Source organism: Bacillus sp. LJBV19, from assembly GCF_017797845.1.
Lineage (GTDB): Bacteria > Bacillota > Bacilli > Bacillales > Bacillaceae > Bacillus > Bacillus velezensis.
Genome location: NZ_CP072563.1, coordinates 1,811,080 through 1,868,008, shown reverse-complemented (window position 1 = coordinate 1,868,008; position 56,929 = coordinate 1,811,080). Strand labels below are relative to the sequence as shown.

Here is a 56,929-nt window from a genome sequence, read left to right as displayed (position 1 = left end):
CTCTCCTACGGCAATACTGTCATGCGTGAATACATAAGTGACGGGAAGACCCATCAATGACGCCAGACGAATGGCAGGTCTTAAATAATCAGAGAACACAAAGAATGTGCCGCCGAATACGCGGAGGCCGCCGTGAAGCGCCATTCCGTTTAATGCAGCGCCCATCGCAAATTCACGGACACCGAACCAGAAGTTTTTCCCGGCGTAGTCTTTGGCCGTGAAGTCTCCTCCATTTTTGATTGTCGTTTTATTTGAACCCGCAAGGTCAGCAGATCCCCCGACAAAGAAAGGAATTTTCTTGGCGATCCCGTTCAGCACCTCACCTGAAGATGCGCGGGAAGCAAGGCTGCTGCCTTTTTCATAAACGGGAACTTCCTGATCCCAGTCTTTAGGAAGCTCGCCTTTCATGCCGAGTGACAGCTGTTCAGCAAGCTCAGGATATTTTTCTTTATAAGCCGCGAACAGTTCATTCCATTCCTGTTCTTTTTTCGAGCCGGCTTCTTTTACAGCTTGATTGAAATGCCCGTATACTTCTTCCGGAACATAAAAATCTTCTTCAAACGTCCAAGCATACGCTTCTTTTGTCAGCTTGCTCTCTTCTTGTCCTAACGGAGCGCCGTGAACGCCGGATGTGCCCGCGCGGTTTGGAGAACCGAAACCGATCGTGGTTTTCACTTCAATCAAAGTCGGTTTTTTATCATTCTGGCGCGCTTTTTCAATTGCAGCCGTCAATTCAGCGATGTTGTTTCCGTCCTCAACATAAAGAACTTCCCAGTTCATTGCTTCAAAACGCTGCTTTACATTTTCAGAGAAAGAACGGTCTAAATCGCCGTCTAAGGAAATGTCATTAGAATCGTATAATACGATCAGGCGGCCTAATTCAAGATGGCCTGCAAGAGAAGCTGCTTCGGAAGAAATGCCTTCCATTAAATCGCCGTCTCCGCAAATACTGTATGTATAATGATCAACTACGTTGAATGAATCACGGTTATATGTCTCAGCCAGATGGCGTTCTGCAATTGCCATTCCCACTGCCATTGCAATACCCTGTCCAAGCGGCCCGGTCGTAGCGTCTACTCCGGCTGTGTGCCCGAACTCCGGATGTCCCGGTGTTTTGCTTCCCCATTGACGGAACTGTTTCAAGTCTTCAATGCTGAGGTCATATCCGCTTAAATGCAGCATGCTGTATAAAAGCATTGAACCGTGGCCTGCTGATAAAACAAAGCGGTCGCGGTTAAACCAGCCCGGATTCTGCGGATTTACATTCATAAATTTCGTCCACAATGTATATGCCATCGGAGCGGCTCCCATCGGCATGCCCGGATGTCCGGAATTCGCTTTTTCAATTGCGTCTATAGATAGTGTACGAATGGTGGCAACTGATTTCTTTTCAATTGTATCCATTATAATCCCCTTCCTTATTGTTGTACCTTTTCATCATAAAGCGATGCTGACTTTTTCTCAACTCTTTCAGCTTAAATTTGAGATAAACTTGTTGAAAATTGTCGTAAAGCACATCCTGATATTAGTATATACGAAAAAAGAATACGTATTGCCGTATTCTTTCTGTTTAATGAAGATTATTTTTCTGTTGTTCTCTTTTTAATTTTTCAGGGGTGACATCGTTGCCTTCCGGATCAATCACTTTTACGCTCTTTAACGTATTTTTCATTGAGGAGCGGAATCCTTTCAAATATTCCTGGCGAAGCTTTTGCTGTTCAGCTTTTTCCTCATCCGTTATTGTGTTTGATTTAGCTTTTTGAGCCAATTCGTTAATTCTTGCGATTTTTTCTTTAGAAATCATAATAAGCTCCTTTGGTGCGTGTTGATTATATACTACTAAAACGCAGTCTTTTTTACAACTGATGCGCGTCAGCTGCCTTCTGTGTCTGCGGTATATTCCTGAAACCGCCGGTGAACCGTGGCTTTGGACACATCATAGCCGAATCCCCTTAAGGTCGCTGCGATTTCTGCAAAGGTAAGCTTGTTGGCTCTCAGCCTGATAATTTCCGAAACCGGAACCTCTTTTTTTTCTTTTCCGCTGTTTTCATGTCTGTTTTTCAGATTCCGTTCAGGTTTGTAGCCGTTTTTCACGGCTCTTTTCATTCCCCGCCGGATTTTCATATTGTGAATTTTCCTTTGATATTCCTCAACAATACTGACGATTTCAAGTACCATCGTATCAGCTTCGGAAAGCTCCAGTTCACCTTTATGAGCCGTCGTATATATCTTTACGTTCTCCCTGTAAATGCAATGCAAAAGCGCTATCTTGGCGTTTCCTCTTCCCAATCTCGTTTCGTCCTGCACCAATATCGCGTCAATATGTGATTTTTTAATTTCATCAAGCATTTCAAATACTCCGTCGCGGTCCATTTCGTAACCGCTGGCTTTCTCAGAAATGACTTTCACGACTTCCATGCCGTTTGCAGCAGCGATCTCACTGAGCTCCTCTTCCTGTCTTTTTAATGACGTTTGCTGCTGTTCTTTGTTTGTGCTTACGCGGGCATAAATGAGCGCCTTCATTTCTCTCTTTCCTCTCTAATTGACAATGGCCAGCTGATATACGGCCGGATGCTTCTTCTTAACCGGAAGAATAAGTTCGTCTCCGGGCTTTATATCAGCAGTTTGGAGATGATTATTCTCCGTCACCCACTCAATGAAATCTTCTTTATTAATGTGTTTCTTTTCTGCTACATGATCCGCAAGTGACCAGAGTGTATCGCCGTCCTGAACCTTTATTTTAACATATTGGCTGAGGGACTGATCATTTCCCGCACATGAGACAAGTAAAATAGCGGCACTTAAAATCGCAGTAAACAGTCCGACAAATATGATAGATTCTTTCGCCATGTAAACAACCTCCAATAAGAATGTTTGTTCGCTTTTTATACCTTTCAGTATATACGAACAAACGTTTCTGTCAATCGTTTTTTTCGAACCTATGTTTGTACTGTCAGGAAAATCATGCTATAATCTACTTAAAATCGACGTTTTGAGGTGCGAAATATGACGAAGCTATCAAAAAGGCAGCTTGATATCCTGCGTTTTATTAAAGAAGAGGTAAAAACGAAAGGATATCCGCCTTCTGTAAGAGAGATAGGAGAAGCAGTAGGACTGGCTTCCAGTTCAACCGTGCACGGCCATTTGGCGCGGCTGGAGACAAAAGGCCTGATCAGACGGGACCCTACTAAACCGAGAGCGATTGAGGTATTGGATGAAGAAGAAGTCCAAATTCCGAAAAGCCAGGTCGTAAACGTTCCGGTCATCGGGAAAGTGACGGCGGGTATTCCGATTACGGCTGTTGAAAATATCGACGAGTATTTTCCGCTTCCCGACCGGATGGTTCCTCCCGGCGAACATGTCTTTATGTTAGAAATCATGGGAGAAAGTATGATTGACGCCGGCATTTTTGACAAAGATTACGTCATCGTCAAACAGCAGAACACGGCCAATAACGGAGAAATCGTCGTAGCTATGACCGAAGATGATGAAGCGACGGTCAAGCGCTTCTATAAAGAAGACAATTATGTGCGGCTGCAGCCGGAAAATCCGACGATGGAGCCGATTATCCTGCAAAACGTAAGCATTTTGGGGAAAGTTATCGGCGTATTCAGAGCCGTACATTAATTCTATTAAACTTCATTTATCGTAAAAAACCCCTTACAGAGGGGTTTTTTTGCATAAAAAAAAGCAGATTCGCCCTGGCTTAAGAAACGAATCTGCTAAGGAGGAAAAACTTACATTCTTATTATCCGACATCACACTTTTGAAGTCAACTAATAATGTTTCCCTTAAGAAACTTTTCATCCATTTTTCAACTTTGTATATTTGTGCGTGATGAATTTGCTTTTGTTTATCTTTTCTTTGGGCGGGTGCATCAAAATTTATATATGAATATTTAGTACATAGTACAATAAGTTATATTTAAATATAAAAAAACCCGCTGCCTTTAGCGAGTATCTATTTTCAATCAAAATGATAATATTCTACACCGTATAACCCTTTAATATAGACGGGGCCACAGACGTTTGAAGAACTTTCAACCAGAATCCTGTATTTGTGATACGGATCAATTGATTTTTTATCCTGGGCACTGAGGTTTAACCAGCTGCCGCTGTAGTTTTTAGAACTTAATGTATAAAAATTTCCGTTCAGCGCCATCCGCTGGAGTTTCATGCTTAAACCGCACGAAGAGTTGTTCATTATGGTGAACTTATATCCTAAAAAGTAATCGTCGGCAGCTACAGCCCCAGGATTTTCAATATGAAACTCTTTTGCATTTCCCTCCAAAGTGAAGCTTGTTTTTGATCCGAATTCAGTGGTAGCCGCTTTAGCTGAGTGTATTCCGCTAAAACATAATAAAAAAACAGCAATACAAATCCAGTATTTTTTCATTTGCATCCCCCTTTTTACATATTTTAACTTGTGAATCCTGTGATGTCTATTCACATTTTATTAAAACGTATACTTTATAACCACTATATACCAGTTTAAAAATTTGCGGATTGCTTACAATGAAGACTAAACGAAATAACGAAGGTGGTTCAAATGAAACACGTAATTGCTTTCGCTTCTAAAACGGCGCTCACACTTGCTTTACTGTACATTGTTCTGGATCTTATGTACCAAGTAACCTTTTTAAACGTTCTGTTTATTACAGTGATCTTAAGTTTAATCACTTATTTTGCGGGTGATTGCATGATTCTGCCGAGAACAAGCAATTTCACAGCCGTTGCAGCTGATTTCGGAATTTCATTCATTGTATTATGGATATTCCTTATGAACATTGGCGGATTTAATGTCTCGCCTGCCGCGGCATCGGTTATCTCTGCACTTTGCATTTCTGTTTTCGAGGCATTTTTTCACCGGTATTTGCAGCAATATGTACTTCCCGAAGATTATCAGGACACAACAGAGACGGATAGCACGCTATGGAGCTATCAAACCGAGGCGTCTGAAGAATTAGTGCCGGAAAAAGACCCTCAGGAAAAAACATAAAAAGGAGGCAATCGCCTCCTTCTCTTTTTATTTCTGCTTCTGATCGTCCAGCGGCAGCTGCAGCAGTGAGTCTGTGCCTGTCGCTTTCGGCGTTTTTCCGTCCCATTTTTCAATCCATTTATATTTGATCATTTCATCGGACATTGATTTCTTTATGATTTCGTTATAATCAGCGATCCCTTCCGCTTCAATTTTTTTCTTTTTCGCTTCGGCTTCGGCTATTTTAATTTCAGTTTGTGTCCGTTCAAGTTCCTGTGAAGATTTCACCCTTGCATCGATGGCTTCCTGTGTGGCTTTATCCGGCTTCGGTACGCCAAGCGTCAGATCATCAATTAAAAATCCAAGACTCTTCATATCATCAGCAAATCTCTTTTGAACATCGGCAGCGGCTTCTGCAGATTTTTGCCCGTATGTGTCAATAACCGAGTATTTGCTGATTGATTTTCGCGCCGCATCCCACAGCCTTGTTTTTAAATATGTATTTTCAATCGTTTCAACGTTTACCGCGCCGAATTTGTTAAACAGATCGACTACTTTATCAGGCTGCACGACATAGTTGTAAGCGATATCCATTTCTATATTTTTACCGTCTGAGGTTGCCACTTTTATATTTTCATTATTCACTGTCTGCATACGCACCGGATATTCCGTTACTTTATTAAATAAACCGACTAAGTGCCAGCCTTGGTCCAATGTGTCGGATTTTACCCCGCCATTCGGTGAGTATACAACCCCGACATAACCGTTCGGTATTTTTTCAATGAATAGTGACGCTGTAACGCCCGCAATTAAAAGGGCAGCACCTATAATCACACCGCCGAGAATTTTTTTTGTGTTTCCGCGCTTATTTTCGCTCATGCTGATCTTCTTCCTCCCATGACTTTTTGAATTTTTTGGCTCTGCTTCCCACTTGTTTAAAGATTGGACTAAGCATCAGCCATAAACCGAATCCGATGATGACAAGAAGAATGATAGACCCGATCATCACTTTCATTTGCCCACCTCTTTTCTTTCATCCTGTCAATTATGTATACGATCTTAAGAACTTAAAGTTTCATAAATTTCAAAAGAAAAAGCCCCGCCGACAAAATAGGCGTGCTTATTCATAATTGTCACTGATAAAATCAGAAATCGTTTTTGTGAATTGATAAAAGGTCCCGTTTTGTGTGGATGCTCTGCTTTTCAGCGTAAAAGTGTCAAATAGTGATTTTCTGAAGCCGGTGCTCATTTCGATTTGAATACTCAATCCGGATGAAGATTGATTGGCAAGGTTGTTCGGACTGACGCCTGCATATTTATCATTTATGCCAAGAAGAACGGCAGGATACCCGTGCCGTTTCAGCACATCGGTCAAAAGTTCGGCCCGTTCTCTGTCTGTACCGCCGATTTTTATCTTTTTATCATCACTGCCGTAACCGTGCAATGAAATGACATTAGAGTGCTCTTTCACCATTTGCACGGCCTTAGGTTCATCGAAATGCGAACTTGTCAAATGCAGAGCCGCATTACCGGCTGATTTTAACCCTTCAAATAAATATAAACTCCGGTTTTCGGCAATTTCTCTGGCTAACTCACTGGTCCCCGGCTCTATGCCTCCGCCGTGTATAGCTAATATGAGGACAGAAGGGTTATGCTCTCGCGTTGAAATGGAAAAATCGGAAGGATTTTCATTCAACTTTAATTCCTCGAAACTGCCGTAAATATCTGAAGCGGCATTAGCTCGAAAGAACGGCAGGAGCAAAAACGGTAAAATCAAAACTAAAATTCCTTTTTTGGTTATTGATGGCATTTGTATGTTTATGTTACAATACAAATGCTTCAGCCTTTGAAGCGAACGGCAGAACAGGGTGACTTTGGACGGTTTCTTCTGCTCTGCCTCTTTGCCAGCTGCTTTATGGTCTACTCTTCTAACCCTTTTTGCCATAACATCATCCTTTCTTTTGTTTACACTTTTGTCACAATATTATATACGTTGGACAAAACCTCCGTTCATCTTGAAGAATAAAAACATCAAAACAACTTCTATCCTTTAACCTAAAAAAGTCTTTCTGTTCAAAGAGACGGAAGGCTTAAATATTTGCTCTTGGCATAGACGGTTACGGAGCGGCCGCTTATTTCGAAGTCAAATTCGAACGTGACGTATGATTTCCCAATTCAAGAATCCCCGAAACAAATTGAATGTAACTGCTGTTTCCATAAAAAAAGACTGCTGTTAAGCAGTCTTTTTTCGTTTTATTTCGTGCCTGTTGATCCCAGTCCGCCGCGGTCATTGTTCCCGAGCTTGTCTACTTCGATCAGCTCCACTTCAGGCATTTTCTTCATGATTCTGAATTGGCAGATCCGCTCCCCCTTGGAAATGTCGGTATCCCGAAGCGCGAATGCAGGAAAAAACCAGAAGTCATTGTCGCCTTTATATGATTCATCAATGACTCCCATTGAATTTGTCTGAATGATACCGAAATGCTTATATGTACTTGAACGCGGAACGACATGGGCCTCATATCCTTCCGGCAGTTCCATCGCAACTCCAAGCGGGATAAGTTTGAATTCACCTTTTTTGATTGTTATATCTTCAGCTGCCCGCAGATCAATCCAATCGCCCTGTTCAATTTTACTGATTCTCGTTTGCGTATCATCTGAATATTTAATTTTGATTTGTAAAGTCATGTTCGCTGCTCCTTTTGCTTCCCTATTTCAGTCGTATTAATGACCAATCCGTGCCCCATTATACCATTTAACTGATAAGAATGTTGATTTTGGTGTATATGCAGCCGAAGAGGAGGCACGGCGAAGTCAATGAGAATAAACCTAAAATGAGGGCCCTTCCTATCAGTTTTTTCCTCCATTTTCACATGACAGCTTCACTTACAACAATGCAAAGCTTTATATCCGTTCTTTCAACAGAGCTTTTTTTAAATTTCACCTTGGTTTCAAAAGGAATTTCGTTCTGAATAAAGAATTTGAAGAATAAGCGCTTTAAGGGTGCGCGACTCTTTTCTGTCCCCTGCCTCAGGCGCTTATATCAAAAGAAAGAGGTGTCTTTAGAATGGTTCAATTTAAAAACTTTCCTGATCCGTCTTTAAACGCCCCATTGCAGTCTGGCCCTGCACAGCCCTCTGAATTGGAGCATCTCAAAGCAAGGATGCAGAATTTTATTAAGCATTCCGCAACGGATGATAATCTTGAGATCGCAGATGCCCGGGTGACGGCGGAAGGAATGGTCACCTCACTTTTAAAAGAACGGCTTGATACAGAATACGAAATGCTTAAGAATAAAATCACCCGGGAAGTGAATGTGGAGGACTACGGAGCGGTCCCTGACGGCCGAGACAATACGGAAGCCTTTCGGAGAGCGATCGGGAACGGCCGGGTCAAAGTAAATGTTCCCGCAGGAGAATTTTTGGTTCAAGGGATAAAACTCCCCTCATGGACTACCATTTCCGGTGAGGGACAAGGGATTACCGTGCTTAAGCTTCATGAGGACACTCCCGCATACGAATGGGTCATTACTAACGATGATTACGATAATGGAAACCGTAATATTTTTGTCCAGAACATGACTTTAGACTGGAATCCTGATCGTCAATACGGAGTCAGGAACCCCGGAGGACAGTTTTCCAGCTGTTTAACGTTTGCTAATGTGCAATACGGCTGGATTAAGAATGTTGAAACGGTTAACGCGGGTCTCCATGGTATTGATATTACATCTCCGACTTACGATCATTTGCCTGAAACAGAATGGACTAAAGACGGCTGCCGATATATATGGATTGATAACTGTGTGGCATACGGCGCCGGAGACGACGGCATTACCACCCATTACAGCGAGTATATTTTCATTTCCAACTGCCATTCCGGAAACCCCCGCGGCACAGAGCATGCTGAGGGCAGCGCAAACTCGAACGGCATTGAAATTGACGACGGCTCTAAACATGTATGGCTTTTAAATAACTATACGAGCGGAAATATCCGCGGGATTGAGGTAAAGGCGCACAGCCTGTGGCCGGCTTCTCAAAATGTTCATATTATCGGTCATGTTTCGTATCGTGATGTACGTTCATTTGATATTCGTCATATCGGCCATCATCAGGCCTCAGACCCCGAAAGCACGACGGCTTATGATGTTACTTTAACCGATTGCACCGCGATTGAACCGGTATTCAATGCTCTCTATGACGGTGTGACCCCGAGGGCGCTGGTCATCTCTGCCTATAAAAACGTTAATGTAAACGGATTCACAGCTATTGGTGATCCCTCATACGACTATGGCGGGAATCCAGTCGTGGCTCTTCAATACCGCAGTCAAAATATTACGATTAACGGCATTAAAATACGCGGCTTTACACAAGCCGGTGTTGACATCAATATATCCGGCGGATCAAATAAAACCGATTATGTTAAAATTTCAAATTTTGATATATACAAGTCTTCTCCTAAAGGCATCTCAATCGGCGGAGGCCAATATAACGTAAATATTATGAACGGTACGATGATCGGAGACGGCGGTTCCGTCGGAATTACGTCCCCTAACAGTCAGGCCGTCATTCTCGGGGTGCAAGCGGAAGGTTACAGCGCGGCCGCATCTATAAAAGGACAGACTTATGAGCAGATCCCCGTCAATTTAAAGGGAGGCGCACAGCTCGCGACCAGCTCCGGTTTTGCATTCAACCCGACAAGCGCCGTTATTGCGGGAACAGGCGATATTACGGCCAGAGGTGACAGAAATGCGATCATCAGCTCTTCCGGAGGTTCAAGTTCTGAAGGTTCAAGGGCATTTATCGCCGCTTCAAACAATGTCCATATTACGGGCAGCAAAGTCTCCAGAACGATTCTGTCATCAGAAAGCATTACACTGGAAGAACCATACACGGTTGCCGGAGGGCATCAGTCCATCAAATGGAAACTGGATTCAGCGGGCGGCCACGGTACGTTCGCCGGAGCTGTCACCTCTTCCCTGTCAGGGTACGGAGAATATTTTGAAAGTGTAACCGGCCAGACAATTCCCGCCGGGACGATCGTCACAGTGAAAGGCGAAAAAATTGAATCGGCTCACGTCGGAGATTACATGCTCGGCGTCATTTCAGAAACAGCCGCTTTTATCTCAGGAGCCGCAAGCTTCGGATGGCAAAGCCGCTTTTTGACAAACGAGTTCGGCGGTTTCATATACGAAAATGTGACTGACGAAGAAACAGGAGAAACGGTACGCGTGCCGAAACAAAACCCAGACTGCAGTCCGGCTCTTGAAGCTGACTATGAAGCACGCGCGGCCAGAGACGAATGGCACATTGTCGGACTCAACGGCCGGCATTACGTACGGGTCGACGGTACGGTCAGCCCGGGAGATTATATCACGGCTCATAACGGAATCGGGACTAAAGCCGCGGAAGGCTGGAAGGTATTGAAACTGACAGCCTTATACAGTTCTGAAAAAGGGTACGGCATTGCAATTGCGGTTATCAAATAGGGTCTCAATATCAGGATCATCTCCTCTCTTTTCTATCGGGCGGGTATGATCCTGTTTTTTTATACCGAATGAGATGCCTCTTTTTCAGCATACCGTTTCATTTGTCCAAGCCATCCATGCTTTCTGTCATAGAATACTACCGTCAGATGAAAAAAGGAGGAATATGAGTATGGATATGGGTATGGATATGGACATGAACGGACATTATGATCACCACCCAAAGCAGCCTAAACAAAAAAAGAAGAAACAAGATAAAAAGCATCTTGATTATGATTACATCGTTGTTTATAAAAGAAAATGCAAAAAATGCTGCTAACTTGACATATCAACACTTTTTACACCCGGTAAACTCCGGGTGTTTTTCTTATTATGGCGTTTCTCCGGGCTATTTTCACCCAAAATCCGGTCATCCTGTCACAATACATAAAAAGACTCTATTATTTTCTTCCCTTTTCGCCTAATTAAAAGTATTTCATTTACAGAAAACAACACAAATAGAATGACATGACTTTTGAGAAAATCTACTCTTTGCTTGGTCAATTTTTCTGCGATACCATGAATTTGCAACAATTTTAAAAAATTTCCTCAGGAGGTCATAGCCATGAAAATCGCCAGAACGGTAGTCGGATCATGCTTAGCTTTATCTCTAACAATTCCTTTCACAGCCAGTGCCTCAGCAGCCAGTCAGTCTGAACACGCAAACGCGCCTCACGTTTCACCAGTTGCAAATCCGTTAGAAAGTAAATTATCCCAGACAGCAGACCAAAACGTAAAAGCAGCAGGTGTTGATGCCGGGCTGAACGTAAACGTAGATGTTCTCGGAATCTCAGATCGCATTGCTGAAGCAGTTAAGTCAGATCAAAACCGAACCGGCTGGGTAAAAAATGTCATGGAAACAACATTTTACGCATCAGGACAGAAGTACAACGTCATGGTGTTCAATTTAAATCAAGAATATGAAGACCGCTTTAACGGCGTTCAGTTTTACGGATCAGCCGTTTATGACGGCATTACTTACGGAATCTGGGTCTTCGAAGACGGGTCCTTCGATAACAAAGGGGACGGGGGCTGGATCAATTGGGCATTCAGAGGGTGGTTCGATCGTGATAATCAGCATATTGAATTCCACAGACCTTAATACGGAGAAAACTTGCGGCAGCGCCCGCAAGTTTTTATTTTGATAACGGGATACTGCACATTTTTCACCGTTATAACGACTATACTTGAAGTGCGGGCTCCGATCGCAGCCCCGTAAAGTCTTTCAAAGTGAGGGTATGCCATGTCAAAGTCTTTAAAAATAATGTTGTGGAGCATATTGGTGTTCATCATCTTGTTAGTGATTATCGGAATCGTTTCTTACAATCAAACACCGTCTGCAGAAAGCGCAGCGGAAAGAATGCTTTACAGCGTCTAATCAATGTTAAGCCTTCATCGGCTTTTTTTATTTACCGCAGAACACTTGAAGCTCTTCTATTTAGATCGTTAACGTTCCCATTCGGAATGGAGTATACGCGTGTATCATCAGGCAATCCGTTTTGATACATGGTTCCGATTATGCCCTTCGCATCTTTTTTCTCGATTCCTCATCACATTCCCTTTTTTCATGCTACTGCTCTTGAAACCAACCAAAAGGTTCCAATCCTAATATCTTGTTACTTTTCATTTTTTTAAAAACAAGCCACCTGCGCATCCTCTTCGCAACTTCTCAATGTATGAGCCTACCCGTTTCTATTACAGGAAGCAGCACGATGCCTCCTTTTACTCATTTTAACGGATGGTCATGTAAAGGAAATATAGACTAAAAAACCTTTTTTCAAAAAGTAAACTAGCATCCCTATCAAACTTTTCATTTCGGCATAATATGTATTAATCCTCTTTAGGAGGTGAGATTATATGGGATTCTCAGGTGGTTATGGTAGCTCCTTTGCGTTAATCGTGGTGCTATTCATTTTATTAATCATCGTTGGGGCTTCTTTCCTCGGCGGTTATTAAGAATCCTCTTACCTCCGCATCCATGTCAGCAGCACCTCCATGATCGTACGGCGCCATAAATGAAATGTTTATGGCGCTCTGCTGTTTTCCCCTTTTCATTCACACATAAAAACTAAAAAGATCGGCCGATGTATCAACATGCAGCCGATCAGTAATTCATAGATTATTGTGTAAGGTTTACATCGATGACGTTATAGAAGGCATTGGAAGTATCCGCAACGTCCCATACCCCTAAAATGACATGATACCCGCTTCGATCAGTCGGCACAAAAATCTTATGAGTCAGATTCGTATCTGCCTTGGAACCGTCGTGGTTTACCGTTCCGATTAATTCGAATTCATCTCTTGACAAAGGTTTATTCGGATTCCAGTTTTTCTTGGTGATATAATAGTGCCACTTTGATGTCGCATGAGGAGCCGTGTAGTACCAAGTAAAGGTGTTAAAACCGCCGCGGATGTTTTGTTTTACCCAATAATCTGCAGTCTGCTTGTCTAAACCGAAGTCAATTTGTCCTGATCCCCCATTTGCAGACGCAATTCTTCCATCCGGCGGACCTGCAGCCGGAAATCCTTTCGGCCCTTCTACAGACTGAGGATTATCAATGACGGAGCCATATTTCTGCGCAGCGGCCGTCCAGCCCAATGTTTGTTTCTCTAATGCCCCCATGTACGCTCTGCTGACGGGCTCTTTTATATACCCGTGCGCAGATGCATCACTTGAATAGAAAGCGCCTCCAATACCAAGAGTAACAGTTAAAACTGCAGCTTTGACTAAACCCTTCATTACTGCATCATCCTCCCTCTTTTGTTAATAAAAACCTTTCGGTATATACACTTCACGATGGAGGATGAAATGACCTTCCTTTTCTTGATAGGAAAAAGCAATGAGGTTCGCGCTTTTCCCTTTGTTTTTTATAATCATGAAGAAAAAGCCGGGCCGATTCTGTTGTCGAATCCGCGATTGACCGGCCCGCCCCTTTTGCTCAGAACTTCATTCGCTGGATTTGCCGGTTTCTTTTCGGATAACCGGTGCTACTTCCGCTGCTAATCGTTCGATGTTTTCCGCGGCTTTTTTAAACGGCATACCTCCTATATCGATTTGCGCGAGAAATCGCTGATGTCCGAATAACTCGTATTGATGCATGATTTTTTCAATGATCTGCTGTGAGCTTCCCACAAATAAAGCTGTTTCTTTTCCGGACGCCCGTTCAAAATCTTCCTTCGTTAAAGGCTCATCGATCCCGTGATATGAATGAACATGAGACCAGTAATTTGAATGATACGGGTAAAATTCTTGTATTGCCTGTTCATTCGTTTTTGAAATGAACATATGTCCGGTTACGGCAACCTTCACATTTTCCGGAGGATGACCGGCTTTAGAAGCCGCTTCCCGGTATTTGTCAACAAGCGGCTTAGATGACACCGGATCACCGCTCAGTACAGCTAATGCCAAACCCGCACCTGCACGCCCGGCCCGTTCTGCGCTTTCCGGAGTCCCCGAAACACCTAACCATAGCGGAATGCTTCCGCGAAAAGGCCGAGGAGAAATTTCTGCCTCGCGCAGCGGCGGCCGGTAACGTCCTTTCCAGGTAACCGATTCTTCCCCGGAATTTAATTTTAAAAAAAGGTCAATGTGTTCTTCAAACAGTTCTTTATAATGGCCTACGTCATAACCGAAAAGAGGAAACGAGTCTAAAAATGCGCCCCGTCCCGCAATGATTTCCGCCCGGCCGTCTGAAATCAGATCAAGCGTTGCAAAATCCTCAAATAAACGGACGGGATCTGCGGTGGATAATACAGTCGTGGCACTGGTCAGCTTAATATTTTCAGTGATCTGTGAAATCGCTGATAAGATGGCCGGCGGCGAAGATACCGCATAATCAAGACGATGATGCTCGCCTACACCGAATACATCAAGCCCTGCGTCGTCAGCCAATTTCGCCAGCTTCATCAATTCATCTATCCGCTGCTTTGCGCTGACTGTTTTCCCTGTCAGAGGATCGGGATATAATTCTGCAAATGAATAAATTCCAATTTCCATACAATCACGGTGTTCAGCCCTCACATTTCTCTCCTCCTGCACTGTGTAAAATAGCTTTTATGTTATTCTATTCAGCCGTTTTACAAATAGGAATTCGTTCAAAATAAATACAGTAGCTTAACATGCAGAAGGTCGGTATGAGAGGAAAAAAAGTTTCTGGCGCCCTTCAATTCTGCCCATTACACTCATGCAGCCCGACTAAGCAAGAACAAAGCCGGCACAAGCGGATTCGAATTCATGTGTTCATTTTCAGTCCAATTCAATCAAAATCGTGATATTGATCATAAAGCTTTCGTATTCTTCCGGCATCAAGAGCAATGACTTCACACCCTCTGTCATCATACAGAAAGAAAATAATATCTTTTGTCATATTCACAAAGAAAACATCAGGATACCCAACGGAACAGCCCCCGAACCTTGGCTTCAGCGGAAAATCTTCGTGGACGGCTGCCTTAAGTAATTGGGGGATACGCAGATCTTTCCGTTTACATAATAAAGAAAACTGCTGCATTTCATATTCTTCTTCGACCGGGCATTGACAGGTCTTCACTTGAATCCGATATAAATCATCCTTACACTTCAGAAACGGCTGATAAACCTTTAATTTTCTCGCGTAATTACCTTGAGTTTTGTGCTTATACACGTTTGCAACAAGAAACAAGTCATCGCTATGTTCAAACAGCTCATTGAAAAGTGCGGCGGTTTGATGATGAACAAGCTGAAAATACTCAAGATTCAAAGCACCGCTTTCATTAAATTGATACATATTGCCGCCGAGAGAAAAATGAATTCCCACATCCCATTGATGATAAATGCCGGGCACTAATTTTAAAGTCGGAAACCTTTCCTTCAGATAATCATTTATTTTCATACAAACATCTCACTTTCCGTTTCCCGCTCAAGAAGCAGAAGAAGCCGAAAACATTCCGCTTATTTCTTTTTCACCCTTGTAATATTATTCCGATTGGAATACAATGAAATGGAACACTGTGAACCCCATTGATCAGGGTGGATGCTGGTCACATTCATCCTGATCCTTTCTTTTACACAAGATAGCCCCAACTTTGAACCCCTCCGTTTCCAACCTTATTCATTGATGTTACATATATTTCAATGGTATTATTTTCTTACACATAAGCATCAAGAGGTGTCCGCTTTGAACAACATCAGAAGATTAAGAGAATATTTCCGGTCTCACCGTAAAATAAGTCTGGCTGCAGACTTGCTTACGGCTGTATTGCTTATCTCATTATCCATTCTTTTTAACGGACGCCGGCAGGGAGCTGTTAATGGTTTCTTTATGTATGTCTTAGTAAGTAATTTTATCGGCTCCAATGCCTCTTTTATCGACTTCAGCAAATCGAGGAAAAACAGACAAAAATAAAGGCTCCGCGTCAAAAAGAGGGTTATACCGCCCTCTTTTTATTCTTTCAGTCATACCAATGCGTTCTTTTCAGGTTGAATTTTTCTGAATAGGACTCATGATCGGTTTTCCATACTGCTTCAACAGTGATTTCATGACCGATCACTTCATTTTCCGGCATATATTCAAACGTCTGAATATGGTCTTCTCCCGTTCCGCCGCCTTCTAATTTCTCTCCGGTGTATTCTGAAAGATGATAGTCTTTATCTTCACCATATTTCCGGCCGTCAACAAATAATGTTAATCTCTTAATCACCGTGTTCTTTTCATTCACTTTATTACCTCTGTAATACAAATTCAAGAAATAGTTAGGGCCGATAGAGGTCTTGCCTGATTTTTCGATTGACGCTTCCCACGTCTTGCTTTGGCTATAGCCGATATATTTAACTTTTTCTCCTGAAATTAAAGAAAACAGTGCACATCCGGCTGCTATTATGAGAACAGTGATAATAACCAGCAATGTTTTAATGACTTTACGTTTTTTCATGACATCCCGCCTTTATCATTTAGAACGTATGAATATTAAAATTGTTACATTTAATTTGAAAGAATAATAAAAAGGGATTCTAATCCCAGGAATAAAAAAATACTAATAAAATCATATTCCCCTTAGCTTCACATCCCAGATTGCCATGCAATAATGATAAAAGTCGTCCAAAAAGTTGTGACTAAAATAAGCATAACGGTTACAATCATTAAAATGAGACAACTTATTGTTAGAATTGAATCTTTGTTTTTGTTAAGAATCAGAGTAACCACTGATCCTGCAGCAAATAGATACGACAAAACCGCACCGACCCAATACCACAACATAGAGTCATTGCTCCAGTAAGCCATTGACTGCATATAAATACTGAATATAAATCCTGACAATGCTAATAGAAACGAAACTAAATTTGATTTCAAGTTAGAGTTCCTTTCTTCATAAGTTTTATTTTTAGGAACGGTCATACATCTGATAACACCTTTTATGCGATATGCTTCGCCGCTTTGTCTGCATATTTTAATTCCTATTTCGTTTTTAAATATGTTTACTAAAGCAGAAATCATATAAAGTACACCTGAAACGCCGATTTAAAATTAAATAGATGTTTTATAAGCGTTAATTGCTTGATTTCTCAAAAGCATATTATCTTTCGTAACCATTCCAAGATTGTATGCTTGTTTGATGATATCCAGCACTTGATTATCGGTTTCAGTTACAGCTCGTCCACCAGTTATTCTGGATTTCCAGTAATCAAACTGGTGATTTCATTCTGAACTGCTTTTAAGGTTTTGATTATCAACCACTTTTCCATTCTCGAGCGCATCTTTCAATTCATCAAAACGAATTGAACATTGCTGATTCGAATGACTTCCTGCACCTTCTGTCGCTAAACTGCAAAACGCTAAAAATTTCGGATCTTTCGTGATATTATTCATCCTCTCTCTAATTTTACAACGTTCCTATAAATGATTTTCATTTTTTCCAAGCCCTTCAACTTGAATCTCATTTGAAGGAAGTTCGTTCATTGGAATTTCAATGTATTTGTCCCATCCTATCACTACCCTGTTTTGCCCAAGTATAACATCATATTTGTATATGTTTGCTTCACCTTTGTATAACAAATTCCTTCCGCCTTTGGCTTTAATGACGGTTGAATTTGAGCCCATAAAGGGGCCTTTAAGATGTAACGGAAGAATCTGAAGACTGAAGCTTCAGCAGCTTCTGTATCAAAGTGACAGCTAGTGCAAGTATTACACACCTAAGCACTTTTCAATTCTGTAACTACCTGGTATTATTTCTCACGTTATTTATCGGTAATTCTATTGATAAATTCAACTCAAATACAAAAAGAACCTGTCTCTAACAAGGTTCTTTTCGTTTTGGTAACTGTATATTGTTTTTAACGACATATAAATGGAACTAGTGTATAATGTTTTCTGAATATTAGGCGTTTACGCTCAAGGGAGTCTTGCTCATCCCCTATGGAAAGGGGGTGATGCTTATGTCAACATTTCAGGCATTAATGTGAATGCTTGATTCGGGTCGATTATAATCGCCCTGTTGACGTATATAAATAAAAAATAGACCTCCCTTGAGCCTGGAAACTTAAAGGGTTGGGCAACTTTTTGTACAGAACCGGGGTGCTGCCAACACCCTGGTCTTTTTATTATGCATTTCTTATTAAAGAAATACACTGTACCATGGAACCATTGAAATGATTTGCAATACTTTTGTTTATTGGATATCACCGTTATTTTATTTAGAGCCGAGAAGAAGCTTTAATGTATCAATGTGCTTCAACACTTTCCAAATACTTTTCATGTTGTCTTTCTAAAACATTAATATCCTTTTTAATGATCTCAACTTTATATTCTTCTTTAACTTCCTCAGATAAGTTATCGTTTAAATAGCGCCGTAATTCTTCTTCACTTTTTGTTTTATCCATACCAATTGATATGACTGGGTCTGTTTCTCCAATCCCAAAGCTAAATAAGCCAAATTCATCCCATGCGCTTTCTAATACTTCCTCAGTGGATTTTTGATGTTTAAAAGGATGTGTAACTGCGCCATACATGAACACAGAAAAACAAACAATGATCAAGACCCCAATTAATTTCTTTTTCATTGTCTCCTCCTTTCATTTCAAGAATACCACAAAATACAATACATGGAAAAAACAATTCCTCAACCAACAGTATCCTATTTCATTACGGGTTGGTTTTGAGAGAATAAATGCTAATCCGCATCTTAAATAACGATCCAATTAGATTAGTTTAAGTTACCGTCTATCACCGTTTGAGAAACTAACCTCCCACACATTCACCATAATTCTCAGGAATTTTATTATAATACTTTTAGGAGTTTTACATATTCACCATATTCATCTTCACCAAGAAATAATACGGTTGTAAAGCCCTTCTTTTCATATAGATGTCTTGCGTTTAAGTTATCTGTATCTACACCAAGTGTTATTTCCTCAAATCCAAGTTGTTTAGCATAATCAATCAAATAATCAACAATAATACCGCCTATCCCGCAATTTCGATATCCTTCTTTAACAATCATACGAGATAGATAAATGCGTTTATCCGGAATGGTATAATCTGGGTCATTGTTTTGAAAAACTAACGATCCTTCTCCTATAAACTCGTCATTCACTGAGTAAATAAAAGTAATTCTGTTTCCGCTTACTAATTCGTCATAAAACACCTTAGCCATTTTCTTTTTCTTTTCCATGTCCCAAATATTATTACACTTATGGTATTCTTCGGGTTTTAATTTCTTTATTTGGTACGAATCCATAACCTCTCTCCCTTTTTATAATTAGTTTCTATCGAAAATAAAAAAGCTCTTTTTCTGAGAGCTTAACTTTGCAATACTTTTCCTAAAAATAAAAGCTAATTGTCCTTACCAAAGAGCAATTTTCCAAAATCATTGTCTAAAATCTCAATTTCCACATCACTCCTATGTTCATTAGTTTCAATTGGTTCATCTACTAAACTTAGAATAAACTCTTCAAAAGAGTTGGCAATAAGGAAAAAGTCTTTATCGGGGTGACTTAATTCATGATCCCAAAACAATATCTTTTCATTATCGATATCCATGCATATTTCATTCCCACCTGCCGAGCTTGCGATAGGAATAATATTTCTAGGAAAGCGATCAGAATATGTATCGATTGCTTTCTGAAGACTGCTATGATCGTTCGCTAAACCATAAAAACCCTCTAACAATTGTGTATCATCTCCCTTACCCATCCAAGGATCTTTCTCTATAGGTTTGTAGCAAACGTCATACTCAATCTCATCTGTTGTTTTTTTACTTTCTAAATAACAGCCTCCATATCCCTTCAAAAAATCCTTATAGTCGGAAGGCAATTGATTACCTAAATTTCTTTCAATTTCTTTGAGCTGCTCGTTTGTATTAATGCTAGGATCTGTGCCAGCATTAATCGTAAACTCTTTCAACTTTTGTTTGATCTTAGTGAAGCTCATTTTAATACTCCTTCATATGCTATGGAAAAACAGATATAGACCTTCTTTTTAGTTTTAATCGTCCCAGTCCTCATCATCGATCCAGTCGTCTTTCGATTCTTCAAGCTCTTCTATTAAAAACTCTTGGAATGTCCTAGCAACTTGTTTACCATATCCCTCTTGGTTATCCCAAAGAATGACTGGGCATTCTCCATCTATCATCTTGTTAGTGTCAAGACAATAAGAAAATTCATCTACATATTCGATCACTACAAGACCATCGGAAAGGTTATAATATTTTTTATATTCATTGGTCTGCTCGACAACTTCAGCGCCGTGAGAGTCATATCCGAGAATCATTGTTCCGTATGCTCCCCCTGAACCATACTCAGTTAAAAACCATTTATAGCTGTCTGGAAGAGTTACATTGAGATCCTCTTCTATTTCTCTAATCTGATCTTCAGTGACTCCCCCCGTGAGAATTGAATTTTCTTTATTTTCATCAAAGAAAGTTTTTATTTTCGAATAATCCATTAAACTTTCACCTCTTATTCTTGATTCTCAAATTGCTGAGCTCTCCATCTCCAATACCTTCTTCTGAAACTTTTATATTGTTTATCAAGCACAGGAGCATTTCTAAAACTCTGTCCATTCCCTTTTAATCCATGCAAAACATCACTGTACTTATTATGCCAGCTTTCAGGTATCTCCAGCATAGTACCAGGCTCTTCTTGAATTAAGTGATGTAAATTTATTTGCGTGCCATCTTTAGCAAAAGGAGCATTACCATTTTTCATCAGTTGAAGATTCGTAAAGCCTTTACGATTTTTTTGATTAAGGTCAATATCTTTCATTGTGTATACTCTACGGTTTACATCTCTAGGCTCTCCTTTAACTTTTACCTTGCCGTCTATTTCATAGGCCTCATACTTCTCTTTATTTAACCAAGGGACATTTACTTTCTGACCAGTAAATGGCTTTCTGCTTTCATCCAATTTCTTCGCATTGGACAAAAGTCCATTTTTAAGGTTTTGGCTGTTAACCACATTGTATGGTACGTTATCAGCCAGAGCAAGATCATACTTAGAGTTATAAGGAAGCAAATCTGAAATCTTAATGTCCTTAATTTTCTGACCTGCCTGTCCTGCCTTGTTTATGACCTTCCCCGCCGCATCAGCTTTGTTAACGGCTCCTGCGCCTTTTGTTCCGACGACAGCCACAGCCACTGAACCGACCGCATATGTCACCCATCTTGATCTGGAATACGCATCTCCATTTACCATATCCTTTTGATATGATTCCTCAATAGCTGTTGAAATGGAATTATACGTGTTAATCGGATGAGCAACTGCCCCTATGATACCTTCAACAACTTCATCAGGCTTGCTGATCAGCTGCCATAAACCTGTTACCGTGTCTTTCCCGACATCATAAAGGCCGACACCGGCTCCTTTTAATATATCCCAAGTTACTTCTCCAGCTTCTTCCAGCTGTTTTGCTTGTTCAAGCTGAATGACATATTGCTGTTGGGAAGGTTCAAGGTTCTCGTACCCGATCTTCTTCGCAATCTCTAAGTATTCATCCGGATCAGTCACACCGTCAGCAAGCTTTTTCTTGAGACCCTTGATTTCCCGCTCTTTCGCCTCTTCCTTCTTAATTGTCAAATAAGCATCCGAATGTCTTGCAATCTCGCCTTTTTTCTTATGTATGTCACTTTCTCTGTACGCCTTAGCGTTGTAGTGAAGTGGTGTTGCATTTTTCCCCTTACCCGTGGCATTTTGGAGCTGCTGAAAGTCAGCCTGAATGAAATGCTCATTCGCTTTGGTTTCTGTGTAATCTTTCGTTAGATCGTGATCAAGCTTTCCGAGTTTATGTATAGCCTCATCCCGTTTTTTGTCTGCTGAATCCAGCTTTTGATCGACATCCTCTGTAGAGAAAACATCAAGATGAATGATATCGCTGATTTCATTTATGATGTCCTTGAGTTCATTGCGCTGCTCCTGCATGATGGCTTTTGACTTATTCTTCGCATGAATCAACTCATGTTCTAAAAATGACTCTTCCACAAACGAATCGGCTAATCCGGCATCAGCTACTTTTCCTGAAATACTGTTAAGAAAAGCAATCTTCATATCGATCAGATCAAGCCAGCTGTCTGTGACACCAGCGTGATCTTGGAAGAATGCTTTGATGTTATCAGCACCTTTACCTGAAAACTCACTGTCGTCTAAGTCAGCCATTCCCTGAAACGCTTTTCTGAGATTGATAAATTGTTCTCTAATCTGATCGTATTGTTTTGCCCGCTTTTCCGCTGCTGAAATGAACGAGGATGCTTCAAATACTTTCATTTACGTCTCCTTTCTGCTTCTTTCTGTCTAAATTTTACCATAGGATATAATGCCTGAAGAACTTCTTTTTTGTTGCGTTGAACTTTCTCCGTTCATAAAAATAACCATCAAACTGATGTTTTCTCCCGCAAGTCAAATCGCGGAAAATGCATCGGCTGATGGTTATAAAGAGTATGGATCCCAGTCTTAAATGCAGGGAAGTGAGATAACGAGTACACCTAGATGCCTTCATATGTGACAACCCAATATTATTTATGCCATAAACAGCTAACAGCGCAGTAAAGGTCATTACAGCATTCATTTCCCTCGAAGTTATTCTTAAGATAGTTTAAATTAAGCTATTGAGTATTTTTTCAAACTTATTCACGCTCATCATCTCATGAGTGAGAAATATCCCATTATAAAACACGCTGAAAGTCGTCCAAACTGCCGGGGATTTTTGCGCCATATCTTTTGACGTTATTCGCCGGGCCTGAAAATGTAGTCCTTTCTTTTCAGTCAGTTCCTTTACATCCTTTAACAATCCGACTGCAAATGGGCATTGAGCTGTATAAAATATTGTGATTCCCTCATCATTAACGGAATTACTTTTCACCTGTTTTATAAATACAGAAGGATGTGCATGTTTATTCCACGTCAGTGACATCAACTGAAAATAGGGTTCTGCTTCATCTTGCACAGCAAATCCCATATGTTCAAAGAAATGCTTATCACTTAAATAAGGGAGTTTTTTCTTCCCCACTATATGAACTATCCCATCCATACCGCGGGATTTTGCATCTGACACACATTTTTCTAACAAGTGTTTGGCATGTCCGTTATTCTTATATTCACCTGAGACCCACAGGCAATTAATAAACATAAAATTAGGTGCGCTTACCGGAATCCACGCTTCTTCTGCAGGTAAATATTCAATAAAAACTTTTGCCCGTTCGTTTAGGCGATAGAACACCAAGCCATCAATCATTCGATCTTTGAGCCAGCTCTTCTTTTCATTTACCGCATCCTCATATTGTTTCGTACCTAATGCACAGCAAATATGATTGTCATCAATATTGTCCCTAGTCAACTCAATGTATTCCATTTTTCCTCACCCGCTTTCTGGGTTCATCACATGAATTTCAATTTGAACAATGCAGACTGGGCATGGCGCTAGTCGGTCTTTTTTAGAACATCAGCTTTACTTCTGGGGAGTATTGTAATTTCTCAGAAATATAGAGTCCCAGAACCAATATATGAACGCAGCAACAATGCTCATTATGTAATAAATGAAAGTGCTGAAAACTGAGAAATCAATTGGCGGATTATCTATGTACCAGAACAAGAACACAGCTAAAAAAGCGACTGCTGTATAAATGAAAAGATGAACCACACTAAACTTTTTAGGCTTCTTTCTTAGCCATAGTTGCACAGGAACAGCAAACAAAAAGTAAGTAATAAATGCATAAAAAGCAATGATAACCACAGTAACCAATGCAAATGGCACAAAACCCGAGTATACAAACATATATAGTCCGAAGATCAAACCATACGACAAACTTGAAAAAGCCAATGTGTAGGTATAGCTTTGACTTTTGCTCCAAGACGCTGCTTCCATATAGTTCACCTGCTTTTTATAAAAATAAAGTATCCATTTTTTCCTATTGTTTAAAATCAGTATATATCCATCACTTTAAAAGATCTATGTTTTTTGGCAGATCATCAATTCACTATCTTAATATCCAGAAATTTTATTGCCATTAAAAAAGGTCAAGGAAATACCTTGACTGTGTATCGCTCACCAATCTGCATCCGGCTCATCGTGTTCGAATCCTTAAAAGCCTTTAATCCACACATCTCCGCAGCCGGCTCCTTTTGTGATCAATAAGTAATGATTTCTGTTTGCATCACCATTCACCTTATCAGCCGCGCTCAAGTTCAAATGATTACCCGTGAAATTCTTTTCACTAAGGGTAAAATCATCTCCTGCCAGTGTAATTCTCTGCAGTTTAAGCTCAAATATCGGCAGAAAGATTATGACCATAAATTCAAAGCAAGAAACGACAGCCCCCATGCAGATAGACCAAACATTACAAAGAACCTAAGCAAAGCTTCGAATTTTGTAAGTCTTCGCTCCCTTTTCGTTTTACCTAATTTCCAATAAACGGCGTAGCAGGAAAACACCAAAATGAGTTGTCCAAGTCGCGACACAGATTCTAAGAATTCTATACCATTCATTGATTTTCACCTCGTTTATTTAAACAGAGAGTCTTTCTTACAGCGTTTATCCAAAGCACTGTTTTCTTTGGTTATAAAAACTGCTTGAGGAATTGTTTGTAAAATGGTTTGCCTGCCGCTTGATAAAAACGGCCCATCCTTACTCCCCCATGTATCAATCAATATGATTTTTATTATCTCAGATGGAAAGACCATTTCCAACAGTTATGTAAAAATAAGTAACTGTAATATACTAATGTATAAGAAAAGTTGTCTTATCCGGCAGAACCATGAGTGCTGCATTTCTCCATTAAAGCGTTAAAGGTGAATTATAAAAGAGCCGCTTTTAAGCTCATTCACGAAGCTTTATCATTTTATTTTTATGCCTGTCAGTCCTATTGGGATAAATTTGCGGGAAGATCAGTTTTAAACCGCTGCCCTGCTCACCTTCAACCCTTCTTGCAGCTTCCCCACAAATAAATATCCAGATGAACAGCTTTCACCTCTTCCCTTTGTGAATCCCTGAGTGAAATCTGACTCTTCCCAAAACTTATCTGGCCTTGCATCGTGGAGCGCCAATTCTCATGCATGAATTTAATTAATCCAGGATATTCGTATTTTGCTTTTCGTTAGCTGAATAACGTTTATAAGAAGCGGGAAATTCTTGATTTACGCGCTGCACTTCCAATGTAAATTCACGTTCCTCTTCTGTCACTCGTCTGAGTCTGTCAGCTTTTTTTGTGTATCTATGTCGGCACCTGGAGGAACGAACCGATTCGGTGCAATTCGTACACCATTTGTGATAACAGCATTATTTTAGGGTATCTTTGAACCGGATTAAATGATGTAACAGGGTTAGGGCTGATAAAGGGCAAAAACTTAGTGAGCCGGTGATTGTCAAATTTATCTTCCGTCAGCTTTTTATCGCTCAAAAAAAGGCCTCCTTTGAAAACGTATCTATTCATGTATATATGTAAATTCTGTGCATTTGGAGATGACAAATCATCCATAGAATCCTCCCTGCATAGCTCCCTCAATTTTTGTAGAGACACTTGTCCGCAAAAAATGTAAGGGTTTTCAAAAGAAGAGCAGTGTGCTAAATTGTAAGATAAGTAAAAATTTTCTGCGAATATTTGAAAGGGGTGTATGATTTGAAAGCAGTAGTAGCAACAAAAGACAAAAGTATAGCGATCGTACAAAAAGAATTACGTCCTTTGCGACATGGTGAAGCCAAAGTTAAGATGGAATACTGCGGTGTATGTCATACTGACTTGCATGTTAAAAATGCTGATTTCGGGGATGTTACTGGCGTCACTTTAGGTCATGAGGGAATAGGCATTGTAACTGAGATCGGTGAAGGTGTAACAAGTCTGAAAAAGGGCGACCGCGTCTCTATTGCCTGGATGTTTGAAAGCTGCGGCTGCTGTGAATATTGCCTAACTGGCCGTGAAACCTTGTGCCGGGATGTAAAAAATGCCGGCTATACAGTTGACGGCGCAATGGCTGAAGAAGCAATCGTAGCGGTTGATTATGCAATAAAGGTGCCGGAAAATTTAGATCCTGCAGCAGCAAGCAGCATTACTTGTGCAGGTGTAACAACTTATAAAGCGGTTAAAGTCAGTGAAATTAAACCAGGTCAATGGATCGGTGTATTTGGAGTCGGCGGTTTAGGCAACTTGGCTGTTCAATATGCAAAAAACGTCTTTAACGCTAAAGTGATTGCTTTCGACATTAGCGATGAAAAATTGAATTTTGCTAAGAGCTTAGGCGCTGATGCGGTTGTAAACAGTTTAAACGAAGACCCCGTCGCTAAAGCAAAAGAAGTGACTAACGATTTAGGGCTTGATGCTGTGGTCATCACGGCTGTCTCTAAAACCCCTTTCAATCAAGCGATTGATGTTGTAAAAGCAGGAGCCCGTGTAGTCGCTGTCGGTTTACCGGTGGACAAAATGGATTTAGATATTCCCCGTCTCGTGTTAGATGGAATTCAGGTTGTAGGTTCATTAGTAGGTACCAGAGAAGACCTGAAGGAAGCTTTTCAATTTGCTGCAGACGGTAAAGTTGTACCTAAAGTGACAAAGCGCCCGATTGAAGATGTGAATGATATTTTTGAAGAAATGGAGCAAGGTAAAGTGACCGGCCGCATGGTTATCGATTTTACTTCCTAATCTTAAGGCTGCCGGGAATGATACGGCAGCCTTTGATCTCGATTCTTGCTCAGCGCCCCACCCAGACTGAATGAGACTTTGTCATTTAGTTCAGAAAAGAAATTTTACAGACCATTCGGCGGTTATTCATTTTGCAAGTATTCCCTGAACTAATCCTGATACCAATATAATACAAGGTCATTCATTGCCGAAGCGTAGCCCTGCTGTCTTAACATAGTTGTTATGCTGCCCCGATGATAAGTTCCGTGATTGGCAACATGGAATAAAATTTCTGAGTAAGCAGTTTCTCTGTAACCTAACCAAGGATTATTTAAGTTCTTTTTTTGTTCTAAATCTGTTTGGCTATTCATCCATTCTTCAAACTGTGAAGCCAGTTCTTCATAAGACGCCGCAAATTCATCTGCAGAATATAAATGAGCCTTTTCTGCATAAGCCATAGAACCTTCCAATGCTTCCTGCATGTCTATTCCTTTAAGTACTTGCAGCCACATAACATCCACCGCGCAGATGTGACTGAACGTTTGAGCAATTGTAGGATATGAACTGTGAACCTCTTCATAAAGGACATTACTTGGTAATTCCTTTATTCTTTCTAATAACGCTTTATTCGCCCAAACATGGTACTGATACATATTTTTCGCATGGTTCATTTAACATCTCTCCTTTAAAGTTGATACTTGTGATTATAAAAAAAGATATATGACAGCAGATTGTCATACATCTTTATAAATTTTCATTATTTTTTCAGCTTCATCCATTAAAATTGATTGAAGTTCCACCGGTTTTATAATTTTAGCGCCACTGCCAAAGCTTAAAAGAATTGATTTAAGCCATCCGGCATGCTGAGGCCGATACACAGAGATTGTAAACGTCATACTTCCATCTCTGTTCATGACTTTTGAAGCGTTCTGAAATTGATCTAATACTTTAGCTATGGAATTAGGATTAACCCAAATGACTACATCCGCAAACCCTCCCAGGTCGGATTCTGAATAAGATGGTTCATCTTTCACTTTGTGACTGCGCAAAAACTCTTCTTGAGCAAGCGTTATATTCATCATACGTGATACTCTAAATTCTCTATCATCTTGACGTTCTCTGCAGAAGCCATATACATACCAATTACGAAACTTATAATGAAGGTGGATAGGTTCTACTTCACGTGATGTAAATTCATTTTTATTACTGACATAATCAAAGCGTACTGCCTTTTTTTCCTGTATAGCTTTTCGCAGCCGGATTAATGAATTCGGTTCTGTTCTAAGGCTTTCCAAGTTAACATACAAAGTCCTGCTGCTTTCGCTTGTATCCAGAGATTTTAATCTATCTATCGTGTGTTCAACTTCCTTATCTTCAAAAACACTCGACAAACTGCTTAATACTGTAATTAAATTCAATACATCATGAGAACCGATTAAACTTTTATCAAATTTGTATCCTCTCATTATCCCAAAACCGCCGTTAGCCCCTTGGTATGAAACGACTGGTATTCCAGCTGCACAAATCGCTTCGATGTCTCTATAAATTGTCCGCGTTGATACTTGAAATTCATCAGCTAAACTGGAAGCAGATAAAATTTCATTATGTAAGAGCTTGAATATGATTGATAACAAACGTTCTAATTTCAATTCTCAATTCCTTTCCTTATTAGAATTGGAAGTGCTCTTTTTGCTCTGACACATTTATGCCGCTCACCTCCTGTCACTTCAAGATACCACGCAGAAAGCTTAATTTTTTCACCTAACCGCATAATACGCGAATTACCATATGCTTTATACTTTGCGACACCGATAAACCCTTCTATTGCTTCATCTGATATTCAATAAAACGCCTGTTGAACCTTTGCTTATGTATACAGCTTCATCTTCACTGAGTAATTTGACGCCCAATTTAATCTACATAATAGTTCACTGAATCTCTCAACAATTTTAGATAAACATCTTCTTTTTATAGAGATGTTCGGTCAATCGACATCCTTGTGTTATATATGGTAAAATTTATAAAAACAAAGGAGCGTTGTTACATATGAGTCTTATCATTTTAGCATCCATGCTTTTATGGGGTGCAGTGATCCACGAGCTAAACAAACCTTCAAAAAAGCAAAGTAAACGAAAAATGATCCCTTTGGTATCCCTCAGTTCTTTATCTACTTTAATCATCACAATTTCGCTTTTTTCTAATTTTAATTGGTTGATATTTGTTATGAGGAAACCCGCCAGAGGTTCCTCATAACACTAAAAACCTACTCACTGCACTTTTTACAGCAGACCTTATCAGAGTGTTTGCTTAACACTTTGTCCATTCTCCCCACAGGCATCTTCTTCTCACTCGGAAGTGTAAGATAAGCTGTTATCTCATCCCCAGATTTTAATGTTTTTCCGCAGATAGAGCATTTTAACTCAGTATTAAAGAAATTTTTTAATCCCATCCAGAAGCCTCCTTACTTACCTTTATAAAGTAATACGTTAATGCTTTATAAAAGTTTCAGGTTAAAGAAATACTCCTTGCCTGGGAATATACTTCATTTCAGTTGATCCGCAGCCGCCCCGGTCATCGTTGCCTATAACTTTATCTACACCACAAACCCGCAAGCAGCCTCCTTGTATCGTACCTTCAGTCCCTTTGTGATTTGTTTTGATTTGTCGTATACTGCGCTTGCCCGGGAAATGATGAATATTTTCGTTAACTATAATTTCCCTGTACCTCTTCGTATGTGGCTCTGCATGATGAAGTAACTTCATGGCTCACCACTTTCATACACAGTTTTATTGCATGTTTAGCCATATCCCTCCTCTTTAAACAGCAAACCGTCCCATCCATTTCTCTCTTTCAGTTAACTTCCCATTATTTCATATTCTTAGAAGCTCTTCATTTTAGACATAACATCCATTTTTTCTTATTTAGACTTAAATCTATGTCGAAATTTATCGTCCGGCATATTATGTACTATCCTAACAACAGGAGGTGGCAATAATATGGGGAACTACGGTGGAAATTACGGTGGAAGCTCTTTCGTATTGATCGTTGTGCTGTTCATTTTGTTAATCATTGTAGGTGCTGCATTCCTTTTCTAGCACATTGACGATTTATATTCGTCTCCCAAACATTGCATCCCTTAGTTCGGACAGACGCCATAAGAAGTTTTATGGCGTTTTTACTTTTGAAAAACAAATCCATTTAAATAAACATTTTATTTTTACTCTGAAGTTTTTTCATAAGCAGGAGAGTTTCTTCCCCTGCCTACGGCTGCTAATCCTTTTCAGATCTTTTATGAAATACTCGGACTAATATTGCCGCTATGAAGATTAAGGCGAACAATCCAAAAGCCATTGATCCATTCTTTAAAATGATCCCAAAGATCAACAATGCGCAACCAGACAAAATAAATAGTATCTTACTTAAAATATTAATCATTTACATTTCTCCCAATCAAAGCTTGCATTCACACCAATAATACCTGCAGTATTTATACAAGCATAGCAAGCAGTTCCACATAAAATAGTTAAACCAGTGATTGCCCATTGGCTAATATTCTTATCGCATAAACAATCTGATACACATCCAGTCCAACCCTTAGCACTCATCATGTTTGATGATGAGCCCGTTTTATCTTCTGCAGACTTTTCTGTCTCAAAGACACCAGACTTGTCTTCATCTTTAACACAAGACTTGTTCATGAAAATAACCCCTTTGTAAAAAAATAATTGTCATCCGTCACCAATACTACATATCAAACAGACCATCTCATAAATCACCTTCTCTCTTTAATAAAACGCTACCATTCATATAAATAATTGTTAAGCAAAATGGCTTTCACATAAAAAAAGCCGGATTCCTCCTTTAAGAGGTTCCGGCTTTTCTTATTGTTCGATCTTTGTTAGTTCAATGGGAACTTTTTATCATTGGTACAAATGCGGGAAATATCTGGTGACGTGCTGCACACCCCCGCTATTATAATATTTCAATAGAGCCTTCTGTTCCATGAACGCGGATTCGCTGCCCATCTTTTATCAATTGGGTTGCATTTTCAACTCCAACAACTGCAGGTAAGCCGTATTCACGCGCGATAACCGCTCCATGGGTCATCAGTCCGCCAACTTCAGTGACCAGGCCTTTTATGGATACAAACAATGGCGTCCAGCTGGGATCAGTATAGGAGGTAACTAATATATCCCCATCTTCCAAATCGGCATCTTCCATGTTTAAAATAACCCGTGCCCGCCCCTCTATGACTCCCGAGGAAACGGGCAGCCCTGCAATCGCTCCGGCCGGGAGGTTTTCTCGTTTGTACTCGCCTGTAATGATTTCACCGTCAGACGTGATAACACGCGGCGGAGCTAGTTTTTCATATACTTTATACTCGCCTTTTCGTGTGCTGATGATTTGGTAATCCAATTTATTTGTGCGTACGACTTCCTGAAGTTCTTCAAAAGTGAGATAGTATATGTCTTCTTTTTCATGAATAACGCCCGCTTCTGCGAGTTGTTCGGCTTCTTTCAGTAAAGCCTGCTTATAAACGAAGTAGCGGCTGATCATGCCGTATTTTGGATATTCTCTGAACCCGCTGAAGTTCCGGATGATGCGGATCATTCGTTTGGTTTCTTTGGCTTTTTGTTCACCATCCGGTAATTGCTTCAATCGGTCTAATAACTCTTGTTCTTTCTTCAACGCCTCCTGCCGCCCTTGCTCAAATTTCCGCTGGCTGGCATTTGGCTCAAAGTTTTTGAGATTATTAAGAATCATAGGGACAAGTGCAGTTGGTTTTTCGCTCCATCGAGTTCTTGTCATATCAATTTCTCCGGCACATCGCATTCCGTACTTGCTGAGATAAGCATAGATAGCGTCACGGGTTTCCCGCCCGCCTTCAAACGTCACCAGCCCATCCAAAAAGTGATCATCTTTTACATTCTCTAAATAGGCAATTACTTCTGGATAAGGGCGGATCACATCGGCGACGTCCAATAGCGCAAGCCCCATTTCTGAGGTAATATTATGGGGTACAGATTGAGAAAGCGTATCTGCTGCGTTTTTTTCACCTAACCACTCGTTCATTTTTTCGTTAATCCATGATGAAGCATCCATTGCAGTTCGAATCAACACCGAACTTTTCGGGTTAAATAGAATCTTCTTTAATTCCTGGATATCTTCCAAAATAAAACGAAATAAATCAGATCCTGATTTCGTCTGGATGTTTTGTTTTAACTCTTCTATCGATGCCTGACTGCTCTTAATCAAATCAGAAACAATTGCCGGATCGTTTTCAGCTTGTTCCGGCATATCTGCATTGCCTTTGCCGGGAATCGGTGCCGTTTTATCAGGTATCGGCTTAATGAAATCATCTCGCTCTATTATGGTCATAAGTGCGTCTTTTAAGAGCGGATCGTGCTGCCCCATGCCTTTTAAGAAAACTTCTCTGACATTAGGAGATGCCAGTTGATGTGTGACATCAACGAATAGCCTTCCGCCGGCTTTACGCATAGGTGCAGCAGTCGTCAACAGAAAAAAAGACAATCCAAGGGGTTTTATGGGATCCGTCATCATTTGCTGATGACCAACAGAGATATAGACGTGATTTTCTTGATCGTTCGCTTCAGGAACGGGGTATAACGTTGTGATCGGACGACTTTGAACAATATAAAAAGTATCGCGGTCCAAACACCATTCGATATCTTGCGGCTGGCCGAAATGAGCTTCGATCTGTCTCCCGATACGTGCCAGCTGTAAAATTTGTTCATCAGTCAGTGTTTGAATCTTTTGCTGATCAAGAGCGATCTCCTGTGTTTCTGTTCCGCCTTCTTTTCGTCCATAGATAGCCAATTTTTTAGTTTCTATTCTCTTATCGACGATTTGCCCGTCCTGTACTTTATAACAATCGGCAGAGACTAAGCCGGAGACAAGTGCTTCACCAAGTCCAAAACCGGCATCGATGGATAGCAGCTTTCGGTTTCCGGTTATCGGATCAGCGGTAAATAAAATTCCCGAAGCCTGAGGGAACACCATCCTTTGGATGATAACGGATAAATAAACTTGGCTGTGATCAAATCCATTTTGCATACGGTAAATGACCGCGCGATCCGTAAATAGGGACGCCCAACATTTACTGATATGCTGCAAGATCGCATCGACGCCGGTAATATTTAAATAGGTGTCTTGTTGACCGGCAAAAGAGGCATGCGGTAAATCCTCAGCTGTCGCACTGGAACGTACGGCATAGGCATGTTCTTCGCCGAACCGGGAGAGATGGCAAGCAACTGCTTTGACTACATCTGAAGGAATTTCTGTTTCCATAATGGTTTGCCGGATTTTTTTGCTGACTTCACCAATTTGATCCCGATTCTCCACTTTCAGCATGGTCAGTTGATCCAACAGCGCTTGTAATGTTTCATTTTGTTCAATGGCTTTTTGATATCCTGCGGTTGTGACACAAAATCCTTCCGGTACTTGTATTCCTTGAATTTTTGATAATTCCCCTAAATGTAACCCTTTTCCTCCAACGAGCAAAGGCTGTGTTTTTTCAATTTCGTGAATGCCGAGAACCAAAGAACTCATTCTATATCTCCCCTTCAAAAAAATTTGACAAGAGCTTTTCAGCATGATATAATCATAATATAAGATGGATAACTATGACTTTTCACACAAAAAGCACGCGTGTTCTGATTATATCACCGTGTCTGTTTTTGTGCAATATAAAAAGAACCTGGCCAATTTGGCGAGGTTCTTTCTTCATTTTTGTCTAAAGCTCTTTAAAGCTGTATTGAGATCTTTTGTGTGAACGTAAATGTTCTTATACAACTCGAATAGTGTTTTATATTTTTGAACATTTTGTTCTTTTGGATAAAATGCAGCTGCTTCATGAATGAACTGCTCTGCACATTCTTCAAGAGAGTCAAACCACCCGCTTCCGAAGGCAGCTAACATCGCAGCCCCCATGGCGGGACCTTGTTCATTTTCTAACTTAACCACCCTCGTATTGAAAATATCAGCTTGCATTTGAAGCCACGTTTCATTTTTAGCTCCCCCGCCAATAGAGACAACCGTATCAACTGATTTTCCCGCTTCGCGGAATAGCTCAATTGATTCATATAAAGAGAATGTGATGCCTTCCATTATCGCCCTCAAAAAGTGCTCTCTTTTATGGGCTCCGTCCATTCCGATCAAGCTTCCCCGAATAGATGAATCAGCATGCGGCGTTCTTTCACCGACTAAGTAAGGAGTGTACAGCAGTCCATTTGCTCCTATCGGAACAGATTCCACCCCCCGCAATAATTGTTCAAACGATTCGTTTGGCGCAAACGTTCTTTTAAACCAGTCCAAGCTGTACCCTGCAGCGAGCGTGACCCCCATCGTATAAAAAGAATCCTTTTTTCCATGATTAAAAAAGTGCACTTTCCCTTTAAAATCTCTTTCTTTGTCTTCTTCACAGGAAAGTATGACTCCTGACGTCCCAATGCTGCATAACGTTTTTCCGGAAGAAAGAATACCGGCTCCGACAGCACCACAAGCATTATCTGCTCCCCCAGCGTACACTTTTGTTTTTTCCAACAGCCCTGTCTTCGCCGCAACGCTCGGAAGCAGCGATCCTACACAGTCATGGGATTCAACAAGCGGAGGACAAATTTCCGCTGAAATACCAAATTGATTGCAAATCTCATCGCTCCACTCTTTGCGGGTCATATGTAAAAGTAACGTTCCCGCCGCATCGGAGTATTCGGTGTGAATGGCGCCAGTCATGCGGAATCTCACATAGTCTTTCGGAAGCAAAAAAACAGCGGTTTTGTTAAAAAGTTCAGGCTCATGTTCCTTCACCCATAACATTTTAGGTAATGTAAACCCTTCAAGAACACGGTTTTTTGTGATATCAAGCAGATGATCGCCAAATGTCTCGGTTATCCTGCTACATTGAGGCGTCGTTCTGGTATCATTCCAAAGAATCGCATGACGCAGCACCCGCCGATCTTGGTCAAGCAGTACTAACCCATGCATTTGTCCTGAATAGCTAATCCCGTCAATATCCCCGGCTTGAACGTTGGATATCGAAATCAATTCAGCCAATGCTTCAATTGTATGCTGCACCCAGTCTTCAGGATTTTGCTCACTATATCCCGCCTTCTCTTGGATGAGCGGGTAACTTTTGGACGTTTCTGCACAAACCTTGCCGTTTTGATTGACTAAAATGGTTTTAACGGCACTCGTTCCAAGATCTATTCCAATGACATACTTCATTTTTTCACTCCTTCCTCTCTAAATAGATCCCCATTGAAATGACCCGCCATAACAGTAACTTCATGACGGGCAATTCCGGGAACTTGGCTGCCTGCATCTTTTTACAGCGGGATCTGGAGCTTCTTTTTTCATTATTCCTGTAAAATGTATTGGTTTAATATCGCTTTTAACCGCTCCTGTCTCCCTGATTCGTTTTTAATTGGCTGATTGTTCAGCGCATATTGCTCAAGTGTCTTAAAATCAGCTCTTCCTTCTGCAATTTCAAGACCAATCCCTTCAGTAAAGCTGCGGTAACGGTGTTGAATCACATCTTCAAACACACGATCTTTGATTAATTTGTGGGCGGCTTTCAACCCTCTTGCAAATGTATCCATCCCTGCAACATGGGCATATAGTAAATCATCAGGCTCAAAAGAAGATCTCCTGACCTTTGCGTCAAAGTTTAATCCGCCGCTTCCAAGACCGCCATTTTGCAGGATTTCGTACATTGCTAATGTCGCAGAATATAAATCTGTCGGAAATTCATCTGTATCCCAGCCTAAAAGCGGATCACCCTGATTCGCGTCAACAGAGCCAAGCAGGCCATGCACTCTCGCCATGCGTAATTCATGTTCGAATGTATGCCCGGCTAATGTGGCATGATTGGCTTCGAGATTTAATTTAAAATGATTGTCTAAGCCATATTGCTTTAAAAAGGCAATGGTTGTTGCTGCGTCCGTATCATATTGATGGGTGGTCGGCTCTTTTGGTTTTGGTTCAATCAAAAACTGCCCTGTATACCCGATTTCCTTCGCATAATCCACTGCCATATGCATAAATCTGGCCATATTATCAAGCTCAAATTTTAAATCGGTATTTAACAAAGTTTCGTACCCTTCACGTCCGCCCCAAAATACATAGTTCTCCGCGCCAAGCTCTTTAGCTGTTTCTAATCCTTTTTTTACTTGGGCTGCGGCATACGCAAATACATCTGCATTACAAGAAGTCGCCGCACCATGGACGAAACGGGGATTCGTAAACATGTTTGCAGTATTCCATAATAACTTAACGCCGCTGGTTCTCATGTAGTCTTTTATCATGTCCACGATTATATCCAGATTTTGATTTGTCTCTTTTAACGTACTTCCTTCCGGTGCGATATCCCGGTCATGAAAAGCAAAAAATGGCGCATCCAGTTTTTCAAACAGCTCAAACGCTGCATCTACCCTCGCTCTCGCCAGATCCATGCCTTTATAGTGATCCCACGGTCTCTGCATCGTAGCTGCGCCAAAAATGTCTGTTCCGTCAGCGGTAAATGTATGCCAATAGGCAATAGAAAATCGCAAATGCTCCTTCATCGTTTTTCCGCCAATTACTTCTTGAGAATTATAGTATTTAAATGCTAAAGGATTCGTGGATTCTTTCCCTTCGTAAATCACTTTGTTTGCGCTTTCAAAATAGTTGACTGAACCGGAATGAGAGTGAGCCATGTGTGATTTCCCCCTTAAAAATAAATTCTAAACATGATCATTCAAATACAAATGCTTTTATGTCATGTTGCACATTAGTTTGTTGCCCAAACAAACTAACTTATTTTCATCTTATATAACCTCATCAGTATTTTCAATATTTTTTTTAGTTTTTTACGAACACATTAGATATAATAAAGGTTGGATTCGCTATGTACTGCGTTTCGCACGATAACACAGAACGTTCAACTTAATTTAAAGATTATACAAATGGAGTGGATGAAGTGGATATCGCTGATCAAGCCTTTGTCAAAAAAGTTAACCAAAAGTTATTACTAAACGAAATACTTAAGAATTCTCCTATTTCAAGAGCAAAATTATCTGAAATGACCGGATTAAATAAATCAACTGTTTCGTCACAGGTAAACACTTTAATGAAAGAAAACCTCCTATTTGAAATAGGTCAGGGACAATCCAGCGGCGGCAGAAGACCTGTCATGCTTGTTTTTAATAAAAAAGCAGGATACTCCGTAGGAATAGATGTTGGCGTGGATTATGTTAATGGCATTTTAACAGATCTTGAAGGGACGATCGTCCTTGATCAACACCATCATTTGGAATGCAATTCTCCAGAAATCACTAAAGATATTTTAATTGAGATGATTCATCACTTTATTACGCATATGCCCCAATCTCCGTACGGGCTTATTGGTATAGGTATTTGCGTGCCCGGGCTGATTGACAAAAATCAAAAAATTGTTTTCACTCCGAACTCCAACTGGAGAGATATTGACTTAAAATCTTCTATACAAGAGAAGTTCAATGTGCCCGTTTTTATTGAAAATGAGGCAAATGCCGGCGCATATGGAGAGAAAGTATTTGGAGCTGCAAAAAATCGCGATAACATTATTTACGTAAGTATCGGTACAGGGATAGGGATCGGCGTTATAATCAACAATCATTTATATAGAGGGGTTGGCGGATTCTCTGGAGAAATGGGACATATGACAATAGACTTTAATGGCCCTAAATGCAGCTGCGGAAACCGAGGCTGCTGGGAATTGTATGCTTCAGAGAAGGCTTTATTAACATCTCTTCAGACGAAAGAGAAAAAAGTGTCCAGCCAAGATATCATAGACCTCGCCCATCTGAATGATGTTGGAACTTTACAGGCATTACAGAATTTTGGTTTCTATTTAGGAATAGGCCTGACCAATATTCTAAATACATTTAATCCGCAAGCCATCATTTTAAGAAACAGCATCATTGAATCGCATCCTATGGTTTTACATTCAATTAAAAGTGAAGTGTCATCCAGGGTTTATTCCCAACTAGACAATAGCTATGAATTATTACCATCTATCTTAGGAAAAAATGCACCCGCTTTAGGAATGTCCTCTATTGTGATTGATCATTTTCTCGACATGGTTCATAACTGAAATGTACATACTTCTATGTTTACGCTCATCTTTAAAGATGGGTTTTTTTATTCTATGAGTATTTCTGAATCAATACTGACATAGGCACCTTCTAATATGAAAAAGGAGTTCTAAAATAGAAATCTCCTTTTTCATTTGCTAATTATTTTTCTTTATAACGGAAATATCTGAAGTCGGCCGGAATATGATTACCGCTCGTATCTTGGCATTGCATCCCTACAAAAGCTCCTGTAAAGAATCCCCCGCCGCGGATGTAATCATCTGATAATTTTTTCGATTCCAATGCAATGTCAATTTTGTGCCAATCTTCGTTGTTAAATGAATAGAAATAATAATATTTTTCGTTTTCAATATTCACTTTTAAATAGACATACTTGACTTCACGAGGAATCACAATTTTATTTTTTAACGGTTGTGAAAAAGAGAAGTTATCACATATCGTTAATTCAAGAATACGGCCAAGTTCTTCATCATACGTGACTTGAAGAGCCGTCCAGTTCTCTGTATTGTAATAGTTCACCAATCCAGCGGCTTGTTGAAAATTTTCCGGATAGAACGCAACAGCAGTTTCGGCTTCAAAATGGAGACTTTGCCAGCGTCTGGCTACAAATGCCTGAGTAAATGTCGAAGTTAAGGATTCATGGCCGTATAATCGTAAATGATTTGGCACTTGAGTTAATGATCCTAATTTCTCCGTAAACGGAATTCTTAACGTTTGAAAATTAATATTTAATGTTGCATCCTCAAATTCATCAACTTCCGGATACGTGTCTTCAAACATTGTTTCAGGTATAGAAGGCGCATCCACCTCCAAGCTCCCTTCTTTTCCGCCTTTTACATAAGGCCAGCCATCTTTCCAATAGAGCTTTTGAATAGCAGTTTCTCTGCCCAAAGGACAATATCCCCTCTGCTGAAAAATTGAATCATCGTCCGGATGAATGGGACGTCCCGTTAAATGAGCTAAATACCACTCACCTGTATGTGTTTGTACAATGGATGCATGTCCGCATTTTTGCAGCGGATTTTCCGGCGCATGCCATGACGTTAAGATTGGATTATCAGGATGAACTTCATATGGACCCTCAATATTTGCAGAACGGGCAATTGTAGCAGCATGTTCGAACCGCGTTCCTCCTTCTGCGGTTAATAAATAATAATAGTTCCCGATACGGTAAAGGTGCGGCGCTTCTGTCAGCTTTCTTTCGGTTCCTTTAAATATCACTTTCGGTTTACCGATTAGTTTTTGCTCCTTATCAGAATATTCCTGCATGACAATGCCTCCAAAGGAGTGCCGATCAATACGCTGATCCCATAACATATTTAATAAATATTTTTTTCCATCCGTATCATGGAACAAAGAAGCATCAAAACCCGAGCTGTTTAATGTGATCGGCTCCCCCCAATCACCATTAATCGTGTCACAAGTCACTAAATAATTGTGACAATCTTTCCAGGCGCCATCTACGACCTTAACATCCGTATAGATCAGCCAAAACTTTCCGTCACTGTAACTTAAACATGGCGCCCAGACCCCGCCTGAATTAGGATTTCCTTTCATGTCTAATTGCGATACTCTCTGTAATGGATGTGCAACTAAGTGCCAATTGACTAAATCTTTTGAGTGGTGTATCTGGACTCCCGGAAACCACTCAAATGTAGATACAGCGATATAATAATCCTCTCCAACCCTGCAAATACTCGGATCGGGGTTGAATCCTTTAAGTACTGGATTGATAATCTTCATTTTGAACTCCTCCTCAGCTATTTTCTGTTGACTCATCATGTTTTTTAAGCTTTGAAATCGTCAATATGATCCAAATAAACTTTATCTCTATTCTCTAATTCTCGAACCATACTTTTATATTTTTTCTCATCTAAGTTATAGAAATTAATATCAATCATGGCCAGAACCAGTAAGAACACGGGAATAATGGTTGTTGTAATTAAAATTCCCGTCAATGCCTCCGGCGTTTGCACCTGATTTGCCACATATCCAAACTGATCTAGAACCAAACCCGGTACAACCCCTCCCAAGGCCATGCCGAATTTAAAGAAAAATCCGATAATAGCGTATATGAGACCGCCCATTCTTTTCCCGGTCTTATACTCTCCATATTCTATTGTTTCAGGAATAAGCGCCCACATATATCCCCCGGCAGTGAGACTTCCGGCAGCGGCCAGTAATCGAAAGGAAAGTATGAGGAATACATTACTTGACGGAACGAAAAGTAAAGCTAAGAGGCCGATCATATTCAGTAATAATGCATAGTTTAGTAATTTCTTCTTCCCTAATAATTGATGAAGCTTTGGAATAAACGGTAAAATGACCAAAGCAGGCAAACTTCCCAACAAACCGTACCACTTCACCAAATCCGCTCTTTCTAAATTATACGTTACGTAATAGATGCCAACCGAATTACTGATTGAATTCACTCCAAAAATAATAATAAAGAAAATACTTAATACAACTAGAGGACGATTCACACGAAATTGCTCAAATATATCCGAAAATTTAATTTTTTCTTCGGATTTTTGAAGCGTGACACGCTCTTTTGTGCTTTTAAAACAAAAGATTAAAAGGCACCCGCCTATAACTCCCATAATACCCATGGTTAGCTGCCAGCCAAGAGATTCGCTGCCGGAAGTATCGCTTAAATAAGCAGCCAGTAAGGGAACAAAAAATGCAACGACAAGTCCCCCAAGATTCGCAAATAACATACGGACAGACGTTATACTAACAACTTCTTGATTATTTCTGGTCATTGCAGATGTTAACGCGCCATATGGCACGTTTATCATGGTGTATGTAAGCGATAAGCCGACATAGGTGATATAAGCATATATTAATTTCCCCATATCCGAAAAATCCGGGGTTGTAAAACAGAGTATTGCCAATATGACAAAGGGAAAAGCTCCGAATAAAAGATACGGTCTAAAGCGGCCAAACCTGCTGTTTGTTCTGTCAACTATTGTTCCGATAAAAGGATCAGCGAGAGCGTCAATGATTCTAACCACTAAAAACATCGTACCGGCTGCTGCTGCCGATAAACCAAAAACATCTGTATAGAAGAACAAAAGATACGTAGACACTGTTGCATAAATTAAATTACAAGCAAAATCTCCAGACGCATATCCAACTTTTTCAACCATGCTGATCTTCTTTACATTTTCACTGAGCATGATTTCCTCCCCTTTTCGATCCTTTACATAAGGAACATGATGAAATGGTATAACATTTCTTCAATTTTATCGGCCAGTGAGCGGCATATAAAAGCGCTTTCAAAAAATAACAGCGGTTTACTTTCACAGAGCATTTTCAACATCCAAATGGTGATCAGATCGCAGTGTACAGGATAAAAACTTGGCTTTCGCTTTCTACACCTCCAATTAAATCGAGCCTCTTATCCCCTCCCATTTAAGACCTTTACATGATGGATAATTAAAGCGGGTTTCATTAGTTTGTTGACCGAACAAACTAACTTGATTTCATATTATAAAATCTTTTCTGCTTTTTCAACTCTTTTTTCAGAGAATTTGAAACCGACCAAAGGACATACCATGTTGTAATTGCCGACTGCTTCGACAGACTTAAGTAAAAACCCCCTGTGTCACCTGACTGACTTATTAAATGATAAGCACTTCCATCATCTTGTGGGTGTTTTGTGGGTGATACTTGATTTATATTAAGATATTAAACTTGTTAAGAAACCAAAAAATCCCCTGACACCAATAGTGCCAAGGGATTGAGAGATTAATACTGAGACATATACTGTTCGCGCTCCCACGGATGAACCTGTGTGCGGAACATATCCCATTCGATTTCTTTTGCTTCGATGAAGTGTTCGAACAGGTGCTCGCCGAGCGCTGCAACCATGACTTCGTTTGATTTGAATTCGTCGAGAGCTTCCGCCAGTGTCGCCGGAAGATCTACGATGCCGTTTTCCATGCGCTCTTCTTTGCTCATGACGTAGATGTTGCGGTCAATCGGAGCCGGTGCTTCAAGTTTGTTTTTGATTCCGTCAAGGCCTGCTGCAAGCAATACGCTTAACGCCAGGTACGGGTTTGCCGCCGGGTCTACGCTGCGGACTTCAACACGCGTGCTGATGCCGCGGGAAGCCGGGATACGGATCAGCGGGCTTCTGTTTTGCGCGCTCCAAGCCACGTAGCAAGGTGCTTCATAGCCCGGAACAAGGCGTTTGTAAGAGTTCACTGTCGGGTTTGTGACAGCCGTAAAGCTTGTCGCGTGTTTTACGATACCGGCAATGAAATGTTTTGCTGTTTCACTCAGCTGAAGATCAGCGTCTTTATCAAAGAATGCGTTAACGCTATCTTTAAAGAGTGATAGGTTACAGTGCATACCGGAACCGTTTACGCCGAACAGCGGTTTTGGCATGAATGTCGCATGCAGACCGTGTTTGCGGGCGATCGTTTTGACAACCAGTTTGAAAGTTTGGATGTCGTCACAAGAACGGATGGCACCGGCATATTTAAAATCGATTTCGTGCTGACCCGGAGCAACTTCATGGTGAGATGCTTCGATTTCAAAGCCCATTTCTTCAAGCTCAAGCACGATATCGCGGCGGCAGTTTTCTCCCAAGTCAGTCGGAGCCAGGTCGAAGTATCCGCCTTTATCGTTCAATTCAAGCGTCGGTTCGCCTTTTTCATCTAATTTAAACAGGAAGAATTCAGGCTCAGGTCCAAGATTGAAATCGCTGAAACCGAGTTCTTTCATTTCTTTCAGAATCCGTTTGAGGTTGTTACGCGGGTCACCTTCGAACGGCGTGCCGTCCGGATTGTAAATGTCACAGATGAAGCGTGCTACTTTACCTTTTTCAGCAGTCCATGGGAAGATTACAAATGTGTTCAGATCAGGATATAAGTACATATCAGACTCTTCGATACGGACGAAACCTTCGATGGAAGAACCGTCGAACATGCATTTATTATCAAGTGCTTTTTCAAGCTGGCTCACAGGAATTTCCACGTTTTTAATCGTTCCGAGAATGTCTGTGAACTGAAGGCGGATATACTTTACGTTTTCCTCATTTACTAATTTTACGATGTCTTCTCTTGTGTACTTTGCCATTTCGTAAAACTCCTCCTCTAAAAGGTAAATGTATATAGCAAAACAGTTGCTAACGGATTAATGAAAGAATCGGGACATGTCACCTTGGCGGAAAGTATTTCCCCGCTGGAAACGGCCTGCCTGCATCAGTTCGTTTTTCAGAAGCTTTCTGAGTTCGTCATCAGACAGATCGTGCTTCATCGGTTTGGCGGTTTTTTCGGATTTTTCTTCCGGTTCGGCAGATGCCTTATCCAGAATTTGTTTGATCCCCGCCATATTGACGCCTTGTTCAATCAGATTTTTGATTTCTAACAGTTTATCTACATCATGGAATGAAAATAATCGTCTATTTCCTTCGCTTCTCGCTGGAAATATCAATCCATTTTCCTCATAATATCGAATTTGCCGGGCAGAAAGTTCTGTTAACTGCATGACAATCCCAATTGGAAATAAAGGCATTGAGCGGCGAATGTTATCACTCATCTCAATTTCCTCCTTTTCTTATCTTAGTCTCATTATAGGTGATGTTATATTTTGTGTCAACACAATGTAAGGAATCTTAACATCAAATTCTTTGAAAATTGCAAACGGCCTAGATCAGCTCTTTTTCCATTAAAGCATTTACGGCGCTGCAAATCGCATTTTTCACGTGCGCGTAGGTTAATCCTCCTTGGACATACGCAACATAAGGCGGTCTGATAGGTCCATCTGCTGATAATTCAATGCTTGCTCCCTGTACGAAAGTGCCCGCTGCCATAATGACATCGTCTTCATATCCCGGCATATAGCTCGGATAAGGCGTCACATGCGCATTAATCGGTGAAGCATATTGTATCGCCTGGCAAAAAGCGATCATCTTTTCAGGGTCCTGAAACTCAACTGATTGAATCAGATCCGTTCTCGGCGCATTCCATGCAGGGTTTGACCTAAAGCCGAGCTTTTCAAGAAAACGGGCGGTAAATACCGCTCCCTTCAAGCTTTGTGCCACTACATGCGGAGCGAGAAAGAAACCTTGATACATTTCCTGCAGTGAATAAAGCGAAGCCCCGGCTTCACTTCCGATTCCCGGGGAGGTCATCCGGTAAGAGCAGGCCTCAATCCACTTGGCTTTCCCTACAAGATAGCCGCCCGTTTTAGCAAGGCCGCCGCCCGGGTTTTTAATCAGGGAGCCGGCCATAAGATCCGCTCCGACGTGGCAGGGTTCCCGCTCTTCTGCAAATTCTCCGTAGCAATTGTCCACAAAAACAATGACATCTTCTTTGATTTCCTTTACGAAACGAATCATCTCTTCAATTTCATTTATTCTGAAAGACGGACGATTCGCATATCCTTTTGAACGCTGGATGCCGATCACTTTTGTATTCGCCCGGATTGCAGCCCGGACCGCTTCAAAGTCCACTCTGCCTTCTGATGTTAAATCGACTGCATTGTATCCGATTTGAAATTCCTTAAGCGAGCCTGAATACTCCCCGCCTCTTACTCCGACGATTTCCTCGAGTGTATCGTAAGGCTTGCCTGTTATATAAAGCAATTCGTCCCCGGGTCTCAGCACACCGAAGAGCGCGATTGAAATCGCATGCGTTCCGGAAATGATTTGCGGCCGCACGAGTCCCGCCTCTCCTCCGAACACATCAGCATAGATCTTCTCCAGTGTATCTCGTCCGATATCGTCATAACCGTATCCGGTTGAAGGCGTAAAATGCGTATCGCTTACTTTATGTTTTCTGTAGCTTTGCAGGACTCTCCATTCATTCCGTTCACTGATTTCTTCTATTCTTTTATGAACGGCGGAGATTTCCGCTTCTGTTTCTTCGGCGGTTTTTTGTAAAAGAGCGCCGTGGGTCAGTGTGTCAAACATGTTGTGTATACCTTCCTTACATGAATTTCTTCAGTTCTCCGAGTATGCTCTGTTCTTCCTGTACATAACCTGAGACTTCGTAGCGTTCATTTTCTTCATTAAAATAAAGGCTGTCGATCATGGTCTCTGATTTGATGCGTGACATCAATTTGCCTTCGGCGGCAGGCACATGAACTTCATACGGCGTCATCAGCTCCCGACGCAAATAAGCTTCGATTTCCGCTTTTAGTTTTGCTTCATCCCCGGCGATTCTGGCGCTGATCATGATGTGGCCTTCTCCCGCTGTCGGGATGAAGTCAGGAAGTGTCTCATCACGTTTGTTATAAGCGGTCAGCACCGGAATATCATCTGCCTCAAGCTCTTTTAACAGACCGAGGACAGTCTGTTCATGCCCGGCATAATCTTCATTGGATGAATCAATGACATGAATGATCAAGTCTGCTTCCTTCACTTCCTCAAGCGTTGAGCGGAAAGCGGCAATCAGCGTCGTCGGCAGATCCTGAATGAAGCCGACCGTATCAGACAAAAGGACGCTGTAGCCGCTTGGGAGCGCCATCTTTCTCGTCATCGGATCGAGTGTTGCAAACAGCAGATCTTCTTCATAGCTGTCTGAGCTCGTTAATTGATTGAACCATGTTGATTTTCCGGCATTGGTATACCCGACGAGTGCAGCCTGAAGCACGCCGTTCTTTTTTCGTCTCTCCCGATAACGGCTTCTGTGGCGGATAACCGTTGAAAGCTGCACGTTAATTTCGTGTATGCGGTTTCTAATGTGGCGCCTGTCTGTTTCAAGCTTTGTCTCACCGGGCCCTCTCGTCCCGATTCCGCCGCCTTGTCTTGAGAGATTGATTCCTTGTCCGCTCAGACGCGGCAGCGCGTATTGAAGCTGGGCCAATTCGATCTGAAGCTTTCCTTCTCTCGTCTTCGCCCTTTTTGCGAAAATATCCAAAATAAGCTGCGTGCGGTCGATGATCTTCGCTTCAATTGCAGTGGCGAGTGATTTAAGCTGGCTCGGTGACAGTTCATCATTAAAAATGACCAGATCCGCTTCAAGCTCTTCACACAGCGCCTTCAGCTCGTCTACTTTCCCCTTGCCTATATATGTAGCGGCATCCGCTCTGTTCCGTTTTTGCGTAATCCGGGTCAGCACCGTTCCGTCAGCCGTTTTTGTCAATGAAGCAAGCTCTTCCATGGAATGTTCAAAGTGCTCATCTGTCATGTGCGGAAGCTGGCAGCCGACCAAAATGACCGTTTCTTTTTTTCCTTCCTGTTCGTTCAAATGGATGTTCCTTTCTGTGTCGTATTGGGCAGTAGTACTATCATACCAAACCCGCAGGGCGTATACCACACATCCGGCGGGTTTTAAAGAGAGAAATAAAAAAGAGACCCCTCAGACCGGCTGAGAGGTCTATTCGTGAGCTGCCGTCTCATCTTTTATAAGTAAATCCTGGCTCTTGATCGTCATTAAATCGTTTTTTAAGTATTGGTCTCCCATTAAAAGTCTCATAGCCTGAGCGCGGATCGATTTTTCAATCACGTTTCTGACAAAGCGCCCGTTGCTGAATTTAATGGGGCTTGTCGTGCTTTTCACTGTCATTAAGTAATCTTTTAACTTCCACTCGGCTTCCTGGCTTAATTGATACTCCCGCTCTGCTATCATGCGCTTTGCGATGTCCATCAGCTGAGTGACAGAGTAATCCGGAAAATCGATGCTGATAGGGAAACGCGATTGCAGGCCGGGATTTAATGACAGGAAATGTGTCATTTCTCTCGAGTACCCTGCCAGGATCAGAATAAATTCATGCTGTTTGTCTTCCATATGCTTGACAAGCGTATCAATCGCCTCTTTACCGAAATCCTTCTCTCCGCCCCTTGCAAGTGAGTATGCTTCATCAATGAATAAAATGCCCCCGAGCGATTTTTTAATCAGATCTCTCGTTTTTTGCGCCGTGTGTCCGATGTATTCACCGACCAGATCAGCACGTTCCGCTTCGATCAGATGTCCTTTGGAAAGCACGTTCATTTCGAAGAAAAGCTTGCCGATCAGTCTCGCGACGGTGGTTTTCCCGGTGCCGGGGTTCCCTTTGAACATCATATGAAGAGCTTGTTTTCCGACTTTCAGCCCTTGTTCGGCCCGTTTTTGGTTGACGAATATCCACGCGTAAATTTCTTTAATGTTGCGTTTCATTTCTTCCATACCCACTAATGTGTTCATTTCTTTTTCAATTTCTTTCAGAATGCTGTGCTTGGCTTCATTTTTTTGCAGGGCGGCCTGATATTCCGCCTCAGCTTCCGCATTTGTCAGCACTTGCTTTTGTCCATTAAGAATGATGTTAATTTGTCCGTTATTTTTATAGGTTACAGCGCGCTCCAACATGCTCACCTCTCTGTTCTCTCTTTATCTTACTCATGATGAAGCGGTTCCGTGACATCCGCCTATCATCATGAGGTCCGTTTTCCTCTTTATCTGTCACTTTTTCCGTTCTCTTCGGGAATGATGTTGAATCCTGCGCTTTCCCGAGAAATATTTTTCATTTCTTATTGTATTCAACAGAAACGGGAGGACAAACCATTTATTTTTATTTTCCGGGAAATGTTGGGTGTGTTTCTCATTTTTTTCATGAATGACAGCCGTACAAGCACCTTTTGAATATCATCATATGCTGTAATGAGGTGATGGAGAATGGTTAAAATTTTTATAGACCCCGGTCATGGCGGAACTGATTCAGGTGCAACCGGAAACGGACTTCAGGAAAAAGCGGTCACGCTGGAGATCGCGCTGGCTTTGCGCACGATTCTGACGAATGAGTATGAAGGAGTTTCTGTCACGATGAGCAGGACAAGCGATAAGACGGTCAGCCTGACGGAAAGAACGGATGCCGCCAACAGCTGGGGCGCAGATTATTTTTTATCCATTCATATTAACTCAGGAGGCGGAACCGGATTCGAAAGCTATATTTACCCCGGTGTCGGAGCGCCGACCTCGACTTACCAATCAGCCGTCCACACGCAAGTGATTCAAGCATCAGGTTTTAATGACCGAGGAAAAAAAACAGCTAACTTCCATGTGCTGCGGGAGACAAGTATGCCGGCGATTTTGACGGAGAATGGTTTTGTTGATACGTCAGCTGATGCAAACAAACTGAAAACAGCCAGTTTTATTGAAAGCCTTGCAAGAGGACATGCTAAGGGCTTGGAGCAAGCTTTCGGTCTAAAAAAAAAGGCTGACTTATATAAAGTGCAAATCGGCGCATTCAAAGTGAAAGCAAATGCTGATGCGCTTGCCGCCGATGCGGTGTCTAAAGGTTTTGACGCGATTGTGCTTCCAAAAGGCGGCTTATTTAAAGTGCAGATCGGCGCATTCTCTTCCAAAGATTATGCTGAAGCGTTGGCAGCACGGGCCGAAAAAGCCGGATTTGATGCCTTCATTGTGCAAGACTAAATGAAAAAACCCCTGCTCTCCCTTTTTTGGGACGAACGGGGGTTTTTTGTTATTGAAGTATATCGGCGACAAACTGAGACCAAGCTTCAAGACGCTGATACACATTTTCCTCTTTCAGTTCGCTCAGTTTCATCCAGCGCCCGGCGATTTGATCTTTTTCTTTCACTTCGACTTGTGCCGCAGACGCTAACTGGAGCGCAGAAAGGATGCCGATATGCACCTTCCCTACATCGTTTTCATCATCATTGATCAGGCCGAGTGTGACAATGTTTTGTTTGTCCTCCTCGCGAATGTACAGTTCTTCCGCCAGCTCCCGGTCGGTATTCTGTTTCAGCACTTCCGAAAATGAAGCCGCTCCTTCCATAGGGTTCATGTGTCCCCCGAAGCCGAGAGAAAGCTTATTATGGAGGCGCGATTCCCCTCCGCCCGCGAGCCGTTCATACACAAACACCTCATCATCACGGCGGATGACGACATACGGAATCGGCTGTTTAAATCGCGGGTCCTCTTCCGCGTCGCCTCTTCTGATTTCAAAAAAATGCGCCTCAATTTGAGCCATAATGTTTACGATACGTTCATCCTCACTGTTGACTCCCTGAAATGTCAGCATTTCGTTTTGAAAGACGTCACTCCGCGGTGCAGCCAAGATGATTTCATCCATTTTATTCATGCCCGTTCCTCCTGTCTTACCTCTCCATTCAAGCCAAAAGAGCAGATATTATATCTGCTCTTCATCTTGGCCAAAATAAAAATCTTCGTCCTTAATCGGTTCTACCGTCGCTTTTTTGTAGCCGTTCCCTTTCATGGAGAAGAAATCATGTGATTTTGTTTTGGTGTTTAATCCGTTTAATACGATCGGATTAATATCCTCTTCTTCAAAGTAAGGATCGAACCCTAAGTTCATCAAAGCTTTATTGGCGTTATAGCGGATGAATTTCTTTACATCGTGTGAGAGTCCGACTTGATCGTACAAGTCCTCTGTATATTCAAGCTCATTTTCATATAACTGATTCAGAAGGTCAATCGCAAATTCACGAAGCTCTGCTTTTTTCTCTTCTGTCTGTTTATTATAAATTTCCTGAGCAAGGAGACCGACATACACGCCGTGAATCGCTTCGTCACGAAGGATCAGGTTAATGATCTCACCGCTTTGCATCAGTTTTCCTTGTCCGTAGAAATATAACGGATAATAGAAACCGCTGTAGAAAAGGAAGCTTTCCAGATAGACGGAAGCAACCATCGCTTTGAACAGTGAAATTTCATCATCTTTTTGAATGGCTTTGTAAAGCCCGACAATCATTTGCGCTTTTTTCTGCAAATATTTATTTTGTTTAACCCATTCAAATACTTCATTAATCGTTTCAGTCGGAGCAAGCGTCATAAAAATATTTGAATATGATTTTGCGTGCACCGCGTTTTCCATCATCGCCATGAAATTAAGAACCGCTTTTCGCTGATGGCCTTCGACGTGCTCGGCCACAATCGGCATGCCCGTGTTCCCCTGCTCTGTATCAAGCAGTGTCAGGCCGGCGAGCACCTTCATGTACGTATCCTGCTCATTTTTACCCAAATACTTCCAAGTGAGAAGATCGCCGTTTAATGCGATCTCTTCCGGAAGCCAAAACTGCTTTACGTTTTGGTTGTAAAACATTTGGGTGAAATCATCTTCATGCTTTGACCAGTTTGCTGCGTCATAAATTTTTGTCACTGTAAACTCTCCTTTAATCAAACGACACAAGAAAGACAGCTGTCCTGCCCGGTATCTTTCGTTCTTGCATAGTAAATGGTTTTGATGCCTCTATGGTGGGCATACAGATCAATACGGTTCAGATCACGAGTTGTCATCGTATCTTTCAAAAACAGGGTAAAGCTGATTCCCTGATCGATATGCTGCTGGATTGTCGCGATCATATCCACCACTTTGAACATGTCCATATCATAAGCTTCTTTGTAGAAGAACCAGTTATTAGACGCTAACCCCGGCATCGGGTAATACGTTTTTGAATTTCCGTATGTTCTTTCTTCGATCCGTTCCATGATCGGCATAACGGACGCCGTGCTGGATTGGACGTAGGAAATGGAGCCTGTCGGCGCGATGCACAGTCTGTAGCTGTGGTACATGCCGTTTTCAGCGACAAACGCCTTCAACTCTTTCCAGTCTTCGATTGTCGGAATGTGCATGCCTTCAAAGAGCGCAGCGATTTTTTCGTATGCCGGTGAGAATTCTTTTTCGATGTATTTATTGAAATATTCTCCCGTTGCATATGTGGAGCCTTCATAATGCTCAAACGTTTCGCCTTTTTCTTTCGCAAGCTCAGCTGAACGCTGGATGGAATAAAAGTTCACCATCATAAAGAACGTATTCGCGAAATCTCTTGCTTCCGGGCTTTCATACGCGATGCCGTTTTGGGCCAGGTAGCCGTGAAGGTTCATGGCGCCTAAACCGATTGACTTCATCGCTTTGTTCGCGCGTCTGACTGCCGGCGCGTTGCGGATATCCGTCGTCTCAGATACATGAGTCAGGGAATCCGTCGCGAGTTTCACCGTGCGCTCAATCGATTTATGTTTCATGACATTCAAAATATTTAATGAACCAAGGTTGCAGGAAATGTCCAAGCCGATTTCGTCTTCCTCGTCATAATCTGTGTAAGCCGAAACCTGTGACGCCTGAAGCACTTCAGAGCAAAGGTTCGAGAATTTCACTTTTGATACGTGGTTATTCGCGTGCTCTTTGTTTACGTTATCTTGGAACATAATGTACGGATAACCTGACTCAGAACGGAGAACGGCAAGCTTTTCAAGCAGTTTGCGCGCATTCACTTTTTCTTTTTTGACACGCGGGTTGTCGACAAGCTCTTCATACATCGCCGTCATGTCCATTTCGTCCATATGCTGGCCGTATTCTTTATAAATCGTATGCGGATAGAATACATAAGCCGCTTTATCCTCACGTGCAAGCTCAACGAACTTATCCGGAATGACGACACCGATAGAAAGCGTTTTGACGCGCACATCTTCATCCGCAGAAATCTTTTTCGTATCAAGAAAATCATTGATATCGCGGTGGAAAATATTTAAATACGCCGCGCCTGAGCCTTGTCTTTGGCCCATTTGGTCAGCGTAACGGAACGCATTATCAAGAAGCTTCATGACGCCTACAACACCTTTTGTGGCGTTTTCAACATCTTTAATCGCTTCGCCTTTCGCGCGAAGCTTGGACAGATTAAGAGAAACCCCGCCGCCCAATTTAGACAGCTGCATGGAAATATCGATCGCCCGTGAAATATCGTTTAAGGAATCATTGACTTCGAGCAAGAAGCAGCTCACCAGTTCTCCGCGGCGTTTTCTGCCGGCATTCAAAAATGTCGGTGTACTCGGCTGATATTCCTGATTGATCATCAGGTTTACATATTCTTTTGCTTTCTCAGTGTCGCCGTTTGCGAAGAACAGCGCGACGATTGAGATTCGGTCCTCATAACGCTCGAGGATTCTTTTCTTGTCATTCGTTTTCAAAGCATAGTCATTATAAAATTTAAACGCACTCATGAAGGAAGGAAAACGAAACTTCTTTGCGTAAGCTGTCTTAAACACTTCTTTAATGTCTTCAAAAGAGTAAAGGCTTAAGAATTCCTCTTCGTAGTATTGGTTTTCAATCAAATAATCCAGCTTCTCTTTTAAATCGTGAAAGTAAACTGTGTTTTGATTGATATAGTCAACAAAATAGCTATGTACAGCCTCTTTATCTTTATCAAACTGGAATTTTCCATCTTGTTGGATCATGATTTCGTTATTTAACTGGATCCATTTTGGCACTTGATTTTGTGACAAGTCTTTCTACCTCCTGAGTAAACAATTCAACGTCTTTAGATGTACCGCTGAGTTCAAATTTGTGCAAGATCGGCACCTGATATTGTCTTGAAATGGTATCGGCGCTTTTTGCAAAGTTATCGCCCCATACTTTGTTGCCGCTCGCAGCGACTCCTAATAAGAGATGGGCGTATTTTTCGAGAAATGATTGTGTTGATGCCGGTACCTGGCCGAAGTTTGTCGTGTAGGTGACCAAAACAAACGGAGTGTCCACGTGGTCCGTTTCGTCCACCTTGCGGATCAGCTGAAAGTCTGTTTTATTCACAAAACGCTGAACATTCCCTGTCTTTGAATCAAATATGATTTGAACCATCCTTATCACGACCTATCAAAAATAATGAATCTCTTAACACTATATATAGTATACTAACCTCTCAGAAAAACACAACATATTGAGATCGATTTATAAAAAATTCATATTTTTGAAAGAGCGGACTTTGGCTCTGGCCCGATTAACGCCCAAAAAAGAGAGCAGAACGAGAATCATCTCTCATCCTACTCAAGGTGTCATGTGTAAGCCGATGTCTATCATAACATGAAAAAAAACTGCTTAGTAGTCTAGACTTTTATTCTTATTTTTTGTAAGAATCACATTTTTTTTCGCTTTCGACGGTTTCTTCAATCTCCACATCAGCACCGATTTCTTTCAGCACGGCTATCAGAGCGCTTGTGATGGAAGCCTCTCTGATCAGTTCTTTGCCGTCAACGATGATGCTGGTTCCATATTCATAGCAGGAATCATCTTCACAAGTTTCTTCCCAATGGTTGATTATCACCTTGTGTTTCAATCGTCTCACCCTCTGCATGATCAATGTCAGTACTTAGTGTAGCTTGTGCGGCCCGCTTTGTAAATTCGAACGCTTGTGAAATTTATTCAAGCTCATCCAGCGCCGTTTCTTTTTTCAGTTCGATTTTATTCGTTTTTTCATCATAGCGGTATATTTTTAAGTAACCGTCCTCAACGATGCCGAAACGATTATGTTCCAGCTGCACCATGCCTTCTGTCTGCGGTTCGGTATCCGCCAAGCCGCCGTCATCATCCGTCACCACCGTCTCATGATTGCTGCAAGCTCCAAACAGCAAAAAAACAGCGATCCAAACGAGCGTAATCCTGATTCTTCTCAGTTCATTTTCACTTTCGAACACGATTTTCCGAACCCCCTTTTATGTTTCCGATATACAGCCTGCAATATACAGATGCGCATAGAAAAAGACCATTGTTCATGGTCTTTTTCAAAAAGTCTATTCAAGCTCAAGCTGGACGTTTTTTTGCGGGGCGAACGTGGAGATGGCATGTTTATAAATAAGCTGCTGCTTCCCCTCCGTTTCGAGCAAAACGGTAAAGTTGTCAAAGCCTTTTACCTGGCCGCGAAGCTGGAAGCCGTTGAGTAAAAACACCGTGACGAACGTATTGTCTTTTCGGATTTGATTCAAAAACTGATCTTGAATATTAATCGGTTTCATGTTTCGTCCTCCTTGGTTCTCAATACAATACTGTTTCGATTAAATTTCCAGTTTTCCTGCTATGCACTCGAAAATTTCCTTTTTTTTCTGCTCAATATCAACAGGCGGCGTCATATCTGTCCATGAAACGGGCATTTTATTGCGAAACCAGGTCAGCTGGCGTTTCGCATATCGCCTAGAATTTTGTTTTAATTGCTCCACAGCCTGAGGGAGCGGCACTTTTCCATCAAGATATTCATACAGCTCTTTATAGCCGATCGCCTGAATCGATTGGCTATCCCGGATATTCATATCATACAGCCGCTTTACTTCGTCAAGAAGGCCGGTTTCCAGCATCAGGTCAACGCGCTCGTTAATCCGGCCGTACAGCACTTCTCTGTCCATTGTAAGACCGATAAGAACCGCATTGTAAAGCAGCTCCCGTTTTTGGGTTTTAAGATGCTCTGACATTGTTTTTCCCGATACATGCAGGATTTCGAGCGCGCGGATGACTCTTCGCGTATTGTTTTGATGAATGGCTGCCGCCGCTTCCGGGTCGGCTGCCGCAAGCTTGGCATGAAGCGCTTCCGCCCCTTCTTCAGCCGCCAGTTTTCCCATGCGCTCCCGGAATACAGGGTCGCCGGAGTTTTCCGTGAACGTATAGTCATACAGCACGGACTGAATGTACAGACCCGTCCCCCCGACAATCATCGGCAGCTTTCCTCTATCGGCAATCTCGGTGATTTTTCCTCTCACCATTTTTTGATAATCCGCCGTTGAAAAAGTGTCGGACGGCTCCAAAATATCAATCAGGTGATGCGGCACGCCTTCTGTCTCTTCTTCGGTGACTTTGGCCGTTCCGATGTCCATCCCTTTATATACCTGCATGGAATCTCCGCTGATGATTTCCGCATTCAGCATTTTCGCGAGTCCGATGCTTAGTTTTGTTTTTCCGACTGCCGTCGGTCCGACAAGTATGACGACAGGCTGTTTTTTATTTTTCAATATGTATCACTCTCTTTTATAAATCTCCCCCTAATTATAACATTCATTTCTTCAGGCACCTATCCATTTTGCCCTTTTTCCTGAGCGCTAAACGTCCACTACCATCCGATCGGCTCGTTTCCGACAACCTCTCTCGTTTTTCCTTTGAGTGTATGGCGGTGCGTTTTCCGTCCTTCCTCCCGCGGATCGTAAACGACGCCGCCGTGCTGGATCTGAATCGGCTCATTGTAGGCGGCAAAGGTGGTCTCTGAAAGCTCATGGTAATGTGTTCCGTCAACCCTCGGGATGGCAGGGCCGGAAATGCCGTAATACCTATGAAAATGGCCGTTTTCAAACGAGGTGATGCCCGTATAGAAATGTGTATGCTCATCTGTATTGCTGCCGTTCTCCGGCTGCGAAAAGCCTTCGATCAAATGGTAATGCCCCTGCACTACATCCGTAACCGCCCGGTATGCGTGTGTGTGCGGAGGTTTTTTTGACCAATCGGACTGATACAGACCCACAAAAGCTCACTCCTTTATTTTTTTGATAAACGCCCAATCAAAAATTGGTGGGCTGAATACTCTGTTATCATCTCAAATTTATTCTTGGAGGTACCTTAATTATGAATGAAGAATACACATACGCAGTAGATAGTGATATGAGACCGTTTGGGCGGCCTGGATTTGGGTTCGGACGGCCGGGCTTCGGATTCGGACGGCCCGGATTCGGATTTGGATTCGGACGGCCGGGTTTTGGATTTGGCCGGCCTTGGTTTGGTTATGGATTCGGACGGCCGTTTGGTTTTTACGGCGGACCGTTTTTCGGAGGGCTTGTCGGGGGGCTTGTCGGAAGCGCTTTATTCAATCCGTACTTGTACGGGGGTTACGGCTACGGCTATCCGTATTTCTATTGACGAATCAAAAAGGCTCCTCCCCGGGGGCCTTTTTGTATAGGACTAATGTCTTGACTTGGCGGGCAAAGTTCGGATATTATTTTACTTTACTGCCTTAAACAAAAGGCATAAGGATTATGATGAGAGGGGGATTTGATATGATTCTCGGTTATATCTTCCTCACAATTGCTATTTTATCAGAGTCAATCGGCGCGGCCATGCTGAAAGTCTCCCGCGGATTTACGCGGTTTTTGCCGAGCGCGCTTGTAGTGGCAGGCTATTCATTGGCCTTTTATATGCTTTCACTGACACTGAATCTCATTCCGCTCAGCTTATCCTATGCAACATGGAGCGGAGCCGGAACGGTGCTCGCATCCATTATCGGAGCGAAATGGTTTCATGAAAAACTGGACAAGCAGGCCGTCATCGGACTCTTTTTCTTATTGGCCGGTGTCATTTTGATGAATTGGTAGAAAGGAGAGGCATGCTGATGAAAGGATTACTCTGCCTGGCATTAGCCATTGTATCAGAAGTGTTCGGGAGCACGATGCTGAAGCTGTCGGACGGTTTTACGCACCTGTGGCCCGCTCTCGGCGTCATTGCCGGAATCGGAGCCTCTTTTATGTTTTTGAGCTTCTCATTGAAAAGCCTTGATTTATCCGCCGCATACGCGACATGGTCAGGTGTCGGCACCGCTTTAACGGCAATTGTTGGCTTTTTTGTTTTTAAGGAGGCCATGACAGTCAAAATGATGATCGGGCTTGTTTTGGTCATCACGGGCGTCATCCTGCTGAACCGTTCCAAGTCTCAAAAAGCTAAAAAAAATCAAACGGCCCGGAGCTGACCGTTTGAACTCGTCAAGCGCGGGCAGCTTTTACTTCAACCTCAAGCTCCATCTCCACGTTTCCTTGGACCGCTCGTGAAATCATACATGAGGACTCCGCTTTTTGCGCTAACTTCCTGGCGAGCGTAAAATCCGTTTCGGCTGCATCCGGCTTTAATAATATAAACGGGCGGTGAATGATTTTCTGGTACGTGAACACACCGTTCGTGACGTCTACAATTCCTTCAGATTCCATATGTAGATCTTCTTTATCCAGGCCGCTTCTTTCCATCATCGCCGCAAGCGTTATAATATAACAGGTCGCGGCCGCTCCAAGCAGCATTTCATCAGGATTTGTGCCTTCTCCGGGTCCGTCCATTTCCTTAGGAATGGACACAGCCGTCTCCAGCCGGCCGCTTTTAATATCGCCGACGTCGTTGCGATTTCCGGGCCAATTTGCTTTTAAATAAAAGTGATGTTTTGCCAAGGGACAAACCTCCTTTTTTTCAGTTTACTCATCTTTCACTGGTTTGTCTTTTTTTAAGCTCACGAATACTCTTGATTGATCACTCTTTTTATCGTACGGACAAACCGGTAAAATTCCTCCGTTTTTGTGAATTCCCTTTCGCGGTAATCAAAATTATCAAAAAACGCTTCCCGCTGTTTTCTGCTGATCTCAAGCTGTATGCTCAGCCCGGTTTGCGCCTGGTTATTGATATTTTCGGTGTCAACCCCGGCCAGACCGGTTTTTGAGGTTGCCAATTCTGCAGAAAATCCGTTTCGTTCGAGAGCTCTCACCAATTTTTTCGCCCGCTTCCGGTCGCTTCCTCCGACAAGAGTATTTTTCTCGTC

Annotated in this window: 65 protein-coding genes and 2 pseudogenes (2 of these 67 running past the window's edge); 16 read left to right on the top strand and 51 right to left on the bottom strand. The window is 41.8% G+C overall.

Going from position 1 to position 56,929, the window contains the following annotated elements; all coding sequences use genetic code 11:
- From tkt to yneA, 4 genes are all read right to left on the bottom strand, one after another.
- Window positions 1-1,404, bottom strand: the 5' portion of a protein-coding gene (gene tkt, locus J6600_RS09050) for a transketolase (protein WP_014418018.1). Its footprint begins 600 nt before the window's first position; the window shows 1,404 of its 2,004 coding nt (coding positions 1-1,404); its start codon is at window positions 1,402-1,404; its stop codon lies beyond the left edge, outside the window.
- 166 nt (window positions 1,405-1,570) lie between these two features.
- Window positions 1,571-1,804: a DUF896 domain-containing protein gene (locus J6600_RS09045; protein ID WP_003153997.1), complete on the bottom strand. Its 234-nt coding sequence runs from the start codon at window positions 1,802-1,804 to the stop codon at window positions 1,571-1,573.
- A 68-nt stretch (window positions 1,805-1,872) separates the two neighbouring features.
- Window positions 1,873-2,523 (bottom strand): YneB family resolvase-like protein, encoded by a 651-nt coding sequence (locus tag J6600_RS09040; protein WP_021493418.1) that lies wholly within the window; start codon window positions 2,521-2,523, stop codon window positions 1,873-1,875.
- Between the two features lie 15 nt (window positions 2,524-2,538).
- Window positions 2,539-2,850, bottom strand: a complete 312-nt coding sequence (gene yneA, locus J6600_RS09035) for a cell division suppressor protein YneA (RefSeq protein WP_003154001.1) — start codon at window positions 2,848-2,850, stop codon at window positions 2,539-2,541.
- Window positions 2,851-3,006: 156 nt separating this feature from the next.
- Here yneA and lexA point away from each other — a divergent pair, with 156 nt between their 5' ends.
- Window positions 3,007-3,627 carry a transcriptional repressor LexA gene (lexA, locus tag J6600_RS09030; RefSeq protein ID WP_007611720.1) on the top strand — a complete coding sequence of 207 codons (621 nt, stop codon included), beginning with the start codon at window positions 3,007-3,009 and terminating at the stop codon, window positions 3,625-3,627.
- A 339-nt stretch (window positions 3,628-3,966) separates the two neighbouring features.
- Here lexA and J6600_RS09025 read toward each other — a convergent pair whose 3' ends face one another.
- Window positions 3,967-4,395: a hypothetical protein gene (locus J6600_RS09025; protein WP_038458127.1), complete on the bottom strand. Its 429-nt coding sequence runs from the start codon at window positions 4,393-4,395 to the stop codon at window positions 3,967-3,969.
- Window positions 4,396-4,548: 153 nt separating this feature from the next.
- Between J6600_RS09025 and J6600_RS09020 the strand changes: the two genes are divergently transcribed.
- Entirely contained in the window at window positions 4,549-4,998 is a 450-nt protein-coding gene (locus J6600_RS09020) for a YndM family protein (protein WP_017417873.1), read from the top strand.
- A 27-nt stretch (window positions 4,999-5,025) separates the two neighbouring features.
- Here J6600_RS09020 and J6600_RS09015 read toward each other — a convergent pair whose 3' ends face one another.
- From J6600_RS09015 to J6600_RS09000, 4 genes are all read right to left on the bottom strand, one after another.
- Complete coding sequence (locus tag J6600_RS09015) at window positions 5,026-5,856, bottom strand: prohibitin family protein (protein ID WP_022553287.1); 831 nt, start codon at window positions 5,854-5,856, stop codon at window positions 5,026-5,028.
- A complete protein-coding gene (locus tag J6600_RS09010) occupies window positions 5,843-5,992 on the bottom strand; it encodes a hypothetical protein (protein WP_014418013.1) in 150 nt (49 codons plus the stop codon). Before J6600_RS09010 ends, J6600_RS09015 begins: the two co-directional genes overlap by 14 nt.
- A 105-nt stretch (window positions 5,993-6,097) precedes the next feature.
- Window positions 6,098-6,922 (bottom strand): poly-gamma-glutamate hydrolase family protein, encoded by an 825-nt coding sequence (locus tag J6600_RS09005; protein ID WP_021493419.1) that lies wholly within the window; start codon window positions 6,920-6,922, stop codon window positions 6,098-6,100.
- Window positions 6,923-7,230: 308 nt separating this feature from the next.
- Window positions 7,231-7,665, bottom strand: coding sequence for a dUTP diphosphatase (locus J6600_RS09000; RefSeq protein ID WP_003154017.1), 435 nt, complete (start codon window positions 7,663-7,665; stop codon window positions 7,231-7,233).
- Between the two features lie 379 nt (window positions 7,666-8,044).
- Here J6600_RS09000 and J6600_RS08995 point away from each other — a divergent pair, with 379 nt between their 5' ends.
- The 5 genes from J6600_RS08995 to J6600_RS08980 all read left to right on the top strand — a co-directional run bounded on the left by J6600_RS08995 (window position 8,045) and on the right by J6600_RS08980 (window position 12,454).
- The gene (locus tag J6600_RS08995; protein ID WP_209388279.1) at window positions 8,045-10,462 is read left to right on the top strand and encodes a peptidase G2 autoproteolytic cleavage domain-containing protein; all 2,418 of its coding nucleotides are present in this window, start codon (window positions 8,045-8,047) and stop codon (window positions 10,460-10,462) included.
- Window positions 10,463-10,631: 169 nt separating this feature from the next.
- Window positions 10,632-10,778: a hypothetical protein gene (locus tag J6600_RS08990; RefSeq protein ID WP_162472287.1), complete on the top strand. Its 147-nt coding sequence runs from the start codon at window positions 10,632-10,634 to the stop codon at window positions 10,776-10,778.
- A 285-nt stretch (window positions 10,779-11,063) separates the two neighbouring features.
- Window positions 11,064-11,600, top strand: a complete 537-nt coding sequence (locus tag J6600_RS08985) for a hypothetical protein (protein WP_007611706.1) — start codon at window positions 11,064-11,066, stop codon at window positions 11,598-11,600.
- 141 nt (window positions 11,601-11,741) lie between these two features.
- Entirely contained in the window at window positions 11,742-11,876 is a 135-nt protein-coding gene (locus J6600_RS19685) for a hypothetical protein (protein ID WP_257722394.1), read from the top strand.
- A 479-nt stretch (window positions 11,877-12,355) separates the two neighbouring features.
- Entirely contained in the window at window positions 12,356-12,454 is a 99-nt protein-coding gene (locus J6600_RS08980) for a YjcZ family sporulation protein (RefSeq protein ID WP_003154022.1), read from the top strand.
- Window positions 12,455-12,617: 163 nt separating this feature from the next.
- On the opposite strand, the gene J6600_RS08975 is transcribed toward J6600_RS08980, so the two are convergent.
- The 3 genes from J6600_RS08975 to J6600_RS08965 form a co-directional block, all read right to left on the bottom strand.
- The gene (locus J6600_RS08975) at window positions 12,618-13,238 is read right to left on the bottom strand and encodes a lytic polysaccharide monooxygenase auxiliary activity family 9 protein (protein WP_003154023.1); all 621 of its coding nucleotides are present in this window, start codon (window positions 13,236-13,238) and stop codon (window positions 12,618-12,620) included.
- Window positions 13,239-13,445: 207 nt separating this feature from the next.
- Window positions 13,446-14,519, bottom strand: coding sequence for an LLM class flavin-dependent oxidoreductase (locus J6600_RS08970; protein WP_014418008.1), 1,074 nt, complete (start codon window positions 14,517-14,519; stop codon window positions 13,446-13,448).
- Between the two features lie 235 nt (window positions 14,520-14,754).
- A complete protein-coding gene (locus J6600_RS08965) occupies window positions 14,755-15,366 on the bottom strand; it encodes a DUF3885 domain-containing protein (RefSeq protein ID WP_209388278.1) in 612 nt (203 codons plus the stop codon).
- Window positions 15,367-15,651: 285 nt separating this feature from the next.
- On the opposite strand from J6600_RS08965, the gene J6600_RS08960 reads away from it, so the two are divergent.
- A complete protein-coding gene (locus J6600_RS08960) occupies window positions 15,652-15,879 on the top strand; it encodes a hypothetical protein (protein ID WP_209388277.1) in 228 nt (75 codons plus the stop codon).
- Between the two features lie 46 nt (window positions 15,880-15,925).
- Here the strand turns inward: J6600_RS08960 and J6600_RS08955 are convergent, their stop codons facing one another.
- The 14 genes and pseudogenes from J6600_RS08955 to J6600_RS08895 form a co-directional block, all read right to left on the bottom strand.
- Window positions 15,926-16,405 (bottom strand): DUF4944 domain-containing protein, encoded by a 480-nt coding sequence (locus J6600_RS08955; protein WP_014418006.1) that lies wholly within the window; start codon window positions 16,403-16,405, stop codon window positions 15,926-15,928.
- A 128-nt stretch (window positions 16,406-16,533) separates the two neighbouring features.
- Window positions 16,534-16,968: a DUF3902 family protein gene (locus tag J6600_RS08950; RefSeq protein WP_209388276.1), complete on the bottom strand. Its 435-nt coding sequence runs from the start codon at window positions 16,966-16,968 to the stop codon at window positions 16,534-16,536.
- Between the two features lie 30 nt (window positions 16,969-16,998).
- Window positions 16,999-17,340, bottom strand: a pseudogene (locus tag J6600_RS19580) (hypothetical protein).
- A 24-nt stretch (window positions 17,341-17,364) separates the two neighbouring features.
- A complete protein-coding gene (locus J6600_RS08945) occupies window positions 17,365-17,526 on the bottom strand; it encodes a hypothetical protein (protein ID WP_245207611.1) in 162 nt (53 codons plus the stop codon).
- Window positions 17,527-18,191: 665 nt separating this feature from the next.
- A complete protein-coding gene (locus tag J6600_RS08935; protein WP_209388274.1) occupies window positions 18,192-18,530 on the bottom strand; it encodes a YolC/YozM family protein in 339 nt (112 codons plus the stop codon).
- 218 nt (window positions 18,531-18,748) lie between these two features.
- Window positions 18,749-19,207, bottom strand: coding sequence for a GNAT family N-acetyltransferase (locus J6600_RS08930; protein WP_209388273.1), 459 nt, complete (start codon window positions 19,205-19,207; stop codon window positions 18,749-18,751).
- Between the two features lie 95 nt (window positions 19,208-19,302).
- The gene (locus J6600_RS08925; RefSeq protein WP_209388272.1) at window positions 19,303-19,899 is read right to left on the bottom strand and encodes an SMI1/KNR4 family protein; all 597 of its coding nucleotides are present in this window, start codon (window positions 19,897-19,899) and stop codon (window positions 19,303-19,305) included.
- 54 nt (window positions 19,900-19,953) lie between these two features.
- On the bottom strand, window positions 19,954-20,412 hold the full coding sequence (locus tag J6600_RS08920; RefSeq protein ID WP_017417856.1) for an SMI1/KNR4 family protein: 459 nt from the start codon (window positions 20,410-20,412) through the stop codon (window positions 19,954-19,956).
- A 14-nt stretch (window positions 20,413-20,426) separates the two neighbouring features.
- Window positions 20,427-22,226: a T7SS effector LXG polymorphic toxin gene (locus J6600_RS08915; protein ID WP_209388271.1), complete on the bottom strand. Its 1,800-nt coding sequence runs from the start codon at window positions 22,224-22,226 to the stop codon at window positions 20,427-20,429.
- A 328-nt stretch (window positions 22,227-22,554) separates the two neighbouring features.
- Window positions 22,555-23,310: an N-acetyltransferase gene (locus J6600_RS08910; protein WP_209388270.1), complete on the bottom strand. Its 756-nt coding sequence runs from the start codon at window positions 23,308-23,310 to the stop codon at window positions 22,555-22,557.
- A gap of 96 nt (window positions 23,311-23,406) precedes the next feature.
- Window positions 23,407-23,823, bottom strand: coding sequence for a UPF0715 family protein (locus J6600_RS08905; RefSeq protein WP_209388269.1), 417 nt, complete (start codon window positions 23,821-23,823; stop codon window positions 23,407-23,409).
- Window positions 23,824-24,239: 416 nt separating this feature from the next.
- Window positions 24,240-24,443: a hypothetical protein gene (locus J6600_RS19575; RefSeq protein ID WP_017417852.1), complete on the bottom strand. Its 204-nt coding sequence runs from the start codon at window positions 24,441-24,443 to the stop codon at window positions 24,240-24,242.
- A 458-nt stretch (window positions 24,444-24,901) separates the two neighbouring features.
- A pseudogene (locus tag J6600_RS08900) lies at window positions 24,902-24,988 on the bottom strand (DNA polymerase); the annotation flags it as partial.
- A 180-nt stretch (window positions 24,989-25,168) separates the two neighbouring features.
- Window positions 25,169-25,354 (bottom strand): hypothetical protein, encoded by a 186-nt coding sequence (locus tag J6600_RS08895; RefSeq protein ID WP_065180804.1) that lies wholly within the window; start codon window positions 25,352-25,354, stop codon window positions 25,169-25,171.
- Between the two features lie 219 nt (window positions 25,355-25,573).
- Here J6600_RS08895 and adhP point away from each other — a divergent pair, with 219 nt between their 5' ends.
- Complete coding sequence (gene adhP / locus J6600_RS08890) at window positions 25,574-26,590, top strand: alcohol dehydrogenase AdhP (protein WP_020955863.1); 1,017 nt, start codon at window positions 25,574-25,576, stop codon at window positions 26,588-26,590.
- Between the two features lie 149 nt (window positions 26,591-26,739).
- Here adhP and J6600_RS08885 read toward each other — a convergent pair whose 3' ends face one another.
- Window positions 26,740-27,240, bottom strand: coding sequence for a DinB family protein (locus J6600_RS08885; RefSeq protein WP_159354198.1), 501 nt, complete (start codon window positions 27,238-27,240; stop codon window positions 26,740-26,742).
- A 63-nt stretch (window positions 27,241-27,303) separates the two neighbouring features.
- The gene (locus tag J6600_RS08880) at window positions 27,304-28,218 is read right to left on the bottom strand and encodes a helix-turn-helix transcriptional regulator (protein ID WP_209388268.1); all 915 of its coding nucleotides are present in this window, start codon (window positions 28,216-28,218) and stop codon (window positions 27,304-27,306) included.
- Window positions 28,219-28,615: 397 nt separating this feature from the next.
- Between J6600_RS08880 and J6600_RS19570 the strand changes: the two genes are divergently transcribed.
- A complete protein-coding gene (locus tag J6600_RS19570) occupies window positions 28,616-28,822 on the top strand; it encodes a hypothetical protein (RefSeq protein ID WP_245207610.1) in 207 nt (68 codons plus the stop codon).
- 10 nt (window positions 28,823-28,832) lie between these two features.
- Here J6600_RS19570 and J6600_RS08875 read toward each other — a convergent pair whose 3' ends face one another.
- The gene (locus J6600_RS08875) at window positions 28,833-29,018 is read right to left on the bottom strand and encodes a hypothetical protein (protein ID WP_003154035.1); all 186 of its coding nucleotides are present in this window, start codon (window positions 29,016-29,018) and stop codon (window positions 28,833-28,835) included.
- Window positions 29,019-29,565: 547 nt separating this feature from the next.
- Here J6600_RS08875 and J6600_RS08870 point away from each other — a divergent pair.
- Window positions 29,566-29,664, top strand: coding sequence for a YjcZ family sporulation protein (locus tag J6600_RS08870; RefSeq protein ID WP_003154037.1), 99 nt, complete (start codon window positions 29,566-29,568; stop codon window positions 29,662-29,664).
- Window positions 29,665-30,000: 336 nt separating this feature from the next.
- Here the strand turns inward: J6600_RS08870 and J6600_RS08865 are convergent, their stop codons facing one another.
- From J6600_RS08865 to xylA, 4 genes are all read right to left on the bottom strand, one after another.
- Entirely contained in the window at window positions 30,001-30,267 is a 267-nt protein-coding gene (locus J6600_RS08865) for a hypothetical protein (protein WP_021493437.1), read from the bottom strand.
- A gap of 274 nt (window positions 30,268-30,541) precedes the next feature.
- Window positions 30,542-33,139, bottom strand: coding sequence for a phosphoenolpyruvate synthase (ppsA, locus tag J6600_RS08860; protein WP_209388267.1), 2,598 nt, complete (start codon window positions 33,137-33,139; stop codon window positions 30,542-30,544).
- Between the two features lie 174 nt (window positions 33,140-33,313).
- Complete coding sequence (gene xylB, locus J6600_RS08855) at window positions 33,314-34,813, bottom strand: xylulokinase (RefSeq protein WP_209388266.1); 1,500 nt, start codon at window positions 34,811-34,813, stop codon at window positions 33,314-33,316.
- Window positions 34,814-34,944: 131 nt separating this feature from the next.
- The gene (xylA, locus tag J6600_RS08850; protein ID WP_209388265.1) at window positions 34,945-36,282 is read right to left on the bottom strand and encodes a xylose isomerase; all 1,338 of its coding nucleotides are present in this window, start codon (window positions 36,280-36,282) and stop codon (window positions 34,945-34,947) included.
- A gap of 263 nt (window positions 36,283-36,545) precedes the next feature.
- Here xylA and xylR point away from each other — a divergent pair, with 263 nt between their 5' ends.
- Complete coding sequence (xylR, locus tag J6600_RS08845) at window positions 36,546-37,700, top strand: transcriptional repressor XylR (RefSeq protein WP_209388264.1); 1,155 nt, start codon at window positions 36,546-36,548, stop codon at window positions 37,698-37,700.
- Between the two features lie 142 nt (window positions 37,701-37,842).
- Here xylR and xynB read toward each other — a convergent pair whose 3' ends face one another.
- The 7 genes from xynB to spoVK all read right to left on the bottom strand — a co-directional run bounded on the left by xynB (window position 37,843) and on the right by spoVK (window position 47,000).
- Window positions 37,843-39,444: a xylan 1,4-beta-xylosidase gene (gene xynB / locus J6600_RS08840; RefSeq protein WP_209388263.1), complete on the bottom strand. Its 1,602-nt coding sequence runs from the start codon at window positions 39,442-39,444 to the stop codon at window positions 37,843-37,845.
- A 44-nt stretch (window positions 39,445-39,488) separates the two neighbouring features.
- A complete protein-coding gene (locus J6600_RS08835; protein WP_021493442.1) occupies window positions 39,489-40,880 on the bottom strand; it encodes an MFS transporter in 1,392 nt (463 codons plus the stop codon).
- Between the two features lie 571 nt (window positions 40,881-41,451).
- The gene (glnA, locus tag J6600_RS08830) at window positions 41,452-42,786 is read right to left on the bottom strand and encodes a type I glutamate--ammonia ligase (protein WP_007410365.1); all 1,335 of its coding nucleotides are present in this window, start codon (window positions 42,784-42,786) and stop codon (window positions 41,452-41,454) included.
- Between the two features lie 57 nt (window positions 42,787-42,843).
- Window positions 42,844-43,248: a transcriptional repressor GlnR gene (glnR, locus tag J6600_RS08825; RefSeq protein WP_007611631.1), complete on the bottom strand. Its 405-nt coding sequence runs from the start codon at window positions 43,246-43,248 to the stop codon at window positions 42,844-42,846.
- 109 nt (window positions 43,249-43,357) lie between these two features.
- Window positions 43,358-44,623: a methionine gamma-lyase family protein gene (locus tag J6600_RS08820; protein ID WP_209388262.1), complete on the bottom strand. Its 1,266-nt coding sequence runs from the start codon at window positions 44,621-44,623 to the stop codon at window positions 43,358-43,360.
- A 16-nt stretch (window positions 44,624-44,639) separates the two neighbouring features.
- The gene (gene hflX / locus J6600_RS08815; protein ID WP_015239904.1) at window positions 44,640-45,902 is read right to left on the bottom strand and encodes a GTPase HflX; all 1,263 of its coding nucleotides are present in this window, start codon (window positions 45,900-45,902) and stop codon (window positions 44,640-44,642) included.
- Between the two features lie 129 nt (window positions 45,903-46,031).
- Window positions 46,032-47,000 carry a stage V sporulation protein K gene (spoVK, locus tag J6600_RS08810; protein WP_014721211.1) on the bottom strand — a complete coding sequence of 323 codons (969 nt, stop codon included), beginning with the start codon at window positions 46,998-47,000 and terminating at the stop codon, window positions 46,032-46,034.
- Window positions 47,001-47,306: 306 nt separating this feature from the next.
- Here spoVK and J6600_RS08805 point away from each other — a divergent pair, with 306 nt between their 5' ends.
- Window positions 47,307-48,065 carry an N-acetylmuramoyl-L-alanine amidase gene (locus J6600_RS08805; RefSeq protein WP_007410370.1) on the top strand — a complete coding sequence of 253 codons (759 nt, stop codon included), beginning with the start codon at window positions 47,307-47,309 and terminating at the stop codon, window positions 48,063-48,065.
- A gap of 49 nt (window positions 48,066-48,114) precedes the next feature.
- Here J6600_RS08805 and J6600_RS08800 read toward each other — a convergent pair whose 3' ends face one another.
- The 9 genes from J6600_RS08800 to J6600_RS08760 form a co-directional block, all read right to left on the bottom strand.
- Window positions 48,115-48,735 (bottom strand): hypothetical protein, encoded by a 621-nt coding sequence (locus J6600_RS08800; protein WP_012117609.1) that lies wholly within the window; start codon window positions 48,733-48,735, stop codon window positions 48,115-48,117.
- Window positions 48,736-48,783: 48 nt separating this feature from the next.
- Complete coding sequence (gene nrdF, locus J6600_RS08795; RefSeq protein WP_012117608.1) at window positions 48,784-49,773, bottom strand: class 1b ribonucleoside-diphosphate reductase subunit beta; 990 nt, start codon at window positions 49,771-49,773, stop codon at window positions 48,784-48,786.
- Window positions 49,774-49,790: 17 nt separating this feature from the next.
- Window positions 49,791-51,893 (bottom strand): class 1b ribonucleoside-diphosphate reductase subunit alpha, encoded by a 2,103-nt coding sequence (gene nrdE / locus J6600_RS08790; RefSeq protein ID WP_007611605.1) that lies wholly within the window; start codon window positions 51,891-51,893, stop codon window positions 49,791-49,793.
- Window positions 51,853-52,245 carry a class Ib ribonucleoside-diphosphate reductase assembly flavoprotein NrdI gene (nrdI, locus tag J6600_RS08785; RefSeq protein WP_014417834.1) on the bottom strand — a complete coding sequence of 131 codons (393 nt, stop codon included), beginning with the start codon at window positions 52,243-52,245 and terminating at the stop codon, window positions 51,853-51,855. The genes nrdE and nrdI overlap by 41 nt, the downstream gene beginning before the upstream one ends.
- 259 nt (window positions 52,246-52,504) lie before the next feature.
- Entirely contained in the window at window positions 52,505-52,720 is a 216-nt protein-coding gene (locus J6600_RS08780) for a hypothetical protein (RefSeq protein WP_209388261.1), read from the bottom strand.
- Between the two features lie 82 nt (window positions 52,721-52,802).
- Window positions 52,803-53,078: a YmzC family protein gene (locus J6600_RS08775; protein ID WP_017417823.1), complete on the bottom strand. Its 276-nt coding sequence runs from the start codon at window positions 53,076-53,078 to the stop codon at window positions 52,803-52,805.
- Window positions 53,079-53,174: 96 nt separating this feature from the next.
- Window positions 53,175-53,396, bottom strand: a complete 222-nt coding sequence (hfq, locus tag J6600_RS08770; protein WP_003154064.1) for an RNA chaperone Hfq — start codon at window positions 53,394-53,396, stop codon at window positions 53,175-53,177.
- A 39-nt stretch (window positions 53,397-53,435) separates the two neighbouring features.
- Window positions 53,436-54,380: a tRNA (adenosine(37)-N6)-dimethylallyltransferase MiaA gene (gene miaA / locus J6600_RS08765; protein ID WP_029973434.1), complete on the bottom strand. Its 945-nt coding sequence runs from the start codon at window positions 54,378-54,380 to the stop codon at window positions 53,436-53,438.
- A gap of 98 nt (window positions 54,381-54,478) precedes the next feature.
- Window positions 54,479-54,883: a YmaF family protein gene (locus J6600_RS08760; RefSeq protein ID WP_014417831.1), complete on the bottom strand. Its 405-nt coding sequence runs from the start codon at window positions 54,881-54,883 to the stop codon at window positions 54,479-54,481.
- Between the two features lie 137 nt (window positions 54,884-55,020).
- Between J6600_RS08760 and J6600_RS08755 the strand changes: the two genes are divergently transcribed.
- From J6600_RS08755 to erbB, 3 genes are all read left to right on the top strand, one after another.
- Window positions 55,021-55,275, top strand: coding sequence for a hypothetical protein (locus J6600_RS08755; RefSeq protein ID WP_370530899.1), 255 nt, complete (start codon window positions 55,021-55,023; stop codon window positions 55,273-55,275).
- Between the two features lie 137 nt (window positions 55,276-55,412).
- Complete coding sequence (gene erbA / locus J6600_RS08750) at window positions 55,413-55,727, top strand: SMR family multidrug efflux transporter EbrA (protein ID WP_007410378.1); 315 nt, start codon at window positions 55,413-55,415, stop codon at window positions 55,725-55,727.
- A gap of 17 nt (window positions 55,728-55,744) precedes the next feature.
- Entirely contained in the window at window positions 55,745-56,098 is a 354-nt protein-coding gene (gene erbB / locus J6600_RS08745) for an SMR family multidrug efflux transporter EbrB (protein WP_007410379.1), read from the top strand.
- A 13-nt stretch (window positions 56,099-56,111) separates the two neighbouring features.
- On the opposite strand, the gene J6600_RS08740 is transcribed toward erbB, so the two are convergent.
- Together J6600_RS08740 and J6600_RS08735 are read right to left on the bottom strand one after the other, a co-directional pair.
- Window positions 56,112-56,564, bottom strand: a complete 453-nt coding sequence (locus J6600_RS08740) for an OsmC family protein (protein WP_014305039.1) — start codon at window positions 56,562-56,564, stop codon at window positions 56,112-56,114.
- 59 nt (window positions 56,565-56,623) lie between these two features.
- Window positions 56,624-56,929: the 3' end of a poly-gamma-glutamate hydrolase family protein gene (locus J6600_RS08735; RefSeq protein ID WP_014417828.1), read on the bottom strand. The gene runs 402 nt beyond the window's last position; the window shows 306 of its 708 coding nt (coding positions 403-708); its start codon lies off the right edge, out of view; it ends in the stop codon at window positions 56,624-56,626.

Coding starts and splice junctions, on each gene's coding strand:
- J6600_RS09000 (WP_003154017.1), bottom strand. CDS start 7,665: ATGACTTTACAAATCAAAATTAAATATTCAGATGATACGCAAACGAGA.
- J6600_RS08950 (WP_209388276.1), bottom strand. CDS start 16,968: ATGATTTCTGCTTTAGTAAACATATTTAAAAACGAAATAGGAATTAAA.
- J6600_RS08755 (WP_370530899.1), top strand. CDS start 55,021: ATGAGACCGTTTGGGCGGCCTGGATTTGGGTTCGGACGGCCGGGCTTC.
- J6600_RS19575 (WP_017417852.1), bottom strand. CDS start 24,443: ATGAATGGTATAGAATTCTTAGAATCTGTGTCGCGACTTGGACAACTC.
- ppsA (WP_209388267.1), bottom strand. CDS start 33,139: ATGAGTTCTTTGGTTCTCGGCATTCACGAAATTGAAAAAACACAGCCT.
- J6600_RS09005 (WP_021493419.1), bottom strand. CDS start 6,922: ATGGCAAAAAGGGTTAGAAGAGTAGACCATAAAGCAGCTGGCAAAGAG.
- glnA (WP_007410365.1), bottom strand. CDS start 42,786: ATGGCAAAGTACACAAGAGAAGACATCGTAAAATTAGTAAATGAGGAA.
- J6600_RS08995 (WP_209388279.1), top strand. CDS start 8,045: ATGGTTCAATTTAAAAACTTTCCTGATCCGTCTTTAAACGCCCCATTG.
- erbB (WP_007410379.1), top strand. CDS start 55,745: ATGAAAGGATTACTCTGCCTGGCATTAGCCATTGTATCAGAAGTGTTC.
- J6600_RS08985 (WP_007611706.1), top strand. CDS start 11,064: ATGAAAATCGCCAGAACGGTAGTCGGATCATGCTTAGCTTTATCTCTA.
- J6600_RS08875 (WP_003154035.1), bottom strand. CDS start 29,018: ATGGGATTAAAAAATTTCTTTAATACTGAGTTAAAATGCTCTATCTGC.
- J6600_RS08920 (WP_017417856.1), bottom strand. CDS start 20,412: ATGGATTATTCGAAAATAAAAACTTTCTTTGATGAAAATAAAGAAAAT.
- J6600_RS09015 (WP_022553287.1), bottom strand. CDS start 5,856: ATGAGCGAAAATAAGCGCGGAAACACAAAAAAAATTCTCGGCGGTGTG.
- nrdI (WP_014417834.1), bottom strand. CDS start 52,245: ATGGTTCAAATCATATTTGATTCAAAGACAGGGAATGTTCAGCGTTTT.
- J6600_RS08870 (WP_003154037.1), top strand. CDS start 29,566: ATGGGGAACTACGGTGGAAATTACGGTGGAAGCTCTTTCGTATTGATC.
- J6600_RS08865 (WP_021493437.1), bottom strand. CDS start 30,267: ATGAACAAGTCTTGTGTTAAAGATGAAGACAAGTCTGGTGTCTTTGAG.
- J6600_RS09045 (WP_003153997.1), bottom strand. CDS start 1,804: ATGATTTCTAAAGAAAAAATCGCAAGAATTAACGAATTGGCTCAAAAA.
- J6600_RS08955 (WP_014418006.1), bottom strand. CDS start 16,405: ATGAAAAAACGTAAAGTCATTAAAACATTGCTGGTTATTATCACTGTT.
- J6600_RS08975 (WP_003154023.1), bottom strand. CDS start 13,238: ATGAAGGGTTTAGTCAAAGCTGCAGTTTTAACTGTTACTCTTGGTATT.
- J6600_RS08805 (WP_007410370.1), top strand. CDS start 47,307: ATGGTTAAAATTTTTATAGACCCCGGTCATGGCGGAACTGATTCAGGT.
- xylB (WP_209388266.1), bottom strand. CDS start 34,813: ATGAAGTATGTCATTGGAATAGATCTTGGAACGAGTGCCGTTAAAACC.
- J6600_RS08905 (WP_209388269.1), bottom strand. CDS start 23,823: ATGGAAGCAGCGTCTTGGAGCAAAAGTCAAAGCTATACCTACACATTG.
- J6600_RS08935 (WP_209388274.1), bottom strand. CDS start 18,530: ATGAAAAAGAAATTAATTGGGGTCTTGATCATTGTTTGTTTTTCTGTG.
- glnR (WP_007611631.1), bottom strand. CDS start 43,248: ATGAGTGATAACATTCGCCGCTCAATGCCTTTATTTCCAATTGGGATT.
- J6600_RS19570 (WP_245207610.1), top strand. CDS start 28,616: ATGAGTCTTATCATTTTAGCATCCATGCTTTTATGGGGTGCAGTGATC.
- J6600_RS08980 (WP_003154022.1), top strand. CDS start 12,356: ATGGGATTCTCAGGTGGTTATGGTAGCTCCTTTGCGTTAATCGTGGTG.
- erbA (WP_007410378.1), top strand. CDS start 55,413: ATGATTCTCGGTTATATCTTCCTCACAATTGCTATTTTATCAGAGTCA.
- J6600_RS09020 (WP_017417873.1), top strand. CDS start 4,549: ATGAAACACGTAATTGCTTTCGCTTCTAAAACGGCGCTCACACTTGCT.
- J6600_RS19685 (WP_257722394.1), top strand. CDS start 11,742: ATGTCAAAGTCTTTAAAAATAATGTTGTGGAGCATATTGGTGTTCATC.
- J6600_RS09010 (WP_014418013.1), bottom strand. CDS start 5,992: ATGAAAGTGATGATCGGGTCTATCATTCTTCTTGTCATCATCGGATTC.
- J6600_RS08835 (WP_021493442.1), bottom strand. CDS start 40,880: ATGCTCAGTGAAAATGTAAAGAAGATCAGCATGGTTGAAAAAGTTGGA.
- spoVK (WP_014721211.1), bottom strand. CDS start 47,000: ATGTTGGAGCGCGCTGTAACCTATAAAAATAACGGACAAATTAACATC.
- xylA (WP_209388265.1), bottom strand. CDS start 36,282: ATGGCTCACTCTCATTCCGGTTCAGTCAACTATTTTGAAAGCGCAAAC.
- J6600_RS09040 (WP_021493418.1), bottom strand. CDS start 2,523: ATGAAGGCGCTCATTTATGCCCGCGTAAGCACAAACAAAGAACAGCAG.
- yneA (WP_003154001.1), bottom strand. CDS start 2,850: ATGGCGAAAGAATCTATCATATTTGTCGGACTGTTTACTGCGATTTTA.
- J6600_RS08885 (WP_159354198.1), bottom strand. CDS start 27,240: ATGAACCATGCGAAAAATATGTATCAGTACCATGTTTGGGCGAATAAA.
- J6600_RS08965 (WP_209388278.1), bottom strand. CDS start 15,366: ATGAAAATAAATGATTATCTGAAGGAAAGGTTTCCGACTTTAAAATTA.
- J6600_RS08930 (WP_209388273.1), bottom strand. CDS start 19,207: ATGGATTCGTACCAAATAAAGAAATTAAAACCCGAAGAATACCATAAG.
- J6600_RS08910 (WP_209388270.1), bottom strand. CDS start 23,310: ATGGAATACATTGAGTTGACTAGGGACAATATTGATGACAATCATATT.
- J6600_RS08800 (WP_012117609.1), bottom strand. CDS start 48,735: ATGAATAAAATGGATGAAATCATCTTGGCTGCACCGCGGAGTGACGTC.
- J6600_RS08990 (WP_162472287.1), top strand. CDS start 10,632: ATGGATATGGGTATGGATATGGACATGAACGGACATTATGATCACCAC.
- J6600_RS09025 (WP_038458127.1), bottom strand. CDS start 4,395: ATGAAAAAATACTGGATTTGTATTGCTGTTTTTTTATTATGTTTTAGC.
- J6600_RS08925 (WP_209388272.1), bottom strand. CDS start 19,899: ATGAGCTTCACTAAGATCAAACAAAAGTTGAAAGAGTTTACGATTAAT.
- lexA (WP_007611720.1), top strand. CDS start 3,007: ATGACGAAGCTATCAAAAAGGCAGCTTGATATCCTGCGTTTTATTAAA.
- hfq (WP_003154064.1), bottom strand. CDS start 53,396: ATGAAACCGATTAATATTCAAGATCAGTTTTTGAATCAAATCCGAAAA.
- J6600_RS08915 (WP_209388271.1), bottom strand. CDS start 22,226: ATGAAAGTATTTGAAGCATCCTCGTTCATTTCAGCAGCGGAAAAGCGG.
- J6600_RS08820 (WP_209388262.1), bottom strand. CDS start 44,623: ATGTTTGACACACTGACCCACGGCGCTCTTTTACAAAAAACCGCCGAA.
- xynB (WP_209388263.1), bottom strand. CDS start 39,444: ATGAAGATTATCAATCCAGTACTTAAAGGATTCAACCCCGATCCGAGT.